The 45,541-nt window shown below is 57.4% G+C and carries 45 protein-coding genes and 1 pseudogene (1 of these 46 running past the window's edge); 14 read left to right on the top strand and 32 right to left on the bottom strand.

The genetic code is table 11. From position 1 onward, the window contains the following. Positions 1–960: 960 nt before the first annotated feature. From tssB (AC2FNR_RS04195) to tssA, 12 genes and pseudogenes are all read right to left on the bottom strand, one after another. A pseudogene (tssB, locus tag AC2FNR_RS04195) lies at positions 961–1,437 on the bottom strand (type VI secretion system contractile sheath small subunit); the annotation flags it as partial. Next, the gene (locus tag AC2FNR_RS04190) at positions 1,430–2,284 is read right to left on the bottom strand and encodes an ion transporter (protein WP_496848153.1); all 855 of its coding nucleotides are present in this window, start codon (positions 2,282–2,284) and stop codon (positions 1,430–1,432) included. The gene AC2FNR_RS04190 and the pseudogene tssB (AC2FNR_RS04195), both read right to left, overlap by 8 nt. Positions 2,285–2,351: 67 nt before the next feature. After that, a complete protein-coding gene (locus tag AC2FNR_RS04185; protein WP_170356380.1) occupies positions 2,352–3,587 on the bottom strand; it encodes a hypothetical protein in 1,236 nt (411 codons plus the stop codon). 61 nt (positions 3,588–3,648) lie between these two features. Then, on the bottom strand, positions 3,649–6,366 hold the full coding sequence (gene tssH, locus AC2FNR_RS04180; protein WP_496848170.1) for a type VI secretion system ATPase TssH: 2,718 nt from the start codon (positions 6,364–6,366) through the stop codon (positions 3,649–3,651). A gap of 5 nt (positions 6,367–6,371) precedes the next feature. Next, positions 6,372–7,439: a type VI secretion system baseplate subunit TssG gene (tssG, locus tag AC2FNR_RS04175; RefSeq protein ID WP_170356379.1), complete on the bottom strand. Its 1,068-nt coding sequence runs from the start codon at positions 7,437–7,439 to the stop codon at positions 6,372–6,374. Then, positions 7,403–9,280 (bottom strand): type VI secretion system baseplate subunit TssF, encoded by a 1,878-nt coding sequence (gene tssF / locus AC2FNR_RS04170; protein WP_496848152.1) that lies wholly within the window; start codon positions 9,278–9,280, stop codon positions 7,403–7,405. Before tssF ends, tssG begins: the two co-directional genes overlap by 37 nt. 4 nt (positions 9,281–9,284) lie before the next feature. After that, a complete protein-coding gene (gene tssE, locus AC2FNR_RS04165; RefSeq protein ID WP_170356377.1) occupies positions 9,285–9,779 on the bottom strand; it encodes a type VI secretion system baseplate subunit TssE in 495 nt (164 codons plus the stop codon). Continuing rightward, positions 9,772–10,593, bottom strand: a complete 822-nt coding sequence (locus AC2FNR_RS04160) for a type VI secretion system accessory protein TagJ (RefSeq protein ID WP_353391761.1) — start codon at positions 10,591–10,593, stop codon at positions 9,772–9,774. Before AC2FNR_RS04160 ends, tssE begins: the two co-directional genes overlap by 8 nt. Positions 10,594–10,672: 79 nt before the next feature. Continuing rightward, a complete protein-coding gene (locus AC2FNR_RS04155; RefSeq protein WP_170755842.1) occupies positions 10,673–11,167 on the bottom strand; it encodes an Hcp family type VI secretion system effector in 495 nt (164 codons plus the stop codon). A 96-nt stretch (positions 11,168–11,263) separates the two neighbouring features. Continuing rightward, positions 11,264–12,760, bottom strand: coding sequence for a type VI secretion system contractile sheath large subunit (tssC, locus tag AC2FNR_RS04150; RefSeq protein ID WP_170356374.1), 1,497 nt, complete (start codon positions 12,758–12,760; stop codon positions 11,264–11,266). 3 nt (positions 12,761–12,763) lie between these two features. After that, the gene (tssB, locus tag AC2FNR_RS04145; RefSeq protein WP_170356373.1) at positions 12,764–13,279 is read right to left on the bottom strand and encodes a type VI secretion system contractile sheath small subunit; all 516 of its coding nucleotides are present in this window, start codon (positions 13,277–13,279) and stop codon (positions 12,764–12,766) included. 67 nt (positions 13,280–13,346) lie between these two features. After that, positions 13,347–14,393, bottom strand: a complete 1,047-nt coding sequence (gene tssA / locus AC2FNR_RS04140) for a type VI secretion system protein TssA (protein ID WP_496848151.1) — start codon at positions 14,391–14,393, stop codon at positions 13,347–13,349. Positions 14,394–14,775: 382 nt separating this feature from the next. Between tssA and AC2FNR_RS04135 the strand changes: the two genes are divergently transcribed. Genes AC2FNR_RS04135 through AC2FNR_RS04115 form a run of 5 tightly spaced genes read left to right on the top strand, consistent with a single transcriptional unit; the run spans position 14,776 to position 18,035 of the window. Beyond that, the gene (locus tag AC2FNR_RS04135) at positions 14,776–15,192 is read left to right on the top strand and encodes a hypothetical protein (protein ID WP_170356421.1); all 417 of its coding nucleotides are present in this window, start codon (positions 14,776–14,778) and stop codon (positions 15,190–15,192) included. Between the two features lie 3 nt (positions 15,193–15,195). Continuing rightward, positions 15,196–15,816 (top strand): MotA/TolQ/ExbB proton channel family protein, encoded by a 621-nt coding sequence (locus AC2FNR_RS04130; RefSeq protein WP_496848149.1) that lies wholly within the window; start codon positions 15,196–15,198, stop codon positions 15,814–15,816. 10 nt (positions 15,817–15,826) lie between these two features. After that, the gene (locus AC2FNR_RS04125; protein ID WP_170356370.1) at positions 15,827–16,255 is read left to right on the top strand and encodes an ExbD/TolR family protein; all 429 of its coding nucleotides are present in this window, start codon (positions 15,827–15,829) and stop codon (positions 16,253–16,255) included. After that, positions 16,252–16,662 carry an ExbD/TolR family protein gene (locus AC2FNR_RS04120; protein WP_170755837.1) on the top strand — a complete coding sequence of 137 codons (411 nt, stop codon included), beginning with the start codon at positions 16,252–16,254 and terminating at the stop codon, positions 16,660–16,662. Before AC2FNR_RS04125 ends, AC2FNR_RS04120 begins: the two co-directional genes overlap by 4 nt. After that, positions 16,659–18,035 (top strand): DUF4384 domain-containing protein, encoded by a 1,377-nt coding sequence (locus AC2FNR_RS04115; RefSeq protein ID WP_496848147.1) that lies wholly within the window; start codon positions 16,659–16,661, stop codon positions 18,033–18,035. The genes AC2FNR_RS04120 and AC2FNR_RS04115 overlap by 4 nt, the downstream gene beginning before the upstream one ends. Positions 18,036–18,116: 81 nt before the next feature. Here the strand turns inward: AC2FNR_RS04115 and AC2FNR_RS04110 are convergent, their stop codons facing one another. The 9 genes from AC2FNR_RS04110 to AC2FNR_RS04070 form a co-directional block, all read right to left on the bottom strand. Continuing rightward, positions 18,117–18,485 carry a nitrile hydratase accessory protein gene (locus tag AC2FNR_RS04110; protein ID WP_496848168.1) on the bottom strand — a complete coding sequence of 123 codons (369 nt, stop codon included), beginning with the start codon at positions 18,483–18,485 and terminating at the stop codon, positions 18,117–18,119. Continuing rightward, positions 18,478–19,140: a nitrile hydratase subunit beta gene (gene nthB / locus AC2FNR_RS04105; RefSeq protein ID WP_496848145.1), complete on the bottom strand. Its 663-nt coding sequence runs from the start codon at positions 19,138–19,140 to the stop codon at positions 18,478–18,480. Before nthB ends, AC2FNR_RS04110 begins: the two co-directional genes overlap by 8 nt. A gap of 9 nt (positions 19,141–19,149) precedes the next feature. Continuing rightward, positions 19,150–19,737 carry a nitrile hydratase subunit alpha gene (gene nthA / locus AC2FNR_RS04100; RefSeq protein WP_496848144.1) on the bottom strand — a complete coding sequence of 196 codons (588 nt, stop codon included), beginning with the start codon at positions 19,735–19,737 and terminating at the stop codon, positions 19,150–19,152. Between the two features lie 7 nt (positions 19,738–19,744). Continuing rightward, positions 19,745–20,530 carry an ABC transporter permease gene (locus tag AC2FNR_RS04095; RefSeq protein WP_170755832.1) on the bottom strand — a complete coding sequence of 262 codons (786 nt, stop codon included), beginning with the start codon at positions 20,528–20,530 and terminating at the stop codon, positions 19,745–19,747. Beyond that, positions 20,527–21,366 (bottom strand): ABC transporter permease, encoded by an 840-nt coding sequence (locus AC2FNR_RS04090; RefSeq protein ID WP_496848143.1) that lies wholly within the window; start codon positions 21,364–21,366, stop codon positions 20,527–20,529. Before AC2FNR_RS04090 ends, AC2FNR_RS04095 begins: the two co-directional genes overlap by 4 nt. Positions 21,367–21,375: 9 nt before the next feature. Then, entirely contained in the window at positions 21,376–22,434 is a 1,059-nt protein-coding gene (locus AC2FNR_RS04085; protein WP_496848142.1) for an ABC transporter ATP-binding protein, read from the bottom strand. Positions 22,435–22,506: 72 nt separating this feature from the next. Then, on the bottom strand, positions 22,507–23,583 hold the full coding sequence (locus AC2FNR_RS04080; RefSeq protein ID WP_496848140.1) for an ABC transporter substrate-binding protein: 1,077 nt from the start codon (positions 23,581–23,583) through the stop codon (positions 22,507–22,509). A gap of 22 nt (positions 23,584–23,605) precedes the next feature. Next, a complete protein-coding gene (gene speB, locus AC2FNR_RS04075) occupies positions 23,606–24,568 on the bottom strand; it encodes an agmatinase (RefSeq protein ID WP_170356360.1) in 963 nt (320 codons plus the stop codon). A gap of 93 nt (positions 24,569–24,661) precedes the next feature. Next, the gene (locus AC2FNR_RS04070; protein ID WP_496848138.1) at positions 24,662–25,702 is read right to left on the bottom strand and encodes a LysR family transcriptional regulator; all 1,041 of its coding nucleotides are present in this window, start codon (positions 25,700–25,702) and stop codon (positions 24,662–24,664) included. Between AC2FNR_RS04070 and AC2FNR_RS04065 the strand changes: the two genes are divergently transcribed. Together AC2FNR_RS04065 and AC2FNR_RS04060 are read left to right on the top strand one after the other, a co-directional pair. Further along, on the top strand, positions 25,701–26,483 hold the full coding sequence (locus AC2FNR_RS04065; protein WP_496848136.1) for a carbon-nitrogen hydrolase family protein: 783 nt from the start codon (positions 25,701–25,703) through the stop codon (positions 26,481–26,483). The two genes, AC2FNR_RS04070 and AC2FNR_RS04065, sit on opposite strands and share 2 nt — an antisense overlap. Positions 26,484–26,498: 15 nt before the next feature. Then, the gene (locus AC2FNR_RS04060; RefSeq protein ID WP_496848135.1) at positions 26,499–28,157 is read left to right on the top strand and encodes an amidohydrolase; all 1,659 of its coding nucleotides are present in this window, start codon (positions 26,499–26,501) and stop codon (positions 28,155–28,157) included. Positions 28,158–28,162: 5 nt separating this feature from the next. Here AC2FNR_RS04060 and AC2FNR_RS04055 read toward each other — a convergent pair whose 3' ends face one another. Genes AC2FNR_RS04055 through AC2FNR_RS04035 form a run of 5 tightly spaced genes read right to left on the bottom strand, consistent with a single transcriptional unit; the run spans position 28,163 to position 32,616 of the window. After that, the gene (locus AC2FNR_RS04055; RefSeq protein WP_496848134.1) at positions 28,163–28,900 is read right to left on the bottom strand and encodes an MBL fold metallo-hydrolase; all 738 of its coding nucleotides are present in this window, start codon (positions 28,898–28,900) and stop codon (positions 28,163–28,165) included. Continuing rightward, positions 28,900–29,949, bottom strand: coding sequence for an ABC transporter ATP-binding protein (locus AC2FNR_RS04050; protein ID WP_496848133.1), 1,050 nt, complete (start codon positions 29,947–29,949; stop codon positions 28,900–28,902). The genes AC2FNR_RS04055 and AC2FNR_RS04050 overlap by 1 nt, the downstream gene beginning before the upstream one ends. Further along, complete coding sequence (locus AC2FNR_RS04045; RefSeq protein WP_496848132.1) at positions 29,946–30,719, bottom strand: ABC transporter permease; 774 nt, start codon at positions 30,717–30,719, stop codon at positions 29,946–29,948. Before AC2FNR_RS04045 ends, AC2FNR_RS04050 begins: the two co-directional genes overlap by 4 nt. After that, complete coding sequence (locus AC2FNR_RS04040) at positions 30,716–31,561, bottom strand: ABC transporter permease (protein WP_496848131.1); 846 nt, start codon at positions 31,559–31,561, stop codon at positions 30,716–30,718. Before AC2FNR_RS04040 ends, AC2FNR_RS04045 begins: the two co-directional genes overlap by 4 nt. Positions 31,562–31,563: 2 nt before the next feature. Beyond that, positions 31,564–32,616: an extracellular solute-binding protein gene (locus tag AC2FNR_RS04035; RefSeq protein ID WP_496848130.1), complete on the bottom strand. Its 1,053-nt coding sequence runs from the start codon at positions 32,614–32,616 to the stop codon at positions 31,564–31,566. 128 nt (positions 32,617–32,744) lie between these two features. On the opposite strand from AC2FNR_RS04035, the gene AC2FNR_RS04030 reads away from it, so the two are divergent. Beyond that, positions 32,745–33,368, top strand: coding sequence for a TetR/AcrR family transcriptional regulator (locus AC2FNR_RS04030; protein WP_170356351.1), 624 nt, complete (start codon positions 32,745–32,747; stop codon positions 33,366–33,368). 144 nt (positions 33,369–33,512) lie between these two features. After that, complete coding sequence (locus AC2FNR_RS04025) at positions 33,513–33,845, top strand: YegP family protein (protein WP_170356350.1); 333 nt, start codon at positions 33,513–33,515, stop codon at positions 33,843–33,845. Between the two features lie 161 nt (positions 33,846–34,006). On the opposite strand, the gene AC2FNR_RS04020 is transcribed toward AC2FNR_RS04025, so the two are convergent. Beyond that, positions 34,007–35,416 (bottom strand): RtcB family protein, encoded by a 1,410-nt coding sequence (locus AC2FNR_RS04020; RefSeq protein ID WP_496848127.1) that lies wholly within the window; start codon positions 35,414–35,416, stop codon positions 34,007–34,009. A gap of 479 nt (positions 35,417–35,895) precedes the next feature. After that, entirely contained in the window at positions 35,896–37,452 is a 1,557-nt protein-coding gene (locus tag AC2FNR_RS04015; RefSeq protein ID WP_496848126.1) for a vWA domain-containing protein, read from the bottom strand. Between the two features lie 173 nt (positions 37,453–37,625). Here AC2FNR_RS04015 and rtcR point away from each other — a divergent pair, with 173 nt between their 5' ends. Beyond that, positions 37,626–39,194, top strand: a complete 1,569-nt coding sequence (gene rtcR / locus AC2FNR_RS04010; RefSeq protein WP_496848124.1) for an RNA repair transcriptional activator RtcR — start codon at positions 37,626–37,628, stop codon at positions 39,192–39,194. 60 nt (positions 39,195–39,254) lie between these two features. Here rtcR and AC2FNR_RS04005 read toward each other — a convergent pair whose 3' ends face one another. The 3 genes from AC2FNR_RS04005 to AC2FNR_RS03995 are packed head-to-tail and all read right to left on the bottom strand — an operon-like array spanning position 39,255 to position 41,151. After that, a complete protein-coding gene (locus AC2FNR_RS04005) occupies positions 39,255–39,674 on the bottom strand; it encodes a GlcG/HbpS family heme-binding protein (RefSeq protein ID WP_496848122.1) in 420 nt (139 codons plus the stop codon). An 11-nt stretch (positions 39,675–39,685) separates the two neighbouring features. Continuing rightward, positions 39,686–40,138 (bottom strand): MaoC family dehydratase, encoded by a 453-nt coding sequence (locus AC2FNR_RS04000; RefSeq protein ID WP_496848121.1) that lies wholly within the window; start codon positions 40,136–40,138, stop codon positions 39,686–39,688. Further along, positions 40,135–41,151 (bottom strand): aldo/keto reductase, encoded by a 1,017-nt coding sequence (locus AC2FNR_RS03995; RefSeq protein ID WP_480482261.1) that lies wholly within the window; start codon positions 41,149–41,151, stop codon positions 40,135–40,137. The genes AC2FNR_RS04000 and AC2FNR_RS03995 overlap by 4 nt, the downstream gene beginning before the upstream one ends. Positions 41,152–41,309: 158 nt before the next feature. Between AC2FNR_RS03995 and AC2FNR_RS03990 the strand changes: the two genes are divergently transcribed. The 4 genes from AC2FNR_RS03990 to AC2FNR_RS03975 are packed head-to-tail and all read left to right on the top strand — an operon-like array spanning position 41,310 to position 45,246. Then, positions 41,310–42,455, top strand: a complete 1,146-nt coding sequence (locus AC2FNR_RS03990; RefSeq protein WP_496848120.1) for an acyl-CoA dehydrogenase family protein — start codon at positions 41,310–41,312, stop codon at positions 42,453–42,455. Next, complete coding sequence (locus AC2FNR_RS03985; protein ID WP_170356343.1) at positions 42,452–43,222, top strand: 3-ketoacyl-ACP reductase; 771 nt, start codon at positions 42,452–42,454, stop codon at positions 43,220–43,222. Before AC2FNR_RS03990 ends, AC2FNR_RS03985 begins: the two co-directional genes overlap by 4 nt. Before the next feature lie 9 nt (positions 43,223–43,231). Next, entirely contained in the window at positions 43,232–44,380 is a 1,149-nt protein-coding gene (locus AC2FNR_RS03980; RefSeq protein WP_496848118.1) for a dihydrodipicolinate synthase family protein, read from the top strand. Then, positions 44,308–45,246 carry a sugar phosphate isomerase/epimerase family protein gene (locus AC2FNR_RS03975; RefSeq protein ID WP_496848116.1) on the top strand — a complete coding sequence of 313 codons (939 nt, stop codon included), beginning with the start codon at positions 44,308–44,310 and terminating at the stop codon, positions 45,244–45,246. The genes AC2FNR_RS03980 and AC2FNR_RS03975 overlap by 73 nt, the downstream gene beginning before the upstream one ends. A 20-nt stretch (positions 45,247–45,266) precedes the next feature. Here AC2FNR_RS03975 and AC2FNR_RS03970 read toward each other — a convergent pair whose 3' ends face one another. Further along, on the bottom strand, positions 45,267–45,541 hold the 3' portion of the coding sequence (locus tag AC2FNR_RS03970) for a Dabb family protein (protein ID WP_209197651.1). It continues 37 nt past the right edge of the window; the window shows 275 of its 312 coding nt (coding positions 38–312); its start codon lies beyond the right edge, outside the window; the stop codon is at positions 45,267–45,269.

The raw sequence follows: 45,541 nt of genomic DNA, 5'->3' as shown, positions 1-45,541 counted from the left end.
AAGATCGCCCAGCAAGTCATCTAAACTGGTGTCTTCCGGATCGTCATCAGGAACTGCATCGGCCAAATCGGACAGAATATCGTCACTGTCATCGGAATCCTCGACTTCAGCCACATCGGGCAACGACGCCAAAGCCTCTGCCGCAGAGCTTTCGTCGGACGTGTCCTCATCAGGAGCCATGTCAGCAAGATCGCCCAGCAAGTCATCTAAACTGGTGTCTTCCGGATCGTCATCAGGAACTGCATCGGCCAAATCGGACAGAACATCGTCACTGTCATCGGCATCCGCGACATCCGCCACATCGGGCAATGACGCCAGAGCCTCTGCCGCAGAACTTTCGTCGGCTGTGTCCTCATCAGGAGCCATGTCGGCCAGATCGCCCAGCAAATCATCCAAACTGGTGTCCAACGCCTCATCCTCTGGCGCCGCATCGGCGAGGTTTGACAAGACATCCGAGTGATCGGCCGAACTTGTGTCTTCGACCTCAGGCAACGACGATAATGCGTCTTCGAGAGTATCATCCGCTGTAACTTCTTCCGGTGCGCGATCCGCCAGATCAGACAAAACACCCGTGGTATCATCCTCGACGTCTTCATGTGTCACCTCAGGAACCGAAGACAAGGCCTCTTCGACCGACCGATCCTGTTGTGCGTCGTCAGGAGCGGATTCCGCCAAATCTGAAAGCACATCCGCAAACTCATCCTGCGGAGTGTCAGTATCGACAGCTTCGGGCAAAGAAGCTAGGGCGTCATCCACAGACCTGTCTTCCGGTGCGTCTTGCGGGGCAGCAGCGGAAAGATTTGATAAGACATCTGACGTGTCATCTGTGGGCTCTTCAATTTCAGCGTCGGGCAGAGAGGCCAAAGCATCGGCGACCGAGCGATCATCAGGAGCTTCCTCTGGCGCCATTTCGCGCAGGTCATCGAGTGTTGTCTGTGTATCTTGCTGAACAACCTGACTGCTGGCCAACGTTGCCAACAACGCAGGATCAGCCAAGATCTTCTCGATCAGCGCCTCTGCACCTGCCTTGCCATCCATATACGCCATAAGAGTAGCCAACTGCGTTCGTGCATCCAGCAGCTTCTGCAATGGCTCGATCTTGGCGGCGATCTGGGCCGGGTTGAAATCGTCCATTTTCTCGAATGTCAGATCGACCGACAGGTTGCCCTCGCCGGTCAGCGTGTTCGGCACCGCGAATTCGACGCGCGGGGCCATCGCCTTCATGCGGTCATCGAAATTGTCGACGTCAATCTCAAGAAACTTGCGATCGGATACCGAGGGCGTCTCGGCGTTGGATTTGCCGGACAGGTCGCTGAGCACGCCCATCACAAACGGAAGTTGGACCTTTTTTTCGGCCCCGTACAATTCCACGTCATATTCGATCTGAACGCGCGGCGCCCGGTTACGCGCAATGAACTTTTGCGAGTTGTCAGCCATTGCCTTGTCCTTTCAATTCCGCGACCTCGCGGCGGAGGGCTTTAACCTCGACCATAAGCTCCATCACGTGTTCGTCCACGATATCCGTTTCACTGCGAACAAGGTCCCGAAGGTGCGAAAACTCTTCCACTGACTCGTCTTCAACCGCCGACTGCATCGTGTTGACCAGTAGGCCAATGAACAGGTTCAATACCGAAAAGGCAGTTATGACGATGAAGGGGACAAAGAATATCCAGGCCGTCGGATGCACGTCCATCACCGGACGTACGATGCCCATCGACCAGCTTTCCAGCGTCATGACCTGGAACAGCGTGTAAAGCGACCGGCCCAGCGTACCGAACCAATCGGGGAAATCTGGGCCGTACATCAGCGTGGCCATGACGGCAAAGACATAGAACACGATCGAGATCATGATGATCACCGCGCCCATCCCAGGTAGCGCGTCCAGCAGCGCCTGCACCACCGACCGCATCTGCGGAATGACTGACAGCAAGCGCATCGCGCGAATAACACGCAACCCCCGAAGCGCCGACAACCCATCACGGTTAGGCAGCAAGCCAAGCGTTACAACCACAAGATCGAAAATATTCCAGGCGTTATTAAAGAAGCTCAGACGGTAAGCGTAGAATTTGAGCAGCAATTCAGCCACAAAAATTCCCAGCACGACAGTATCGATAACCCGAAGGACATGGCCAATATTGGCCTGAACCGAAGGTGAGGTGGACAGTCCCAACGTGATTGCGTTGAAAATGATCACACCCAGAATTGTGTTGGTTACCGCCTTGCGTTCGACGAACGCGCGCACGGTTTCGCGGAGCGTTTCGCTCTTCTCGATACCGTCTTCCACCCTTGCCTCCTGTCGTCTTGCTGGTGCCGAGCGCTCGTGTGATGCGCCCGGCCTTTTTAGATGTCGATCATCCTACAGCATCACTGATATTGTCGATCATACCTTTCACGGTCTTGATGTTGGTGAACATGTTCTTGGCTTCTGTCGCGATCGTTTTCTTGTCCAGCGCCTTGATCTTGTCGATGATCGCTGTGTCATCCACCTTTAGTCCGTTACCTTCCATCAGAGTGTTCATTTCGGTCAGGAAATTTTCCCGATCTTCCAGCTTTTTCGACAACTCACTGGCCGAGCGTTTAACATTCATACACTCCGCGCCCAGTTTGATGCCTTCTTTCAGGGTTTTCGAACCTCGGGCAGCCTTCATAAGCTTGTCTGCAGATGCGCCCAGGTCATCAACTTTATGCCGCGTCTTCGTCGTGTGTTCGCGATATTTCTCTCTGGCTTTCTTGGCGTCATCCGCCTTGCCTTTGACTGCCTTGGCCGCAAAATCCAGCATGTTCTTTGCGATTGTCTTGGGGTCTTTGCCTTTGGTGACTTCCTCACCCATCGCCACCGCTTTGGCGGTGAACTTCTTAATCGCTTCCAGAGGCTTTTTCACAGAAATACCCGAAGTATCCGTAATGCCCTGACGCTCTGCCGCCTGCATGATGACGCTTTCGCGCAGCTTCATGTAGTTCTGGATAGCCTTGTACAGATCCTTACGCAGTTTTTCCTCGCCCTTCAGCTGTTGCTGAAGTTCTTTGCCCAGAGAATAGACCTGCTTGGCGATGGTCTTATACGCCATCGCATCCGCACCTGAAGTTGCGACCAAACGCGCGACGGCTCCGCTGATCTTGACCACACCCATGGTCACTTTGACCGTGGTTTTGACGCGCGCTTCTTTCAGCAGCTTGTCTTTGTTGGCCTCATCTTTCAGCTTTTTTTCGATCGCCACCTGGGCCGCGCTTTCGGCGGAAGCCATGGCATTCTTGATCGACTGGTTGACGCCTTGAATTAGCTTTTCAGCTTCAGCCTGGGACTTTTTCCCAGGCGTCTTCATCAATTCGCCGACCTTCTTGTCCAGCTTGATAGCTTCTTGAGTGATGGTCTTTTCGTAATCATCCAGCACTTGCCGGCCGGCGTCTTCCAAACGTTTCAACGCCGTCGAGGGCACCGGATCGGGTTTCTTGAGCTTGCCCGATTTCGTGATTTCAAACGCCACATCGACCCGGTATTTCGGGATTTCGATGTATTCCAGCTTGGGCTTCGATCGGATCAGATCAACGACGTAAAACTTATGTTTGGTGACTGTTGTCTTTGCCATCTAGGGGGTCCTCCACTGGCGAAATTCTATTGGTTTGTGATCCGTCAAAGCGCGGTCTCGCTCAGTCAAATCCATAAGTGAAGTCGCCGTCTGTGACATTGATCACGACTTTGCTAACTTCTTGGCCATCCATCATTCTTTTCAGGAATTCAGCCGAGATATCGGGCAGCATCGTGTTGGTCACAATCGCGTCGATCATACGCCCTCCGCTATCCAATTCCTGACAGCGGTTGACGATCTCTTCGACCACCGCATCCGTGTACTCGAACGGCACACCGTGCGCCTCTTGCACGCGTTTCTTAATGCGGCCCAGTTGCAGCTTGGTGATCTCGCCCAGCATATCGGGGCTGAGCGGATAATATGGGATCGTCACCAGACGTCCCAGCAGCGCAGGTGGGAACACTTTCAGCAGCGGGTCGCGCAGCGCCTTAGCCATGCCTTCGGGTTCCGGCATCAGGTCGGGATCGGCGCACATATCCATGATCATTTCGGTGCCGACATTCGAGGTCAGCAGGATCAGCGTGTTCTTGAAGTCGATCACGCGGCCTTCGCCATCCTCCATCACGCCCTTATCGAAGACCTGAAAGAAGATTTCGTGTACGTCGGGGTGGGCCTTTTCAACCTCATCCAACAGCACAACGGAATACGGCTTGCGCCGCACCGCCTCGGTCAATACGCCGCCCTCGCCATAGCCGACATAACCCGGAGGCGCGCCTTTCAGGCTGCTGACCGTATGGGCCTCCTGATATTCGGACATGTTGATGGTGATGACGTTCTGTTCACCACCGTAAAGCACCTCGGCCAGCGCCAACGCGGTTTCGGTTTTACCGACGCCCGAGGTACCTGCGAGCATAAAGACACCGATGGGCTTGTTGGGATTGTCGAGCCCCGCGCGGCTGGTCTGCACCCGCTTAGCGATCATCTTCATCGCGTGGTCCTGACCGATGACGCGTTGGGCCAGACGGGTTTCAAGGTTCAGGATCGTTTCAATCTCATCCTTGACCATTCGACCCACGGGGATGCCAGTCCAATCACCAACGACACTCGCCACCGCCTGATGATCAACGATGGGCAAGATCAGGGGGCTGTCGCCCTGCAGTTCTTCCAACTCGGTGTTCTTGGCTTTTAGCTCCGCCAGCAGCGCATCGCGGTCGATGGGTTGTGCATCCGGCGCTTCTTCGGTCGCGGCTTCGCCCTCTGCAGTGCCGGTGCCTTCGACCTCCTGCCCGCCTGCGCGCAGCTTGGCCCGCAGGTCGAGGATTTCCTCGACCACTTTCTTCTCAGCCTCCCAACGCCCGTTGAGTTCGGCCAAACGCGTCTCCTCCGCCTCTTTTGCGGCATTCACCGCCTCGCGACGGTCGGCCACGTCATATCCGGCGGTTTCATCCCGTTCGATGATCTCCAACTCGGTGGTCAGGGCCTCAATCCGGCGTTGGCTATCATCCACCTCGGCCGGCACCGCGTGCTGAGACACCGCGACACGCGCACAAGCCGTATCCAGCAGGCTGACCGATTTGTCCGGCAACTGCCGTGCGGGGATATAGCGGGCGGAAAGCGTAACGGCCGCTTCGATCCCCTCATCCAACACCTGCACGCGGTGGTGTTTTTCCAGCATCGAGGCAATTCCGCGCATCATCAGAACCGCCTTGGGGATATCGGGCTCTTCGACGTGTACAACTTGGAATCGCCGGGTCAGAGCCGGGTCTTTTTCGATGTATTTCTTGTATTCAGCCCATGTGGTCGCGCCAATGGTGCGCAGCGTACCGCGCGCCAGTGCCGGTTTCAGCAGGTTGGCCGCGTCGCCAGTTCCTGCGGCACCCCCTGCCCCGACTAAGGTGTGGGTTTCATCGACAAACATCACGATGGGCGTCGGGCTGGCCTGAACCTCGTCAATCACCTGACGCAGACGGTTTTCAAACTCGCCTTTCATGGAGGCACCGGCCTGTAATAGGCCCACATCCAGCACCAACAGGCGTACATCTTTCAACGCGGGCGGCACGTCGCCGCGCGCAATCCGCAGAGCGAACCCTTCGACCACGGCGGTCTTACCTACTCCAGCCTCACCCGTCAGGATCGGGTTGTTCTGACGGCGGCGCATCAGCACATCGACGATCTGTCGAATTTCTTCGTCACGACCCACGATCGGATCAATCTCACCGTTGCGAGCCTGTTCGGTTAGATCGGTGCAGAACTGCTCCAGCGCCTCACCCTTGCCCATGGCACCGGGGGCCATCGCGCCGCTGGCCTCGCCCGGCTCGGCCCCGCCACCGACGTTTGAACCATCCTGCGCGCCCAGCGTGTCCTCGGGCGAGCCATCGGTGGCTTCGGCAAACTTGTCGGCCAGATCATCGGCACCGATCTTGGCCAGTTCTGGCGACATGCTGGCCAGAATGTTGCGCAACGCAGGCGTCTTCAGCATACCAAGGATCAGATAGCCGGTGCGCACCTTGCTGTCGGAATACAGAAGCGAGCCCCAGACCCAGCCGCGCTCCATCGCGTCCATCAGATGATCGCTTAGGTCCGAGATCGAGGACGCCCCACGCGGCAACATATCCAGCGAACGGGTTAGTTCGGACGCGATCTTGCCGGGGTCCAAATCATAGTGCTGGATGATGCGGTGAATATCACTGTCCTGACCGTTCAGAATCTGGTGCAGCCAGTGCTGGATTTCGACATAAGGGTTGCCCCGCATCTTGCAGAACACGGTGGCCCCTTCGATCGCCTGATAGCCCAGCTTGTTCAGCTTGCCGAACAGCGACACGCGGCTGATTTCCGTCATCTTCATTACCTCTCGTTATGGACCGGTTCAGCGGCCTCAAATTCTTGGTTCATATATCCGGGGTAGAGGATCAGATCGTCGACATCCGGACGCATTTCATCCGGGTCGTCGCGGGTTCTGATCCAGCTTGTATGGCCCAGCTGCGTTGTACCGCCTAGCGAGGCGCGTGGGACTTCGTCACCGGCCAACACCAGATTGACCTCCCAATCCAGTGTATCTCCGACATACGTGCGAAGAATGGACTCGAGCCGTTTTTGCGATAAACCTCCGGGCAGAAGGCGTTTGTAATCCTCGAAAGAGACCGGCCCCAGTCGGATGCGAAACTTGGCAGAGCGCGACCAGACCCGGTTGCCAATACTTGTGGACTGCCCCAAACGCGCGGGTCCACCCAACTGCCATGTATCGTCGGGTTCAAGTTCAAGCCAGCTGCCGACGAATTGCTGCACATGAGCCTCGACGCCGAAATAATCAGACAGAATCGCGATAAGCCCTTCGACGGTCTTGGTTCCTGATCCCAGATGTCCGGCGAAAAACCGACGCAACATGTCAGGCATTTCGTCCCGGTCATCGAACCCGTCTCCCTTGAACCCGGCCAAAGCGGCAACGCGTTGTTCGAAGGGATCATCCCCACGGTCAAAACTGGGGGCTGGTTCAGCGGCCGACCATGCCCGGTAAAGCAAACTCATCATTCGATGCGTCAGCATGTCGGTAAAGGCGACAAAGGTCGGATCTCGGTGGTTACGCAACCGGTCTCGAGCGAATTCCGTCAGATGCAGCGGTAAAGGCCCTTGCGGGCCGAAATAGCCAAAAAACAAATTGCTCAGCTTACCGGGTGCGCCGTCCGTTGCCGGTTCGAACCGGGTCAGCGTGGTGGGCGGAAAGGCCAACGACACGTCCTGACCCAGTCGCACCTTGTCTTCGTGCGGACGGCGGGATTCACCCAGACGCGGCGCGTCGGCGTAATGCGCCTCGATCACGCGAAGCGCCTGAAAGACGTGATGCCTTTCAGGATGTGCCGCCAGAGCGGCAAGCAGGTTCAAATGACCCTGCCCAGGCCCGCCGCTGGTCGCCATCTGGCAATCTCTCCTCGTCTTTCGGTCTTAAGAACAGTTTCCGTAAAGCTGTTGATGGTTGTGTACTTTCGAAAAAACCGTTCCAGTACCGCACCCAGAACATAAACACTGGTGCCCTCATAAAAGCTTTCGTCAAAGCCCAATGTGATCTCGAGCCCGCGAACGGCGGTGCTGAGAACTTCGTCGCTCATGCGCCGTACAATCGGACGGCTGCTAACGGAAACAACACCTTCTAGTTGCTTTTCCGTCACGCGGTTGCCCAGAGGGGCGTAAATTCCCAACAATTCGCGCAGCGCCCCAGCGCCGCCTTCCTTGCCGTCGCCGGCGATGGACAAGTAGTTCAGGCTCAGATGGCTGATCAGTTTCCAGGCCGCATCGCCTTGTGCCAGCGTTGCATGAGGGCGTGTGGGCGTCACCGGAGTGCGCACGGATTTGACTGGGCCCCCTTCGGGCAAGTGGAAAACATCCGCGCCTCCTGCTGCCAGAAGCATGGGAAGATCGCGGTTCGAACACAAAGCCTCGACCGCCAACTGATCCAGCGTTCCCGGATAAGGTGCTTCGGCCCGGTCTACCAGAGACAGATACACCTCGGATCCAAGATACGAGGTGCGCACGCCGCGCAGACGTTCTTTTTCATTGCGCTGACGCATACGGCGTTTGATCGTGTAGTAGGCCGAATGATTATCGCCCGCAGCCGTCAGATCAGTTTCGCTGTAGAAGGCACGAAACGGGATGTCCCCTTCCTCGTCAGACTGAATTCCAGTTACCCGGTCTATCGCGAAAATCTCAAAGTCCAGCCCTGCTGTTCGGTTAGGAACGACGTGATGTTCGATATCCATTTGGGTAATGTGCACCCGGTCGCATCTGCGACGGAACAAGTTGACGGCAGGAACAGCATTCAACGCGAACGCTGCAGGTGCGACCGCCGGAGCAACATCACGCATCCCGTCGCGCAACAGAACGTAGATGTCGACATCGGTACCCGTTGATTGCCGCAACGCTGGCTGCAACTCTGTCAGCTCTACGAACAGAAACCGTTCAGGCATTGAAAAATATTCTTGAAGCAACCGGTAGCCATCAAAGGATTGGCGCGGCGTCGGCAATAGGGCCTCTTCCCGTTCAAACCCTTTGGGAACCGCATCCGCTCCAGTCAAGCGGACGGTCCAGTCAGCACGTCGATCCGTCGACCGTCCTGTCAAACCGACACATTGTGTCGCCAGAAGTTCGTGCAGCGCCCAAGCTTTGCCGCTTTGAGTGTCCAGATGCAGTACAAGCCTGTCCAAGGCCAGCTCTGACATGGGCTCGCCATCGGTCCGATTGAGACGAAGCCTTATACCAGCCCGTGCGTCAGTTTCTTTTGCGACCCCTGCTGCGACCAGTTCACCTCGACCGTCGATATACTCGGCCTCGGTAATCTCGATGGGCCACAGCGTCATATCGGCTGAGGTCGTGAACTCACAAGCTGTCTGTTCGCCTTCGGCCAAATGCGAACGCAGCGTCGTACCACGGGGAATTTCATAACCTTCTTTTAGCGCAGCGTTGCCAATGTCAGGCTCGAATTGGGCAATCATCATCGAGGGCGTAGGGGCCAGATAATGCGGATACACGATTTCGAGAAGGTTCGAGGTAAAGGCTGGAAACTGCATGTCCAGTTCCAACTGAACCCGGGCCGCCAGAAAGGCGCTGCCTTCCAGCAACCGTTCTACATAGGGGTCGACGACCTCAATCCCCTCCATGCCCAGACGCGACGCGATCTTGGGGTAGGCGGCCGCAAACTCGGCCCCCATTTCGCGTAGAAAGGCGAGTTCGGTTTCGTAGTGCTTAAGCAACCGGGTGTCCATTACGTCAACTCCGCTCGATTGCGACTTCGCCGGTCGTTATATCTACACGGCTGCGCAAATAGAGTTCCAAGGGCATCGGTTGCGCCCACATGACGGCACGGATGTCATATTCAACATGCATTTCACCCGAGCCCTTTTCAGAACGCAAATCCACTGCAACTGAACCCTTAACGATCCGTGGCTCAAAAACCTCGATGGAATCGGAAATCGAACGCTGAATACGTTGCGCTTGTCGCAATGTGGAAAAGGCGCCCGACGTTTCGCGAATGCCATAGTTGAGGACAGATTTCGCCGCGTGCGGGTAAACGTCTTCATCGATCAGATCGGACTGATCAGTGGTGTTCAGAAGCAAAGACAAATCGCGCTGGATGATTTCCCTAAGCCTTCCGACGTCGATCACACGTGCGTCGCGACCCTCTTTTTGCTGGTCCGGCGCATCGTCCGTCAGCCGATCAAGAAGCGAAGGCTGCAGGCGTTCGGCAAGGGTCTTCTCAGCCATCTCCTGCCGTTTCCCCGGCCTCGGTGGCCACGTTCAGTACCAGTTCGCGCACATCCAACAAGGCGACATCGGATTGATCCGTTGTCAGCAGACGCTGACCCACGCCCACAAATGTATCAGAGCCCGCATCCATCCAACTTGTCGCCCGCGCCAAACGTGCTGCATCATCACCCTGCTGGGTTGTACCGGGATACCGTGTCGGGATCAGCGCAGCGACTTCTCCGCCGCTGGCGACAGTCAATGTGCACGCCGTCCAGACGGCATCGCGCAGATCACTGGGGGCTTCGATCTCTAACCGGGCAACTTGAGAAAACGGGAGCCAGAAATAACGACCGTTTACAATAACTTCCAGAACCGGACCCAGACGCATATCTGCATCAGCGATCCATTCAAATGCCTCACCGTTGACAGTTCCCGAAGTTGCAGGGGCTGCATCAAAGGCTTTCGCCCGCATTTCGGCAGCTTGCTCGAAATTGCCTCCGGCCGTCAGTTTCTGCGCTTCGATCAGGTGGGCCAGCCACTCTTCGGGCTCGCCGAAAACCATGGGTGTCTTTTCGGCTGCAAAGACCTTTTCACGGTACACTTCGCAGATGATCGCCTCGCGGTAGGTCTTGGCCATCATCGTGGCCGCCTCATCCATTTCGGCGCTCAGTTTCAACTGCGTGATTGCGCGTTTCCAGTCGCCCATAACGCACAAAAGCTGAAACAGGAAAATCCGCAGTTTGGCATCTGCGGGATTGGCGCGGATTTTGTCTTGCAGCGCAGTAAGCGTGGCAGTCAGATCGCCTGTTCTTAGATGGTCTTCCGGCGTCATGCGGGCCTCGCGTCGTCAGGATAATAATTAAAGAGGGCTTGGGCGACATGCGCCGCCAAAGCCCGGATCGTGGTGAAAATCAGCTGACGTCGCCGGTTTCCAGGTTCCACTTGAACTCGTTGCAATCGCTGAGCTTGCCGGTTTTGAAATCGGCGATCTTGTACTTGATCGAGATACCGCGATAGGCGACGGTCCAGTTTTCCGACGGGATCGTTTCCTCACCACCTGTAACCGAGTAGCTGTCCACAATGGCGTCCCGCAGAGTGAAAATCAGATAAGGCTCCATGCCTTTCTTTTCGTCATCGCCCGAGCGGCACAGGTGAATGGTCATTTCACCATTGGCTTTGCCCGATGCAGCATAAGTCATCAACTTGGCAGACGCTTTGCTGAGTTCGGTTTGCAGAGAAACCTTGCCGAAGTTTGCATTCGCATAGCCGCGTTGGGTGGTGCCCATGTCGCCCATGTCCAATGTGCGCGAAACTTCCCAGCTGACCTCTTTACAAGCGATCCAGTCAGTGTGCTGTTTTTCGCGGGCTTCACCCGGGAAGTCCATTTTGATAAAGATGTTTTCCATTTTCGTTTCCTTTGGAGATTAGAGATAGCACTGAGATATTTGAGGTTTGGATCGGCGGCAGTGAAGCACTTCACTCGCCGCCGATCTTTCTCAATTTCAGCCAGCTTTTTCAGACGGTAGCTTGGATACCAGTCGAAGGGATACGGACAGACCTTCCAGCTGGTAATGGGGACGCAAGAAGAACTTGGACGTGTAATATCCGGGGTTTCCTTCGACGTCTTCGACCACAACCTCGGCCGAGGCCAGTGGCTTGCGCGCTTTTTCGGCTTCAGCGGAAATGTCGGCGTTGAAGTCAACATATTGGTTGATCCAGTCCTGCAACCAGCTTTCCATGTCCTGACGGCTTTTGAACGACCCGACTTTGTCGCGCACCATACATTTCAGGTAATGCGCAAAACGGCAGGTCGCGAACAGATACGGCAGGCGCGCGGCAAGGTTTGCATTGGCGCTTGCATCCGGATCATCGTATTCCGCAGGCTTGTGCAGCGATTGCGCGCCGATAAACGTCGCCGAGTCGCTGTTCTTACGGTGGATCAGGGGCATCATGCCGTTTTTGGCCAGTTCAGCCTCGCGCCGGTCCGAGATTGCAATCTCGGTCGGGCATTTCATGTCTACGCCGCCATCGTCGGTCGGGAAAGTATGCGCGGGTAGGCCTTCGACCGTACCGCCGCTTTCCACACCGCGAATCCGCGAGCACCAGCCATACTCCTTGAACGACCGGTTGATGTTGACCGCCATGCCATAGGCCGCGTTCACCCAGCTATAGCTGTCGCTGTTGGCACCGCTTGTGTCTTCCTCAAACGCAAATGCCTCGACCGGTTCGGTTTTGGAACCGTAAGGCAAACGCCCCAAGAAGCGCGGCATCGCCAGACCGACATATTTGGAATCCTCGCTTTCCCGCAGGGAGCGCCATGCGGCGTATTCCGGCGTCTGGAAGATCTTGGTCAGATCGCGCGGGTTGGCCAGTTCCGACCAGCTGTCCATCTGGAACAGGCTGGGCTTGGCCCCGGTGATCAAAGGCGCATGGGCTGCGGCAGCAATCTTCGACATCTCGCCCAGCAGCTCAATATCCTGTGGGCTGTGGTCGAAATGGTAATCCGCCACCAGCGAGCCATAGGGTTCGCCCCCGAACTGGCCGAATTCTTCTTCATAGAGTTTCTTGAAGATCGGCGACTGATCCCATGCGGTACCTTTGAACTTGCGCAGGGTCTTGTGCATGTCTTTCTTCGAGATGTTCATCACGCGGATTTTCAGCATCTCGTCGGTTTCGGTGTTGTTCACCAGATAATGCAGGCCGCGCCACGCGCTTTCCATCTGTTGGAATTCTTCGTGGTGCAAGATCAGGTTGACCTGTTCGGTCAGTTTCTTGTCGATCTCGGCAATGATACCTTCGATCGAGCGCAAAGCGTCATCCGAAATCAGGCCGGTATTGGCCAGCGCCTGCTCGGCCAGCGTCTTAACCGCGCTTTCCACAGCGGTTTTCGCCTGATCCGATTTCGGACGGAATTCCTTGGTCAGCAGCGCTTCGAATTCTGAGGATCCAAACGCTGTTGCGCCTTCGGCGGCTTCTACATTGGCTTCTTGATCGGCCATCTTTTATTCCTCCTCGGCAGCGTCGCCGCCCGGTTTGGGCTGGGCTGCAAGTGTTTTCAGCAGGCTGGGGTCCTGCATGATTTTCGAAATCAGATCCTCGGCCCCGGTTTTGCCATCCATGTACGTCATCAGGTTGGACAGCTGCGTCCGCGCATCCAGCAGCTCTTTCAGCGGAGCAACCTTGGCGGCGATAGCAGCGGGACTGAAATCGTCCATGCTTTCGAAAGTGATATCCACCGCCAAATTACCTTCACCGGTCAGCGTGTTCGGCACGGTAAACGCTGCACGCGGCGCCATCGACTTCATCCGGTCATCGAAATTGTCGACGTCGATCTCCAGGAATTTCCGGTCAGCGACGGCAGGCTGTTCCACCTCAGACTTACCGGCCAAATCGCTCATGACGCCCATAACGAAGGGCAGCTGCACCTTTTTCTCGGCTCCGTAAAGCTCCACATCATATTCGATCTGAACCCTCGGAGCCCTGTTCCGGGCTATGAATTTTTGTGAACTGTCAGCCATCTGTTGCTCCTCGATTCATCCGTCAGTTTTTTGTTTCGGTCCCCGCTCCGGCGATGCCGGGCGCGGATTAAAATCCATCGTCATCATCATCTTTCAGGCCACCAATCTGGCGTACTTCGTCCAGGCCTTCCTTGGCCATGTCTTCGATGATCGTAAGAAAGTCGGCATTGACCAAGCGCTTGGCCCGCTCCAGCAAAATGGGAAGCGGGCTGGATGGCTCGCACCGCGCATAGTAGTCCATAATGCGATCCAGCATCCGGGTCACATCGTCGGGCGAATTGATCGCACCACCGCCCGCAGATGCCGGCGCTGCCGCACCACCAGTCGGGGCCGCAGAAGGCGCTGAAACGTTTGCCTCTACCATGTCATCGGCAGAAACCTCACCAACATCGGCATATTGAGCCAGTGCTTGCTTGATGCTCTTGAGCGCCACAATCAAAGGATCCAGATCGGGGCCTTCGCCTGGCGTCTTGTCCGAGAACACAGCGTCAATCGCGCTGACATCCTCTAGCGCTGACGAAACCGCATCGGCATTTGCAGACAGCACCTCGTCATCGGTGTCTTTGAAGGCTGCAGCAACGCTGTTGGCGTCCGGGATGTCGTCCAGATCGGCGGGCATATTGATCCGACCATCCACAACGTCCAAGTGACGCAGAGTCATGCGCCCAAACATACGGCTGTCCGTCAGACCCGTGCGGCGCAGCGCTTTTACCATGCGATCCGACGAAGCCAGACCACGCACCGCGTTGATCCGCATAGTCGCATCGCCATCATCTTCGTCCAGCTCGGGGTGACATGTCTCCCAGAAATCTTCGAGCAGGGATTTGATATAATTCAGAGAGGTCGCAAATGCAGGCAGGCCCTTGGTGTGCAATACGGCCTCGGCCAGATAAACCGCGGCACGCAGGTCATGGCTTTGCTCCATGATCGCCAGCGCTTTGGACTCGACATCGCCCCAGTCCTGTTCTTCGGCAGCGACGACCTCGTCACCCATTTGCCGTTCTTCGCCTGGCTGCGCGGCTATTTCCAGATCGGTAAACGCCGGATCATATTCCAGGTTTTCGCCGCTCGGCTGGTCTTCGTTTCTGGGCTCCAGATAAGACGATAAATTCATACTCTCCCCAATAACGTGACGGTTGAGAACCGCTTTTTCGTTTGTTGGCACCGCTTAACGTGATGTTCCCGACTACCAATATGAACTATTTCACAGAGTGACAAAACTTGCACACATTTCACGTTTTAAGCCCAGTCATTGTGTTGAATCAGCCGCACACCCGGCACAAAGTCAAACCTTAAAAATACGTTTTTTTTACGACATTGCTTGGCCGCTACGGTGGGCAACAGCGATTTTTCTTTTGGCTGACGGATTTAGATGTAGTTGCAATGTATTTTTTTCTTCTTGCCTGCGGTTCAATGCTGCAATGATTGCTCAAAGTCGGACGAAGCGGTGTTTCGGAACCACGGCGCAAGCCCGCCAATCGGGAATGGGGAGAAGAATGAGAACAAGACTTATTGCAGCCATCGCGCTTTCATGTGCAGCTTTAATGGCCCAGGCGGACGAAAGCAGGCTTTCAATCGAGCTTAACAAATTCGAACCTGGCGAAGCAGGAGGCTGCCGCGCATTTTTCCTTTTTCGCAATCAGACAGACAACAGTTTCGAAGAATTTGAAATGTCGCTCGCGATCCTTGACAAAGATGGGGTGATCGACCGGCTTCTGTCGATTGACGCCGCCCCTCTGCCCGTTCAGCGGACCACTCTGAAACTGTTCGAAATCCCCGAAATTGAGTGCTCGGATATTTCTGAAATTCTGTTGCACGACCTGCCTGCATGCAAACCGCAGAATTCCGACCCTGTCGATTGCTTCCCGCTTCTGGCGCTGGACAGCAAGACCGCTGCCAATCTGGCGCAATAAGTCATGCCGGGCTTGGAAAACTTGGGCACCGGAGGCCCAATCATCGCCATTCTGGGGCTGCTATCCCTGCTGTCTCTGACCGTAATCGTCGTCAAAGTGATCAAACTGGCCCCTGTCAATTCGGGCGGACCAGTAAGGGACGCAGCTTTTGTACAATGGTCCAAGGGCGAACGGCAAGCAGCGCAGCAGGCTGTCGCCGCGGGCAAATCCCCAGCGGACCGGGTGTGTGCCTACGCGATGCAGGGGCTTATCGACGGCTTCAAAGGCCCCGCCTTAATGGCCGAGCTGACACGGCGCGGCAATTTGGAATTTGCCACAATGATCAGCTGGATTCGCGTGCTGGAATTAATTGCAATGATCTCACCCCTGCTGGGTTTGCTGGGTACAGTGACCGGCATGATCCAGTCTTTTCAAGAGCTCGAGCTGGCACAGGGCGCTGCAAATGCCTCGGTTCTGGCAGGTGGTATATGGCAAGCACTTTTGACGACTGCAGCAGGGTTGGTGGTCGCCATTCCAGCCGCGATTGGGGCTTCATTACTATCAGGTCGGGCCGAAGCCGGCGCACAATCCATCGAGAACGCAGTGGGCCAACTCATGGTATTGGAGGAGCGCGGCGCGCATTAGGAAGATGTCGATGGACAGCGATCTCAGCCTGAACAGACGCAAGCCAACCCGGCCATTGATCTCGCTGGTGCCGATGATCGACGTCATGTTGATCTTGCTGGTGTTCTTCATGGTTACGTCGACGTATTTGAACCTCGACATGATCCCGGCGCTGGCGCAGCGCGACAGCCCCGCACAAGGGACGACCGGAGAGGGCACAGCTGAAACGTTACTGATCCGCATAGGCACGGACGGAGCCCCGTTTCATCAGGGCCAAGCGGTATCTCATGATGATTTGTCCGACCTATTGACCCGACGCCTAAGCCGAGACCCCGGTCTTCAGGTCATCGTGCTGCCTACCGGAGGGGCCAGGCTACAATCTCTTGTATCGGTCATGGATACAGTCACCCAGGCCGGGACAGTGAACATGCGCGTGGTTCGACTGGAGGCTAGCCCGTGAAAATCACCCGCCCTGCCCCACGCCACCACCCCGAAACGATCATTGCCCTGATCGACGTTGTTTTCTTTTTGCTGGTCTTCTTCATGCTGATCGGACGTATGGATGCCACGGCACCCTTTGACGTGGCTCCGCCCGTCGCGGTGACCGGCGCGGACATGCCCGCAGGCGGCATCACAATCTCGGTGGCAGCAGATGGCATAATCGCATTGGACGGTGAGACCGTAGCGCCGGAAGACATCGAGCGTCGCGTTCAGTCGTTGCTGGTGGCTCAACCAGACATTCTGATCCGCATCAATGCGCATCGCGAAGCAACTTTACGATCAATCCTGCCCCGTATTGCTCAGTTTGAGGCTATGGGCGCTCGCGATGTGGTGTTGGTAGTAACCCCTCCGGGATCGCCGCAATGATCCGGGGGACCGTCTTATGGGGTATCGGGCTGGTCGTTTCACTCGCCCTGCATGTCGGAGGCGCCATTGCCCTTATCTGGAGCGTCGAGCCCGAACCGGTTGATGAACAGCCGGTTCCCGAAACACAAATGCAGCTGTCGGCCCACCGGGTAAAACAAAGCGAGGCCGTTGAATCTCAACCAGACTCAGAAACCGCTCAAACCGAGGACGCCTCGGGCGCGCAGCTGGGCCAAAGCACGATCCGACAGTCAACAGCGACTGCAGCTCAGCTTCCTCAGCAGCTGGTTGCAGTGACTATTCCGGACACCGATGCTTTGTCGGCGTCTGAGGCAAAGCTCGACCCCGCACAGTCCGTTTCCGCCACATCTCAGCCACTGCAAGCGACAGCATTACCCGCATCACAGTTGGTCTCTGCTTCGGTACAGGCCAATCCGGTCTCATTGAAGCAACCGCTGGCGCAAACCGTGCCCCCGGCGCTACCCACTACGGACGTCTCACAATCCGTGCAACTCCAACCCGTCGTCCTGACACAAACGGTTCCCGACATCCCGCAAACTGCAGCATCCGAGGTGTTTTCCACCTCTGGCGACGGACCGATAGACCCGGTCTCATTGGCCGCGATCCAGAGCTTTATGCAGCCGGAAGATGCCGGAAAATCGGCCGAGAACCTGCGCGACGGGATCGATGGACTTTTGGCGCAAGTCCCCTGCGCACGGCTGCAGGTTCAGTTTCAGCCAGACACAAACACTTTGCAGCTTATTGGACATATCCCCGAGGATGGATTGCGTAACCCGGTTCTGGCCGCTCTTCAGACGCAGATGGGTTCCAACATCCAGGTCGAGGACAAGTTGCGCATCCTGCCGCGCCCGCAATGCGGCGCACTCAGCGGAATAGCCGATATTGGCTTGCCACAATCAACGGACCAGATCACCAATCCACTATTGATTGGGGAAGACGTTCACGCGCGTGCGTTTCGCTATGTGAACGGTCAACAACTGGTTCTTGATTTGACCGGAGCAGACTACGACGCATACGTCTATGTCGACTACTTTGATGCCCAAGGGCAAGTCATCCATTTGCGACCGAATGCATCGACCCCGATGCAGCCGACACTCGCAAATTCCGCATTGCGCGTGGGCGCGGCCGCGCCGGGTGATTCCGGCCTTTTCATCACGATAGGTCCACCCTACGGACAGGAAATCGCCGTCGCCTTTGCTGCGTCAGATCCGCTATACCAAGAGGATCTCCCACTAATCGAACCGGCAGATGCTTACCTTAAGTTCCTCAAATCTCGCGTCGCCGAAGCTCGGGTCGTCAACCCTGACTTCAAAGGAGAGTGGGTCTATTTCTTTATCACCACAGCCGAGCGATAGAGACGCATCAAATCCGTGATCTAAGCAGAAGGACCTGCTCCCTTTACCCCGATGCTAATCCTGAACGCTGGAACTTTGGATCTACGCAGACTGTGCCGTTCTGATCTTGGCAACTGTTTGCTGAATATCCAAAATTTTGTTTTCCAATTCCGGGGCATTCAGAGAACCCTCACTGGTCAAGGTATCCTCTACAGCGCGCAGCCAGCAATCGAAGTAAGCCGTTTCCACGGCCCGTGCCGTACCTGCACTGTTGCGCCTTTCCATTTCAGTGATCAGGGCCGAAAGGCGGGATTGGAACGTCGTCCAAGGGAAATGCCCTTGTTGGACCATGGCCACGACAAGAGCAAATATCCGAGTCTGCCATGGAGCAAGGAACAAAGGGCCGTTTTCATCCAGCCCGGGGATCGAGCGGCGGACGTTTTGCAACGCCACGTCATGGGCGTCACACATCGTCAAGATAACTCTCCCAAAGATCAAGACAGACGCAACCATTGGCGTCTGCAGCACTGCCCCACAAATCCCTGGACGAAAATTCAACCGTATAGCAATGCTGAGGATCAGGGCCTTGCCCGCTTGCCATCGAGTCGGCGAACTGAAACACCCCCATATCGGCGATGACCTTCCCGACGTGGTTTCGCACATAACGAGGAACCCTCGTGTGACCAACGGGACTGTTGGCCAGAACGCGCACTGACTGACCGATGGCAAAGCGTGGCGTGGCGGTGGTTGGGGGGAATGTCATCTCGGCCCCTGCCTTGGTGGCAGCCAATATGTCAGCCAGACCGACCGCCGGATGATCACCCTGCGGGATGTCGAACCGTTTCAGACCCGACGCGACTTCCTGCGGGTCAACCAGACCCGCAGCTTGTACCAGCGCAGTCGCGGCCACGGTCCATTTTTCGAAGTAATCCAGCCGCAGGTAATCTGCGGGGGCAATCCGTTCGATTGCCGCGCGGTGTTCGTCGGCGCAGAAGGGCACGGACCAAGCCAAAGCCTCGGTCAGGGCAAAAGCGCGCTTTTGCCATTCGTGGTCAAAGGCTTGGTCCTGATCGCAGGGAACCGGTCCAAACCCATGCATCCCGCCCATATCATGAATGCCGTCCATCCCCTGCCCCTAAACCAAAGCCGTGCCGATCATGCCGTTGCGGGTGACACGATCAGCCAGTTCTGCCGTGGAAAGCCCCTCGGTCTCGTCGGGGCGGCATGGCAGAACCAGATAGCGGATCTCGGCCGTGCTGTCCCAAACCTTGATCTGCACCCCTTCGGGCAGGCTGACACCAAATTCCGCCAGAACCGCACGAGGTTCACGCACTACACGCGACCGGTAGGCGGGGCTTTTGTACCATGTGGGCGGCAGGCCCAAAACCGGCCATGGATAGCAGGAACACAAGGTGCAAACGATGACGTTGTGAACCGCGTCCGTGTTTTCGACCACCCGGATATGTTCGCCCTGGAACCCGCTGAACCCCATCGCATTGATCGCCGCGGACCCGTCGCGCAGTAGCCAGTCTTTGTATTCCGGATCCGTCCACGCACGCGCCACCACAGCCGCGCCGTTGCGCGGGCCGGTTTCGCGCTCATAATATTCAACGATACTGTCCAGCGTTTCGGGTTTGACCAACCCCTTGGCCACCATCAGCTCCTCCAGCGCGCGCACGCGCAGGGCGGGGCCTTCTTCCAGAGGATCGTGATCATGGGGCATGGCTCGGTTACTCCATCGCGCCGAGAATACGAGCGAGGTTCGAGAACCGCGCGATCAGGGCGAAAATCACGATATTTATCACCATGAAGATCACCGCAATCGACGCAATAACCGGCGTGTAGCCATAGCGCAGGGCGTTGAAAATCTTGATCGGCAGTGTCTCGACCGAGAAGCCCACGGTCATAAGCGCGATGATGTATTCATTCAAGCTGAGGACAAAGCAGAACGCAAACCCCGCAAAGGCAAAGGGGGCGGCAATCGGCAGGATCACCGTGCGGAAGACAACGGCGTTTGAGGCGCCCATGGTCTGGCTGGCCTCGATCAGCGCGTGATCGACGCTTTCCAACCCCAGAGAGATCGTCACCAAAGGCAGGGCCAGCAGGAAAACCGCATGGGCAATGATGACGTTGATCATCAGGCCGTTCAGCCCAATCCCGGTGAAGAACAACAGGAAGGCCAGCGCCATGATGACGGGCGGCAGGATAAACGGTGCCACCCCAAGCGCCAGCAGCGCCTTGGCATACCGCAGCCCATAGCGCCATGCGAAATAGGCCACCGGCATCGCGATCAGAACCGAGAGGCTGGCCGAGGCAAAGGCGATGAACAGCGAATTTTTCAGCGCCGTGAACCAGTCATTTGCCACGAAAACCTCGGCATACCAGCGGAAGGAAAAGCCGCGCGGCGGGAAGGCCAAGAACTTTTTGGCGTTGAACGAAACGGCCGCAATCACAAGGATCGGCCCGATCAGATACAGCGCGAATAGCGCCAGATAGATACTGCGCAGAGCCCTCATGTCTTTTTCCCCGAGAATTTCGTGACCAGCCAGATCACCGTCGCGCTGAGAACCAGCAACACCACTGCCAGCGCTGAGGCAAAGGGCATATTGAAATTGAATATCGCCTGATCCGTAATCAGCACTGACAGCGTCCAGTGTTCGGGCTTACCCAGAACCTGCGGCACAATGATGGCCCCTAGCGTCAGCACGAACACCGTCACCCCGCCCGAGATGATCGCAGGCCGCGTAACGGGAATGATCACCGTGAAAAACGTCCGCAAAGGCGAAGCCCCAAGCGTGCGCGATGCCTCGATCAAGTTTTTGTCCAACCGGCTGAGCGCGGGAAACAGCAGCAAGACCGAAAACGGCACGGTCAAATAGACCAGCGCGGCGACCACAGCGCCTGCCGAGGGGGTCATGGCAAAGCTTTTCTCAATCACCCCGATCCAGACAAGTATGTTGGCCACGCCTGCGGTGCGGGACAAAAGGATTTGCCAGCTGAAGGCGATCAGCACTTCGGACAGGGACAGCTGCGCCAGAATGTAGATCAACCAAAAGGTCTGCGAGCGCGGAGGGAAAGTGGTCAGGAAATAGGTGAAGGGATACGCGATCAGCAGGCTCAGCACTGCGATCAGCGCGCACAGACCTGCTGAGAACAACGCCCGTTCGATATAGAACCAGGTCAGAAATCGTTCAAAATGCTGGAGGTCAAAGCTGGTGGCATAACCTCCGTCATCGGTAGGCGTGGACACACTGGTCAGCAGGATCAGGACGAAGGGGATCACAAAAAACGCCCCGATCATCACCGAGGACGGGATCAGCCCGATATAGCGGGAAAGCGCGCTTGTCTGCATTTCGCCCTCCTATACCGCCAACACGCTGCAGGCCGTAGCAGGCATTTCAACATGGACCTGATCACCCACTTTCACATTGGGCCAGTCCTTTGGTGTCAGGACCGAGATCACCTCGTGCCCGGCGCAATCCACCAAAATCTCGATCGTGGCGCCGATATCGCGCACGAATGTCACCGTACCGGTGACTGAGTTGGCCACATCCACGTCCGAGGGATGATGCACGAACACCTCTTCGGGGCGGGTCATCAGCAGAACGTCATCGCCCTTGGTGAAGGTTCCAGTGTTGCCGTCCACCGTCAGATCAACCCCGTTCACATGTACACGGTCAGGCCCTGACATCTTGGCAGACAGCAGGTTGCTGGTGCCGATGAAACCGGCCACGAATTTGTCGACCGGGGTCTTGTAAATCTCCATCGGGGTGCCGGTCTGCAGCACCTGCGCCTTTCCCATGACCACGATCTGATCGGCCATCGTCATCGCTTCGGTCTGATCATGAGTGACGACGACAGTGGTGATCCCAAGCTCTTGTTGCAGCTTGCGCAGCTCGATCTGCATGACCTCGCGCAGATTGGCATCCAGCGCTGACATCGGCTCATCCAACAAAAACACATGTGGGTTCAGCGCAAGGGCCCGTGCGATGGCGACGCGCTGACGTTGACCGCCCGACAGCTGCGAGATTTTGCGGCCCTCAAGCCCCGGCAGGTGCACCATGTCCAGTAACTGCCGCGCGCGATCCTCGCATTCTGATCGGGAATGGCCCCGAATGCGCATCGCATAGCTGATGTTTTCGCCAACATTCAGATGCGGAAACAGCGCAAAGGACTGAAACACCATGCCGATATTACGCTGATGCACAGGCACGCCGGTCAGGTCCTGATCCTCGAAACGGATCGTGCCTTGCGTGGGTTCGTCCAGCCCGGCGATCATCCGCAGCAGAGTGGTCTTGCCACAGCCAGACGGACCCAGAAAACAGATCATCTCGCCGGTATTGAACTGAAGGTTCACATCTTTAACGGCCGTCACAGTGCCGAATTTCTTGGTGACGTTTTCGATGCTTAAACCTGGCATAAGGGTCTTTTCTTTCAACAAGGGAAGCGGCCCGCCCCACCTGCGCGGGACGGGCCAGTGTCGTGAGTGGTGTTAGCCCGCGATCATCTGGTTCCAGGTGTCGGAAATCCAGTTGGCATGCTCTTTGTAGACATCATACCGCGGAACGATTGGAGCCTCGGGGCTGCTCACCGCGGCGAGTTCTTCGGCGGTCAGATCGGTCAGGCTCGGGTCGATCACAGGAGCGGTGCCGACATTGCGCGACAACAACGCCTGCGTTTCGGGCGCAGCGATGAAGTCGATAAATGCGTGGATCTCATCCAACGGTTTGGCGTGTTCAGGCACGATCCAATAGCCCGAGTCCACGATCCCACCCTCTTTCGGGAAAGTCGAGACAACCGGGAAGCCTTCGGCAGCGGCCAGACCGGCCACGTCGTGATAGTACTGGCCCATCGGAATCTCACCGTCCTGCAGCGCTTGCTGGAACGCGCCTTCGTCCTTGTACCAAAGCCGCACATTGGGCACTACTTCGGACAGCTTGTCGAACACTTGTTGGATGCCATCTTTGGTATCAAGTATGTCCGTTCCACCAAAGAAAGTCGTCGCCGTTACCTCAAGCATGTACGAGTTCGAGGCCAGACCCAGAAGACCGATCTGATCTTTGTATGTCTCATCCCATAGCGCGGCCCAGCTGTCAGGAGCCTGCGGGATTTCGTCCGAATTGGTGCACAGCGTGATATACCAAGACACCGCGCCAACACCGAACAGGTTTCCGTCGTCATATCTGTCCTGGAACGTGTCGGTCATGTTGGCAAGGTTCGGGATTTTGGTGTCGTCCAGCGCCTTGAACACTTTCTGATCCGCCCCTTGACTGCGCGGAATACCCGCCATCAGCGACACATCTGCCGGGGCGGTTTTGGCGCGGGCAGCGTTCTTGATCTGAACCAGCCATGTCTCGCCGGTAGGAACGGCGACCGAGTTCACTTCGATCCCAGTGGCCTTGGTGAATTCGGGGAAGATGAACTGCTTGAAGCTGTCTTCAAAGAACCCACCATAAGTTCCAACCTTGAGCGGCTGCGCCGCCTGAACGATGGCTGGCGCGGCCAGTGTGGCAGCCCCAGTTGCGGCGGCGGTGCCTAGAAATCGGCGACGAGAAAAAGTGGTTGGCATTGTGATCTCCTGTTGGTTTTGTTCAGTTGGCCCGGTTTTTGGGCAGGACGCAAAGCATTTCATAGGCCAGATTGGCCCCGATCAGCGCGGTACAGCCGCTGACATCATATTGCGGCGAGACCTCGACCAAATCTGTGCCGACAAGGTTCAACCCTGCACACCCGCGCACGATTTCCAGCGCCTGAATATTGGTCAGCCCGCCCATTTCGACCGTCCCGGTTCCGGGCGCGTAGGCCGGGTCCAGACTGTCGATATCAAAGGTCAGGTAGGTCGGCACATCCCCGATCCGCGCGCGAATGTCCTGCATCAGGGGGGTCAGGGATTTGTGCCAGCACTCCTCGGCCTGAATGACAGTAAAGCCTTGATTGCGGCCCCAGTCAAAATCATCGGGCGCGTAACCCGTCCCCCGCAGGCCGATCTGGAACACCTTGTCATTCTGCAACAGCCCATCTTCGACCGCACGGCGGAACGGAGTGCCATGGGCGATCTTTTCGCCAAACATCTCGTCATTCGTGTCCGAATGCGCATCCACATGGATCAAGGCCACCGGACCGTGTTTGCGGGCGATCGCGCGCAGCACCGGATAGGTCAGCGTGTGATCTCCGCCCAGTGTGATCGGAACCACATCGTGGCTGAGTATCTCATCATAAGCCTCGGTGATGATGTCCATGGTTTTCTTAAGATCAAACGTGTTGATCGCCACATCGCCAATATCGGCCACCTGCATCTTGGCAAATGGTGCCGCGCCCGTGGCCATGTTGAAGGGCCGCAACATGCAGCTTTCGGCGCGGATCGCACGTGGCCCGTGACGCGTTCCCGTCCGGTTCGAGGTGCCGATATCCATCGGAATGCCCACGAAACAGGCGTCCAGTCCGGCGGCGGTTTCCTGCGCGGGCAGTCGCATCATTGTCGTGCCGCCTCCGAAACGGGGCATGTCATTGCCGCCCAGGGGTTGGTTGTAACGCGGCGCGGTCGTGTCTGGCATTATGGTTCCTGCAGCTGAGGTCATACGAAAGTCCTGCTGACCCTAATTGGCTCGGTTGGGCCAAAAAATAGCGATGCGCAAACCCTTACATTGTCATTTAGCAATGTATTCCCCCTCATACATTTGCTGAAGGGTCTGGATGAACAGTCCATTTACCTTAGGTACCGCTCCGGACCGTGTGACGATCTGCATAGGGCAAGAATAATCACGGCTGCTGTTGGGCAAGCGCCGCAACCGCCCCTGCTTTTCCCAACCCGAGGCCAGATGCAGCGGCAACAACCCGATATATGCCCCACTGAGGATCAGGATCAGCTGCGCTTCGATTTCTTGCGCAAAAAGGTCTCGGTCCGAGGAATGCTGGGTCTTTTGCCTTTGCTGGTTCCAATACCCGCGGTGGACCCAAGCCTGCTGGGCAATGGCATCATCACCAAGGGCGTGTTCCGGAACCCCAAACAACGGATGAGTGTCCGAACAATAGAGTGCGTGATGTTCGCGATACAGGTCGGTCAGGTTTAAGCCATTGCTTACATTGTCAAAACTACCAAATCCGATATGGTAGGTACCGTCCAGTACACCTTGCTGAATATCTTGCGGTTCGGAAATCACAAGGTCGATACGCACGGCCGGAGCAGCCTCGGTGAACTGTTTGATCGCCTGCGGCAGCTTGAATGCCTCATCGGTTGTGGTGGCGTCCACAACGGCCAGTTTTAGACGCCCAACCAGATTGCCCTTTAACTCGGCCAGATGGGTCGAATGCTGATCCAGCGAGTCCATCAGTGCCAGACCGATCTGATGCACCATCCGCCCTTTTTCAGTCAGCAGAAACCCGCGCCGCCCGCGCTGGCACAGACGCACGCCCAGACGTTCTTCAAGCGCGGTTATGTGGTTCGAGATCGTGGGCTGGCTGAGGCCCAGCTCGACCTGCGCTGCCGAGAAGCCCCGGTTCCGAACGACACTGTCGAAAACAGTCAAAAGATGGATATCTGAACCCGTGATTTTCATCCTTGCATTGAGCCCGAGAAATGTATCGTTTTGCAACGCACTATTTGCAAAATCGGGCGCGCTGAATACGGTCGCGACCGCGGGCGCTGAAATTTTGATCGAACTGCGCCGGAACATAGGGACGTGTGCCATGAAGATCGCCGCATTTCAGATGCAAGCTGGAGGCAGCACCGAGGATCGGTTAGCCCAAATCGAACAGGCCCTGCACGATTCGGATGCCGATCTGCTGGTTGCGCCCGAACTGGCCATCACCGGATACGGGCGAGGTGCAGTTCTGCGCGATCTGGCGCAACCGAAAGATGGGCCATGGGTTCAACAGTTGACGCAGGCGGTGCGTGACAGCGGCATCAGCCTTGTCGCGGGTTTCCCCGAGGCCGATGGCGACGCCCGCTATATCAGCGCCTTGATCATCAACCGTGATGACCCTGATAGTCCGCTGATCTATCGCAAGAACTGTCTGTATGGCCCCTATGAAAAAGGTATCTTCCAGACGCCCGAGCGGTCCTTGGTGATGACCACAATGGCCGGTCTGACCCTTGGTTTTCTGATCTGCTACGATATCGAATTTCCTGAAAACGTGCGTCGGTTGGCGCATGCCGGGGCGCAGGTGATCATTGTGCCAACAGCGATGGCCGAAGGCCCAGCCGGTGCGTTCATCACGCAACAGGTTGTGCCGGTGCGCGCCTTTGAAAATCAGGTCTTTGTCGTGTACGCCAACCACGCAGGCTCTGACGAAAGCTATGCCTATCAGGGTATGTCCTCGATCGTGGCCCCGGACGGTCAGCAGCTGGGTTTTGCGGGGGAAGGCGGACAGGTGATCTCGGCTTCGATTGATCCAGATGCCTATGCCCAATCGCGCGACGAGAACCCCTATTTGTCAGACACCGTGGCGCTGAACCTAGCCCACCCCTAGTTGAAAGCCGCGCGCATGACCTCTTCGCTTGCGATCGTGAATGCAGATCTGCGCACGATGGAGCCCGGTGGCCCTCGGCAGCAGGCGATATTCGTGTCGGGGGATCGGGTCGCAGCGGTTGGATCAACGGAAGAGATCAAGGCATTATGTACCGTCGACACCCGGGTCCTCGACGCCGAGGGCGCAACGGTTCTGCCGGGCTTTGTCGAAAGCCATATGCATCTGTTTTTCGGCGCCTATTCCCTGAAGGTATTGCGGCTTGAGGCGATCACGGGCACTGCAGCCCTGACCCGCGCCATTCGGAAGTTTGCCGCACAAAACCCAGATGACAGCCTGCTTGTGGCACAGGGTCTGGCCTACGCGAGTTTTGACGGTCGCCAAAATCCGGACCGGCATATTCTTGACGCGATATGCCTCGATCGCCCGCTGTTGCTGCAAAGCGCTGATTTTCACAACGGCTGGGCAAATACCGCGGCGCTACAAGCTGCAGATGTGTTGCGGGGGCGCGATCTGGGACCGGGTTCGCATATTGAATTGGACCCGGACGGGATCGCCACTGGCACGCTGATTGAGCCTCCGGCCGTTGCCACGATACAGGCGCTTGGCCGCCATGGTGGGCGCGAGGTTCTGGGGCTGGAGGGGATCGAACCGGCCCAAGAAGTGACGCAAGCTCAGCGCGAGGCCGACAAGGTATTGATGCGCGAAGGGCTGCAATACTGCGCCCAGCACGGTATCACGACAATCATCAATATGGACGGCAACCTGTACCAGGCCAGTCTTCTGCAAGAGATCGAAGCCGAAGGCGATCTGTGTTGCCGGCTTGAGCTACCCTATCACTTCACGCCCGGCGAACCCGTCGAAAACATCGAGATTGCCGAGCAGATGCGGCGTAAGCTGAACAGCCCGATGCTGTGGTGCAACCGGGTCAAATTTTTCATGGACGGCACACTGGATGCGCACACCGGATACCGGGTGCGGGATTACCCCGATACACCTGGCCACAAAAGCGCGCCGCTGCATGACCCGGCCCGATTTGCCGATCTGGCGGTGGCACTGGACAAGCGCGGGTTTCAGATCGCGGTTCATGCCATTGGGGATGGGGCCGTGCGCGTGGTGTTGGACGGTTATGAGGCCGCTCACTCTGCCAACGGCCCACAGGGTAATCGGCACCGGGTGGAACATATCGAATTGCTCGACCCTGCAGACCGGCACCGCTTTGCCGCGCTTGATGTGGTCGCCTCGTTCATGACGCCGCATCCGCCGGGATGCGGGGATTTCCCGCTAGAGCCTCTGGCCTCGATCATCGGCTGGGACCAATGGCCTGACGCCTATGTGTGGCGGACGCTCAAGGAGGCGGGTGCGCGTGTCTGTTTCTCAAGCGATTGGCCGATTGCCGCCCTGCCACCTCTGACCGGCATTGACATCGCCCTGACCCGGCAGGTCTGGGACGCCGATCAAAAGGACGAGCGACTGAGTTTTGAAGATACCCTAGCCGCCTATACCAGCGAAGGGGCCTATGCCTGCCGCCGCGATGATCAGTTCGGGCGTCTGGCCCCCGGCATGCTAGCTGATATCGTAGTTCTGGACCGGGTGTTGACGGATAGAAACGCAGGTGACACCGCCGTTGAGGCTACGATCTGCAACGGGGTCGTGACCTACATGGCGAAAAACTGAAAGCCTTACGCCGTTGACGCGTTCTTTCCATCCAACCACGCGCGAATGATTTCGCGGTGGCGGTCTCGACCATAGCTGGGGAAGTGACCCCCATGCACGGTTTCCACCGGCAAATCATACAAGCGCACCATCGAGCTGTAGTAGTCCTGGGCATTGCTGTGATAGGTGTCTTCGATCAACTCGCCATCATAGACAATATCGCCCGAGAACAGGATGCCTGTCGCGGCCTCCCACAAAGCAATTCCGCCCGGCGAATGACCCGGCGTGTGGATCACCTCGAAATGCCTGTCCCCAAGATCGACGATATCGCCATCGTCCAACAGTCGCGTCGCCTGCGCACCGCTGACCGCATATGTGTCGGATCGGTAGGGCAATGGCGGCAGGCAGTCGAAAATCTCGTCCGTCACGTAGGGGTCGGCCAGCGTCGCCACGCGCGTCGGGTTGGCCAGAATATCGGCCTCGGCCCTGTGGACCGCGCGGTCCTCGAACTCATGATGACAGCCGATATGGTCGAAATGGGTGTGGCTTGCGACCGCCGTCAACGCACGTTCGGTCACCAGAGGCACCCATGTCCGCAGCGACACAACGCCCATGCCGCTGTCGACCAGCATATCGCGGTCGCGTCCACGTACATGCCACATGTTGCAGCGATAGAAAGGCGTGATGAAAGGCTCATCGATCAGGGTAATGTCTTCACCTTTGCGGGTGGTGCGGTACCAATCCTGCGGTTGCGCGCGCTGCATCAGGGGGTCTCCGGTTCGAACAGGCGAAAATTCTCGACATCTGCGGACAACGATACCACATCGCCCTGCGCCCAAGGGCGGTCAGGGGCCAGATAGGCCGTCAGGCTCAGGTCCGGGGCACAGGCCGGTGAAAGATGCGCCCGGCAATAGGTTCCGAAAAACGCCGCCGCAGTCACCGTGGCCATCCCCATCGGGAATGATCCTTGATCGTCGGCGCGGATATCCTCGGGGCGCAGGCAGATTGCGGCTTTGGTCGAGGCCGGGGCGTTCAGGGTTGGCAAAAGTCCAAACGGTGTTTCTAAACCCGCCCCGGATTTCACACCTGAAATGTGGTTATTTTCGCCCATGAAATCCGCCGTGAACAGGGTTGCCGGATAGCGGTAGACCCGGTCCGGGGTACCGTGATCTTCGATCCGGCCACGGCTCATGACCACGATCTGGTCGGCAATCGCCATGGCTTCCTCCTGATCATGAGTGACGTGGACAAAGGTTGTACCGATCTGTTGCTGAATGCTTTTCAACTCGTCCTGCATGGATCGCCGCAGCTTGAGGTCCAGCGCGCCCAACGGTTCGTCAAGCAGCAGAACGTCCGGGTTGACGGCCAGCGCCCGCGCTAGGGCGACGCGCTGTCGCTGCCCACCGGACAGGGCATGAGGACGTTTGAGCGCTGCATCCTTCAGGCCGACCAGATCCAACATCTGTTCGGCGCGTGCGTGGCGGTCTTTCCGACCCATACCGCTCATACGCAGGCCAAAGCCAACATTGTCGCGCAAGGACATGTGCGGAAACAGGGCATAATCCTGAAACACCGTGGTCGTGGGACGTTTGACCGGCGCTACACGGGTCATGTCCTGACCGCCGATCAGCACGCGGCCCTGGGTAGGCTCAAGAAACCCCCCTAGGATCGACAAAAGAGTGGTCTTGCCGCAGCCGGACGGGCCCAGCAGAGTCACGTATTCACCGGCCTCGATCTGCAGGTCGATCCCGGACAGCGCCTGAAACTGACCAAACCAGTGATTGAGACCCGAAAACGTGACAGACGCGGTCATTGGCGGCCTTTCCGAAAGATGGTGAGTTCCAGCAGCAGCACAACCGCAACTGAAATCAAGAAGACAAAGCTGCCGATTGCGTTCAGTTGCGGCGACAGGCCCGACCTGAGCAGCGACCAGATTTCAACCGGCAAGGTGACGTCAAAGCGGGTCAGCAGGAAGGAGATAATAAACTCATCCCAGCTGAGCGTGACCGACAAGAAAAAGGCCGCCGCAATCGAGGGCAGCAACATCGGTACTGTCACCAACGCGATCAGCTTGGGCTCGGACGCGCCCAGATCACGGGCGGCGCGTTCGGCGTTTTGCTGTTGTGCTCCCATCGAGGCATAGATGATGGCAAAGGCCAGCGGCAAGTTGATGACCACATGCCCGATGGCTGCGGTCCAAAGCGAAACGCCAAAGCCCGAGCGCGTAAGAACGATCAGCAGGCCCAGCCCAACGATCAGGTAGCTGACCGTCAGGGGGGCGATCAGCAGTCCTCGGATCAGGGCCGATCCTGGCAGAACGTGCCGTGCAAGCCCGTATGCCGCCAGAAATCCCAGCGCCACGGCAACCGCAGACGACCCGAACGCGACAAGGATCGAATTGCGCAGCGCTGCCATCAAATCCTCGTCCCCAAGAATGGTCTGATACCATTGCAGGGACGGCCCGTTGAACGGTGGCACAGGCAGCGATCCTTCCTGAAACGAGAACAGGACCAGCACGCCCACCGGAAGGTAGATAAATACAAACGCAGCGATCAGGTAGGCCCAGGGCAGAAAGCGCATCATAACCGGTCAAGCCTTAACCAGCGGGCAGACAGCAGATAGGCCAGCGCAACGATGCTCATCAAGACGATGGCCAGCGCCGAGGCCAACGGAAAATCCGCGCGCCGTCCCAGTTGCACCATGATAACCTGCGGCACGGTCAATTCGGTATTGCCGCCCAGAATCTGCGGCGTGACGTAGTCGCCGATACATAGGACAAACGTTAGGAATGCTCCGGTGACGATACCGGGCAGAGTCAACGGCAAGATCACGTGTCGGAAGGTTTGAAACGCGTTAGCGCCTAGGTCCATTGCCGCCCGGCGATAGTTCGGGGACAGCTGGATCAGGTTGGCATAGATCGTCAGAGTCAGAAGCATCACAAAGAAATGCACAAAGCCAGCCACCGTAGCAAAGCGCGTATTGGCCAGCGTGATCGGCTCGGCGATGGCTCCGATCCACATCAGGGTCTCGTTCACCACGCCCTCACGCGCCAGAACCAGCAACCATGCATAGGAGCGCACCACATAGGAGGTCCAGAACGGCAGGATTGCCAGCAGCAGGGCAAGACGCTGCCAGCGCGGTGACACACGAAAGGCAATGATCCAGGCCAGCGGATATGCCAGCACGACCGAGATCACCGTCACCGTCAGTGTGATTTCCAGCGAAACCAGGATCGCCCGCCATAGATATTTCTTTTCAAGCAGCTTGGCGTAGTTGGCCAGTGACAGATCCCAAACAAGCGTTCGCCCTTCAAGCGAAGCAAGGCTCATCGCGCCCATCACAACGAAAGGCACGATGAAAAAGGCGATGGTCCACAGCAGGGCCGGGGTTACAAAGCCCCAGCCGCGGACCTGGTCCTTGGACATGTTCACTGCTGCAGAGTTTCCAGCCACAGATCCTGCATTTCGATGTCCAGATCTGCATCCGGTGCAGGGTAAAGCTGTGTCAACGCCAGATAGTCAGGCTGTTGATCCCAGCGCAGGATGTCTTTTTGTGCGTCGGTCAGAACGTCTCCGGCCTTGGCATTTGCGGGCATTCCCCAAAAGCACGAAGACGTCGCCAGACGGGCCTGCCCTTCGGGGCTGGTGATGTACTTGATGAACTCAACCGCCAGATCGGGGTTACTGGCCCCCTCGACCACGCCGATGGATTGCGCCCAGCGAACCGCGCCCTCCTTGGGGATGGTCCATGTCAGTTCCGGCTGTTCCGAGGCGAGCACGGCCGTCAGCCACTCACCCCCACCCACAACGATATCTACTTCGCCTGTCGCCAGTGCCGTTTGCGCCGCAACCACCCCCGCGACCGAGGCAGCTCGGCTTCGCATGGTTGAAAGGACACCATCGATCTTTGCCAAATCTCCCGCGCCAATTGCGTCCGTTGCAATGCCTTCGGCAATGGCGGCCAGCCCCATCACGGGCAGGTAGTAGTCATAGATCGAAATCCGCCCGTCATATTTCTCGGACCAGACAGTGCTCAGGCTTTCCATATCTGCGGGATCGACCTTGGCCGAGTTGTACGAGATCGTGTTGTAGCCAAATTTCTCGGTCACGGCATAGGTCACGCCGTCAACTGTGTTGTTTTCGGCCATGACAACTTCGGGGAAGTAATCCGCAGTCGAGACCGCGCCCTCGGGCAGCGGGGCCAGAACACCGGCCTCGACTGCGCGGAACACATCGATCCCGTCGACCACAAGCACGTCCCAGTCGCCGGGCCTGGATTGCTCCAGCAGCGCAAGTGCCGCGCCCGTTCCCTCGTATTCCCGCAGATTGACCTTGACGTTGTGCTTCGCCTCAAACGGAGCGATCAGTTCGGGATCGGTATGGTCGCACCACACCAGAGCATTCAGTTCGCCTTCGGCCCAGGCCGTACCAGCCATCAGGGCCAGCGCCGACGCACCAAGGATTTTACGTCCAATTTGCATTCGTTTCATCTCCTGTTGATTTCGGTTTGCCCTGTTTTTTTCCGGGTCTGTCACAAAAAACTTGAACAGCCTCACCTTTGTAGTCAACTCTAAACTTAGATTTATGCCAAACGAGGTCGTTTTTCCAAATGGCAGGATTAAGAGAGCGGCAAAAGGCGGCGCGCGAGCGGCGCATCCTGGAAGCTGCGTCTGCGAAATTCCGGTCACACGGGTATCGGTCCGTGAAAATCGAAGATCTGGCTGAGATGGCCGAGGTCTCGGTCGGCACTGTTTACAACTACTATGAAACCAAAGGGGACATCCTGATCGCCACGGTCGCCATGGAGGTCGAAGAGGTCATCACAGCGGGCGCGCCGATCCTGGCGAATCCACCTTTACGCGTCGAGGACGCGATCCTAGGTCTGATTTACCAGTATTACGACCACTCCCTCGAATATCTCTCGAAAGAGATGTGGCGTACGGCGATCGCGCACTCAATCGAGCACCCCAATACGCCAAGCGGTCGGCGCTACGCCGAGCAGGATCGCCGCCTCGCGGCACAAGTGACCGAGTTGATCGCCGCCCTGCAAGACCGGGGCCAAGTGCGCCAAAGCCTTGTTGCGTCGGACTTGGGTGCGCTGATCTTCAATGCCCTGAATCAGGCTTTCGTCGAGTTCGTCAAGAATGACGATATGACACTCGCGCAACTCAGAGATCAGATCGCGGCGCAAATCCTACCAATCGCTCATTTGATTGCGGTAAATTCAGATTAGACGGGCAATGCAATCCTGGCTCGTCTTTGATAAATCTCGGCTCTAGTCACGTGCACACCCTGAATATCCTGAAAACTCTTGTTGCCGCGTTGCAAACGTAGCAACATCGCAAGCAAGGATTGCAATAGAATTGAGGGACATCACATGGCTGGCAAATTTGAGATTTACAAAGACAAGGCTGGAGAGTTCAGGTTTCGGCTGAAAGCCGGAAACGGTGAGATCATTCTGGCCAGCGAAGGCTATGTCCAGAAAGCAAGCGCTGAGAACGGTATTTCATCCGTCAAGACAAACGCACCAAGCGACGAAAGATTCGAACGCAAGGAAACCAAATCCGGTGGCCATATGTTCAATCTGAAAGCCAGCAATGGTCAGGTAATCGGTACAAGCGAAAGCTACACAACCACCTCTGCACGCGACAACGGGATCGAGTCCGTTAAACGAAATGCACCTGACGCACGGGTTGAGGATTTAACCTAAATCAACTGCGACCCGCAGACGTCGCCCGGGCTGGTTATTACCCCAACCAGCTGGCGAATTCTGTGCATAGCTGACTAGAGCTTTCGGGAACGCCCGAGCTGGATACAAATGAGGGCTTCATCAAAATCCCGACCAACTCGTACAAATGACGAAGGCCACAGCTACCTGCGGCCTTTCTTCTTGTTTTTCCAGAACGGCCGCACATCACCGGCCATGATGCAGCCGTAGGGGTCGATATAATCCTCGATCTCGGCCAGATCATAGGATTTGATCTGGGCCACAACGCTGTCCGCGCTTTTATAGCTGGACGGCAATTCCGAGGCATCCACACCGCCGGCGTGGAAGCGAATATCCAGACCTTCGGTTTCCGCCTTCAACATCTCATCCGGCGTGACGGACCCCATCCGGCGCTTATGTTCGGAACGCGAGAAATTCCGACCCGCCCCATGTGGGCTGAAACCCAGACCGTGACCCGCGTCCTTGCCGCGCACGACCAGCACCGGCTCGGACATGTTCAGCGGGATCAGGGTCAGCCCGGTCGCGTCCGCGGCATAGTCACCCCACGCCGGGGTTGCGCCCTTGCCGTGATAGAACAGATCGCCCCGTTTGAAGACGAAGTTATGTTCGTTCCAGTACCGGTCCCCGACATCGCCCACTCGCGCGGCCTCAACCGTTGCCTGATGGATCGCGTTGTGGTTGGCCTTGGTCCATTTGCGGATCAGTTGCAGGGCATCCCAATAGTCGCGCCCCTCCTGCGTGTCAGCCGGAATCCAGGCGTTTTGCTTCGGCGTACCCGGCGACAGCTCCTTGCGGAAGCGATGCGCGACGGCCATGCCGTTCTTATAAAGAACTGCCCCCGGCCCGCGCGAGCCGTGATGGGTCACAATCACCGTCCGCCCGGTTTTGCGCGACCGGCCGACAAACAGGAAATGGTTCCCGTCGCCTTGCGTCCCCATATGCTCCTGCGCCATGCGCAGCGATTTCGGGTTGTCCAGAAACGGATTTTCACGGAACGCATCCAGCAATTTCAGCGAGGTTGTGAAGCGCTTGCCCTGCGGCCGACCGCCCGGTCCGAAATGGGTCACTGACTGCGCCGCATCCAGCACGGCCTTTGGGTCGGCATTCCCCAGATCGGTGATCATGACCGAGCAGCAAATGTCGGCCGAATGCATCCCCGGATGGATCGCATTGCGCGACGCCGCGACGCCGCCAACCGGGATCGTGCCGATCGGACCGGCCGGACAGGCATCGGGCATAATCGCCCCGGCCTCAATCGTCGGGGTCCGCATCAGCGCGGTCATCGTTTCGCGGACTTTGTCGACATTGTCTTCCTCATCCGGGTCACTGGCGTCGATATTCTCGTGAAACTGCACCTCACCGGGCGCGCGCAGATCCATTGTTGGCGGGGTCGGAGGGATCTCGCCCTCCAGCTCCTGCCGGATGCGCACCAGACCGAAGCCTTCGGCCCGCATCTCATTCGCGCGCGCCAGCAGGGCGGGGAATTGCTTGCCCGGGCGATGTCCCCAGTCTTTCAGGTGTTCGCCCGTTACGGGATCAAATGTGTTTTCCATCATCATATTCACTCAAATTCAGGCCCCGGCGACAAGTGGGGAAGAAACAGTTCGGGAGGCCCGCCCCGCATCTGAATGGGCAGATGCGTTTGCCGTCTGGGCGCCGGCACGGAGGGGAGTTGAACCCGCTCGACCTGTCCCTGTTGAGCCATGTAGTTCCTTCGGCATTCGCCGGGGGTGACCTTTCGTTTTGGGTCTCGGCGACAAGAGTGTGGTGAAACGCCCTGCTCTACCCGACTGAGCTACCGTCCGTCCCCGTGGGGCTCGGACGAGCGGGATTCGAACCCGCGACCTGGAGAGTCGAAATCTGTAGTTCCACCGGCATTCGCCGAGACATGTCCTTTCGTTCGGGTCAGGCAGACAAGGGGTGGTGAGACAGCGCCCGCAACGGGCGCGGATCGTTAACAGCGATGTAGTCCCACCGGCATTCTGCCTGATGTTGTTCTGATGGCCGGGGCAGTGCACTGCCCAGGCCTTGTTTATACGTCGATCTTTTCGATCTCAGCGACCCAATGATCCGGGCCGGTTTGACCGCTGGCAAAAGCCGCGATCTGGTCAAAGACCGCATCCGAGAACCCGCCGACATTCAACACATCGGCACGCGTCTGCGCCTGCGTGGTCCCGTATGGGGCGATGTCGATGCAGACCAGCTTGGCCTTCGGGTTACGACGCTTGATCACCTCCCATTCCTTCAACATCGCTGTGCCTTGCCCACCGTTCCGGGCATCCACCCAGGACTGGTTATCGGACACGAACACCAACAGATCCGGTGCGCGACCGTGCTTGTTCAGCCAGGCCAGCGGCGCGGAACAGTTCGTCCCACCTCCGGCCAGTGCGGTCAGACGCTCGGCATTGGTCAGGATCGTGTCGCGCGGCTCCAGACGCACATCACGCACGTCGAAATCGAACGGCAACACCTGACACCCGCGGTTCATCCGTTGGAAGGACGCCGCCACAAGCGCCGCCACATCCACATGCCGCACGGCCGAGGTCGCCCCCGGACGATACCCGGTCACGGACCACGTCATCGAGCCCGACACGTCCGGGCACACAACCACCTGCCCCGCAACCTGCGGCACGTTCTGCACGGCGATCTCCATCGCGTCGTGCAGCGCGTCCACGATCAGGCGCGGCATTTCCGGCACCACGTTTTGCGCGGCCACCATCAACTGGTACGGAAAGGCCCGTGCCTTGGCGATGGCTTTTGGGTCGCGCAACAAAGCAGCCACGTGATCCACGTTGCGGGCCACGTCGAAAACGCCGTGACGCTGGAACGTGTTCAGGTTCTGCCGCACCATCTGCCACGAGCCCTTGCGCGCAATCCGCGCCCATTGGGCCTGCGTCAGCTCCAGTTGCGTCAACATCTGAAACGGCACATCCGGCAACGGACCCTTCCCGGTTTCCCGAAACGCGATCCAATCCCTCAGGGCTTGCGGCAGCCGTGCCAGATTGCACGGCCGCCCGACGATCCAGGCAAACAGCGCCTCCCGCTCGGCCGAGGCCGGTTTCGGGTGCACCATCTTGATCACGTCCGCCAAAGACGGGTCATTCCCGATATTGGCATTCAGCAGCGCACGGTCAGACGCTGTGTTCAACCAGGTCTGCACCATCGCTTTCGGTGCCGACCCCAGCGATTTACGCCCCGTTTGACCCGACCGGATAACTTGCACGAACGTGCGCAGCATCTTGCCGTTATCGACCACGCGAGCGAAAGCTGCCCGAAACATAACCGGATCACGCCGGGCCAGAACAGCCAGCAAGACAGCGGGCATGTCCTTCATATATCCCGACTGACGGGCATAGATCGCAGCCTGCGCCAGGTACTTTGGCTCAACGGTTTCAGCCACATCCAGAACGTATTCCAGTTCTTCTTGCGGCGACTGATAAAACATGCCCCCGAAGGTCCCGGTCACGGCGACCTGTGCCAGAGCATGGGCATCGGAATACGCATAAGCCGGAGCGCCATGAGCGTTCACTGCAGTTGCCTTTGGCAGCAACCGGCCCTTCAACGATGCAAACACGGATTTGTTCGCCATTTCCTTATCCTCATTGGTTTGTGAGGATGTTTTGGCACGGAACGGCTCACGATAAGAAAAGAAAAGAAAAACGTCGTATCTTATTGTTTTTAATTAATATTTCTGACTATTGATGAAAATGATAACCAGCGTTACGATACAACGAGATCGTAAGATATAAATTTAGATAGACTATGAAAAACGTTGTAATTGGATTCCTAGGAACGCAGCTGGACATGGGCAAGAAGCGGCGCTGGAAACCGACGCCCAGCTTGACCATCCATGACCACTTCAACGTCGATCGGCTTGAGTTGCTGCACGACCACAAGTTCAATCGCCTCGCCCATCAGGTAAAACGCGAGATCGAAGAGCTGTCACCCCAAACCGAAGTTCTGTTGCATCGTATGGACCTAGCCGATCCTTGGGATTTTCAGGAGGTCTACGGCAAGCTTTTCGACTTTGCCCGCGCCTATGGGTTCGACGAAGATCGCGAGCAGTATCACGTCCATCTGACCACCGGCACCCACGTGGCACAAATCTGTTGGTTTTTGCTTACTGAAAGTCGCCACATCCCCGCGCGACTGATCCAGACCGGGCCACCCGGACCGGATGACGCCATCCCTAAGTTCGACATTATTGACCTTGACCTCAGCAGGTACAACGCCCTGCAGCAGCGCTTCGACCAATTGTCCCGCGAGTACAGCGACCAATTGAAGGGCGGAATTGAAACGCGCAATCCGCGATATAACGCACTGATTGACCGGATAGAGCTGATCGCCAGCAACTCGAACGAACCCATCCTGTTGCTAGGAGAAACAGGTACTGGAAAGACAGAATTGGCCCAGCGAATTTACAACCTCAAATTGGATCGGCGGCGGGTCAAGGGCCGGATGGTTCACGTCAATTGCGCCACATTGAATGGCCCCGATGCCATGGCAACACTGTTTGGGCAGCGGCGCAGTTTTACGGGTCAGGCAGGCACAGAACGAAGCGGGCTATTGCGTGAAGCGGATGGGGGTGTTCTGTTTCTGGATGAGATTGACGAACTCGGATGGAACGAACAATCAATCCTGTTGCATGCAATTGAAACGGGGCGGTTCTATCCCTTGGGCTCGGACCACGAGGTGTCCACCCGGTTCCAGGTCATAGCAGGTGCAAGTCGAGATCTGCGAGTTTTATCCGCCGAAGGCGCTTTTCGCTCTGACCTGCTCGCCCGTCTGAATATGTGGAGCTTCACGTTGCCTGCGTTGCGCGACCGCCGCGAAGATGTCGAGGCCAATCTTGCTTTCGAACTGGGGCGGGCTGAACGGTCAATGGGTACTCAGGTCGGCTTCAATGTCGACGCACGCGACGCTTTCGTCCGGTTCGCCACCAACCCCGCAACTCCGTGGCCGGGAAACTTCCGCGATTTTAGCAGTTCAGTGAAACGGTTGTGCACCCTAGCGCCCAGAGGGCGCATAACGCGTTCCATGGTGACCGAGGAAATCCGGACCCTGCAATCTGACTGGCGGGCCTCGGCGCAGGATGCCGAGTTTGCATTGGTCAGAGATCTTCTGGGGCCGGCGGTCGACGATATCGATCCGTTCGATCTGGCCCAACTGGCCAAGGTAATTCAAACATGCCGCAATTCGCCTAGCCTCAGCGCGGCAGGTCGCACACTATTTGCCGTATCCCGTCAAAAGAGGACAACCCAAAACGACGCAGATCGTTTACGCAAATACCTTCAAAAGTTCGGTTTGGAATGGGACGCATTATCGGCGTGAAAGACAGACGTGCCCGTGACTCTTTTGTTCGTGAATGTCCTGCCTGCAAACACTGCCGAATTATAGCCCAATAGACGCCAAGCCTGCCGTGGCGCATTTAACATCGTCAGGTCCGGCCGCCCCCGACACACCGATTGCACCTATCAACTCGCCATCTTCGCGGATCGGCAAGCCACCGTCCCAAGCACATAGACCCGGACGGTTGACCATGCCAAGGTTCAATTCGGCGCTGGACAGCATCCGCTTGGCGAATTCGGTTGTGGGTTTCCCCAACACAGCTGTTCGGGCCTTATCCATTGCGAAAGCCATAACGGCTGCGGGGGTTTTGTCCATGCGGCCCGCCGCGATCATATCCCCGTTCAGGTCGACCACGATCGCAGCGACATTCCACCCATTATCATCAGCAAACGCCAAGGCCGTTTGGACAGCCTTATTTGCCGCCATCTGAGAAATTACGTGCCTAGGGATCGAAACAACCATAACGCCTCCACCTACAGGTCAAAAATCAGATCATTGGTGCCCGATTGCACTATTTGATCGTGTTGATTGAACACATTGAACTGAAACGTGACGATGCCACGGCTTTGCGATGACGTCAGGCGTTTCGCGGTTACAGTCAACTCGGCTCTGATCTCATCTCCGGCAAAGACAGGCTGTTCAAAACGCCAGTTCCACCCAAGCGACGCCAGACCTGCCGGCTTCGCGTCCGATTGAAACTTGAGCCCATCGACAACCGATAGCACCAACAGCCCATGAGCAACGCGGGCCTTATACCCAAGCCCGCGCGCCACGTCGTCGTCGATGTGCAAGGCGTATCTGTCTCCGGTCAGGTCAGCAAAAGACGATATCAAGTCCGTCGTGATCATCGCAGAACCGGTTTTCATCACGTCTCCGACCTTTAGGTCGTTATACCCGTATTGCCCCGCTGAAAGCCCCTTGGTCATTGCGGAACGGGCGCGTCCTCGCGCAACAACCCTTTGGCTTTCAGATCCGCCCAGAAGGCAGCCGGAATGTCGTGGCTGAACCAGTTGAGGTTCTGGTCCAGTTGTTCGACCGTGCGGGTGCCTGCCATAAAGGTGGGAACTGCCGGGTGCGCTACAACAAATTGCAATGCAGCGGCGGGCAATGGCACGTCGTAGTCTGCACAGACCGCCTCGATCTTACGAACTTTTTCCATAATCTCGGCCGGGGCTGGAGCGTAGTTATATTTGGCCCCGTCTTTGGCGCCCGTTGCCAGAATGCCCGAGTTGAAACCACCGCCAACAACCACGGCCGCACCCCGTTCTTCACACAAAGGCAAGAACTTATCCAATGCATCCTGTTCTAGCAGCGTGTAGCGCCCGGCCAACAGAAAACAGTCAAAGTCTCGCTGCTCGAGTGCGGCGTGGCAGACCTCCCATTCATTCACCCCAACGCCAATGGCTTTGACGACACCCTGATCACGCAAAGATTCCAGTGCTTTCCAAGCCCCATCCATCGCCTGTCTGAACACTTCAGGCTGTTCGTCGCCGCGGGTAAAAACGTCGATATCGTGGATGAAGCAAATATCCATCCGCTCCAGCGCCATGCGCTGCAGGCTGTCCTCGAAGGATCGCATAACACCGTCATAAGTATAATCGAAATGCATCGTGAATGGGGCCGCATTGGTCCACGGTTCAAAATTGATATCACTGCGTTTGGCCGGTTTCAGTACGCGGCCAACTTTAGATGACAACACATAATCGTCCCGGTTCTTCCAGCGCAGGCTTTGGCCTGTTCGCAATTCCGAAAGCCCGTGGCCATACATCGGCGCGGTGTCGAAATACCGAACGCCTTTGTCCCACGAATGCTGGATCATCGCATCCGAAGTCTCTTCGTCGATCTCACGAAAAATGTTCCCGATGGGCGCGGTACCAAAGCCAAATGCGGTAACCTCCAGATCGACGCGGCCAAATTTGTTTTTTGTGTTCGGATTCATGCAAGCCTCCCTAAAGCAAGCCTACGCCCGCCCAACTGCACTTCAAATAAGTAACTGTTTGGTTATTTATCGCAATCGACTGACGCGATCAACCCACTTGACGCAGCAAGGATGCAACGCATATTAGTAACTGATTAGTTACATTATGGGGCGCAACTATGTTTCTCACGGAAACCCACATTCAGGTCCGGGACATGACCCGCCAGTTTGCCGACAATGTGATCCGACCACTGGCCGAAGAGCTGGATCGGGATTCCCGCTTTCCAGCCGAAATCTACGACCAAATGGCCGAACTGGGTCTGTTTGGAATCTGCGTTCCAGAAGAAATGGGCGGACCCGGCTTTGACACGATCACCTACGCGCTGGTGATGGAAGAGCTTTCGCGCGGCTATGCGTCCATTGCGGATCAGTGTGGATTGCTGGAGCTGGTCACCACCTTGCTGGTGCGCCACGGCACCGCGGACCAACAAGGTAAGTGGTTGGCTGACCTGCTGGCTGCCAAATTGCGCCCCGCTTACTGTATCACGGAACCCGAGGCTGGCACGGATGTGTCCGGCATCCGAACAACCGCCGTGCGCGATGGGGACAGCTGGGTTCTGAACGGCGGTAAAATCTGGATTCACAACGCGCCCGTGGCTGATATGGGCTTTGTCCTTGCGAGAACGGATCCCGAAGCCGGTCATCGCGGCATGTCGATCTTTGTCGTCGACCTTCACGCAGCAGGTGTGACGCGCGGACCGAAAGAGATCAAGATGGGCCAGCGCGCCAGTCAGGTTGGCCCCCTGTCCTTTGACGATGTCCGACTACCCGCCGACGCATTGCTGGGCACTGAGGGGCGCGGGTTCCACATGATGATGAGCGTGTTGGACAAGGGTCGCGTCGGCATAGCTGCGTTGGCCGTTGGGATTGGTCAGGCCGGCTTGGAGGCCGCCACTGATTATGCCCAACAACGCAAGCAATTCGGCAAACAAATTGCGGATTTTCAGGGCGTACAATGGCTGTTGGCCGATATTGCCAAAGATGTCGAAGCGGCCCGGCTGCTGGTACATTCAGCTGCTTACAAGATCGACGCTGGGCTGGATGCGACCAAGGCGTGCTCGATGGCCAAGTGTTTTGCTGGGGATATGGCCGTGCAGCGATCCTCGGACGCGGTGCAGGTGTTTGGCGGATCAGGTTATATCCGGGGGTTCGAAGTCGAGCGCCTTTACCGGGACGCCAAGATCACGCAGATTTACGAAGGCACAAATCAAATTCAGCGTATGATCATCGCACGAGAGCTATTGGCGAAAGGGGCCGCAGCATGACACCTCAGGCCGCACTTGTGACCGGGTCGTCCCGTGGGATCGGTTTGGCAGCTGCGGTTGCACTGGCGCAAGAGGGGTTCTCGATCGCCCTGAACGGCCCCGTTGCGGATGACGAACTTGCAGCTGCCGCAGAAACCATTCGCGCCATGGGCGTACCGGTCGTCACGGCACCTTTCGACGTGTCCGATATCGCCGTACACGATAGCAAGCTGGCGGAAATCGAGGCAGAAATCGGCCCGCTTACGACCTTGGTGAACAATGCAGGCGTTGGCGTTATGCAACGCGGTGATCTTCTTGAAGTGACCGAAGAAAGCTATGATCGCTGCATGGCTGTGAATACCAAAGCGATGTTCTTTCTGTCGCAAGCCTTCACCAAGCGGCTGCTAAGCCGCACGCGCGACGCCAACGCGTTCCACAGCATCGTTAATGTCACCTCATCCAACGCCGTGGCGGTGGCGGCGCCGCGTGCGGAATACTGCGCCTCGAAAGCAGCCGCTGCGATGATCTCAAAAACCTTTGCAGTGCGGTTGGGCCAAGAGAATATCGCCGTCTATGACGTGCAGCCCGGACTGATCTCGACCGACATGACCGCACCGGTGATCGAGATGTATGATCAGCGCGCCAAAGATGGCCTGACCCTGTTTCCCCGCGTCGGCCAGCCCGAAGATATGGGGCGCATCATAGCCTCGTTGGCCAGCGGCAAGCTTCCCTACACAACCGGACAGGCGATCTCGGCGGATGCCGGTATGCTGGTCCCTCGGTTCTAAGGTGTTTCGATGAAAATTCAGCTTCCCGATACAACCGGCGCTTTGCAGGACTATCACCTGACAGGCACACCGGTTGCGCCCTCGAAACTGACGCCGAATTCCGCACGGGTGCTGTATTCTGCGGCGCATGTGGTCGCAGACCCGTTCGGCGACCACGACCCCACGGGTCCAGCCCATGTGGACTGGGAAAAGACGTTGGAGTTCAGACGCTACCTTGCAGATATGGGGATGGGCATTGCCGAAGCGATGGATACCGCCCAACGCGGCATGGGTCTGGACTGGACAGGCGCATTGGAACTGATCCGGCGCACCAAAGAGGAACTGCCGGATGCCCTGGTCGGGAATGGGTGTGGCACCGACCACCTTGATCCTGCAGATGCCAAGACGTTGGACGACGTGCGCCGCGCCTACCTGCAGCAGGTCGAAGCCATCCAAAAGATCGGCGGTCGCATTATCCTGATGGCCTCGCGTGCGCTGGCCAGGGTTGCTAGGGGTCCAGAGGACTATATCTCGGTCTACAGCGATGTTCTGGCCGCCTGTGACCAACCGGTCATCCTGCACTGGTTGGGAGAGATGTTTGATCCACAACTGACCGGGTACTGGGGTTCCGACGCGTTTGAAGATGCGATGAACACTGCTTTGACCGTTATCAGCGCAAATGCAGACAAGGTGGACGGGATCAAAATCTCGCTGCTAGACGCTGAAAAAGAGGTCATCATGCGTCGCCGCCTTCCCGCTGGCGTTCGAATGTATACCGGCGACGATTTCAATTACCCCGAACTGATCGAAGGTGATGATCAAGGGTATTCTCATGCTTTGCTTGGAATCTTCGATCCACTTGCCCCAGCGGCCGCCTATGCGGTCAGCAAACTGAGCGAAGGTGACGCGTCAACCTTTCGCGCCACGCTGGACCCCACTGTGCCGCTCGCGCGCCATATCTTTCGGGCACCCACACAATATTATAAAACGGGCGTAGTATTCCTGGCCTGGCTGAACGGGTTTCAGGATCACTTCATCATGCTGAATGGGGCGCAGGCAACGCGGTCTCTGCCCTATTTTACTGACTGCTTTAGAATGGCTGACGAATGCGGTTTGCTGCGCGATCCCGATCTGGCGGTCGAACGGATGCGCCACATGCTGAAACTCTACGGGGTCTGATCCAGATGCGCGATTTCTCGCAGGATCATTCTGCACTCGCGCTGAATACCGCGACGCTGGGCCATAATCTGGACGGGTTTGGTGCGGGATGGTCACCCGAGCAGATCATCGACGCCTGTGCCGCGCGTGGGTATGGAGGGATCACCTTCTGGCGGCGAGAACTGGACGGACGCGAGGCCGAGATCGGCGACAAGGTCCGCGCTGCCAGGCTGCAAGTGGTTGGCCTATGCCGAACGCCGTTCCTGACCGGACCACTGGCGCTGCCCTCGGACCAGCAGATCATGGATGACTTTTACCTCTCTATCGACCAAGCAGCAGGGCTTGGCACGGATGTCCTGACCATTGTCACCGGCGGACCAGAGCCTGGCACCAAGGGCGTTCTGGACAGCCAGAAAATCCTGGCGGACCGCGTCGCACGGGCCGCAGCTTATGCGGCCGACCGCGGCGTAAACCTGGCGCTCGAGCCGCTGAACCCCGCCACCGCGGGCAACCGCACTTGCCTGATGACAGCAGCCGATGCTTTGAATGTCTGCGATACGATAGGCGCGCCGAATGTGGGCATTGCCGTCGACGTTTATCATGTCTGGTGGGACACCACGCTGGCCGATACATTGGCGCGACGCGCGAACGGGCGCATTCTGGGCTATCACCTGTGTGACTGGCTGGCCGATACCACGGATATCCTGCTGGATCGCGGCATGATGGGCGACGGTGTCGCGGATCTTCGGGCCCTACGCTCCGCTGTAGAACAAGCAGGCTACAAAGGGCTGTGCGAAGTCGAGATCTTCTCGGCCGGCAACTGGTGGAAACGCGACCCAAACGAGGTATTGGACGTGATCGTGGACCGGTACCGCACCTGTTGCTGACCTTGGTTTAGCCGCGTCTTCTACACCTCGATATCACACACGAATACACCGTCCGGGCCATTGACCGTTTTGGCCACGATCCGGCCTCCGACCTCCTGATGCGCAGGGTCGACCAAATAAACATCGCGCACGGACTCATCGCGGAAGTCAAACCAGAACATGTCATTGAAGCCCCGCACCAGATCGGTCTCGACCGACACATTGCTTCGGCTTTGGAAATCCAGAATGCCCTCGATATGACCCGACAGGCCGGCCAGATCCCGATAGAGCGTGGCCTTTTCTTCGTCGGACACGT

The organism is Ruegeria sp. SATB045 (assembly GCF_059613525.1).
This window is presented reverse-complemented; position numbering and strand designations above follow the sequence as displayed.

What these genes read in the sequence shown, in the direction of transcription:
- AC2FNR_RS04185 (WP_170356380.1), bottom strand. Translation starts at nt 3,587, where the DNA reads ATGGCAAAGACAACAGTCACCAAACATAAGTTTTACGTCGTTGATCTG.
- tssH (WP_496848170.1), bottom strand. Translation starts at nt 6,366, where the DNA reads ATGACGGAAATCAGCCGCGTGTCGCTGTTCGGCAAGCTGAACAAGCTG.
- tssG (WP_170356379.1), bottom strand. Translation starts at nt 7,439, where the DNA reads ATGGCGACCAGCGGCGGGCCTGGGCAGGGTCATTTGAACCTGCTTGCC.
- tssF (WP_496848152.1), bottom strand. Translation starts at nt 9,280, where the DNA reads ATGGACACCCGGTTGCTTAAGCACTACGAAACCGAACTCGCCTTTCTA.
- tssE (WP_170356377.1), bottom strand. Translation starts at nt 9,779, where the DNA reads ATGGCTGAGAAGACCCTTGCCGAACGCCTGCAGCCTTCGCTTCTTGAT.
- AC2FNR_RS04160 (WP_353391761.1), bottom strand. Translation starts at nt 10,593, where the DNA reads ATGACGCCGGAAGACCATCTAAGAACAGGCGATCTGACTGCCACGCTT.
- AC2FNR_RS04155 (WP_170755842.1), bottom strand. Translation starts at nt 11,167, where the DNA reads ATGGAAAACATCTTTATCAAAATGGACTTCCCGGGTGAAGCCCGCGAA.
- tssC (WP_170356374.1), bottom strand. Translation starts at nt 12,760, where the DNA reads ATGGCCGATCAAGAAGCCAATGTAGAAGCCGCCGAAGGCGCAACAGCG.
- tssB (WP_170356373.1), bottom strand. Translation starts at nt 13,279, where the DNA reads ATGGCTGACAGTTCACAAAAATTCATAGCCCGGAACAGGGCTCCGAGG.
- tssA (WP_496848151.1), bottom strand. Translation starts at nt 14,393, where the DNA reads ATGAATTTATCGTCTTATCTGGAGCCCAGAAACGAAGACCAGCCGAGC.
- AC2FNR_RS04135 (WP_170356421.1), top strand. Translation starts at nt 14,776, where the DNA reads ATGAGAACAAGACTTATTGCAGCCATCGCGCTTTCATGTGCAGCTTTA.
- AC2FNR_RS04130 (WP_496848149.1), top strand. Translation starts at nt 15,196, where the DNA reads ATGCCGGGCTTGGAAAACTTGGGCACCGGAGGCCCAATCATCGCCATT.
- AC2FNR_RS04125 (WP_170356370.1), top strand. Translation starts at nt 15,827, where the DNA reads ATGGACAGCGATCTCAGCCTGAACAGACGCAAGCCAACCCGGCCATTG.
- AC2FNR_RS04115 (WP_496848147.1), top strand. Translation starts at nt 16,659, where the DNA reads ATGATCCGGGGGACCGTCTTATGGGGTATCGGGCTGGTCGTTTCACTC.
- AC2FNR_RS04110 (WP_496848168.1), bottom strand. Translation starts at nt 18,485, where the DNA reads ATGTGTGACGCCCATGACGTGGCGTTGCAAAACGTCCGCCGCTCGATC.
- nthB (WP_496848145.1), bottom strand. Translation starts at nt 19,140, where the DNA reads ATGGACGGCATTCATGATATGGGCGGGATGCATGGGTTTGGACCGGTT.
- nthA (WP_496848144.1), bottom strand. Translation starts at nt 19,737, where the DNA reads ATGCCCCATGATCACGATCCTCTGGAAGAAGGCCCCGCCCTGCGCGTG.
- AC2FNR_RS04095 (WP_170755832.1), bottom strand. Translation starts at nt 20,530, where the DNA reads ATGAGGGCTCTGCGCAGTATCTATCTGGCGCTATTCGCGCTGTATCTG.
- AC2FNR_RS04090 (WP_496848143.1), bottom strand. Translation starts at nt 21,366, where the DNA reads ATGCAGACAAGCGCGCTTTCCCGCTATATCGGGCTGATCCCGTCCTCG.
- AC2FNR_RS04085 (WP_496848142.1), bottom strand. Translation starts at nt 22,434, where the DNA reads ATGCCAGGTTTAAGCATCGAAAACGTCACCAAGAAATTCGGCACTGTG.
- AC2FNR_RS04080 (WP_496848140.1), bottom strand. Translation starts at nt 23,583, where the DNA reads ATGCCAACCACTTTTTCTCGTCGCCGATTTCTAGGCACCGCCGCCGCA.
- speB (WP_170356360.1), bottom strand. Translation starts at nt 24,568, where the DNA reads ATGCCAGACACGACCGCGCCGCGTTACAACCAACCCCTGGGCGGCAAT.
- AC2FNR_RS04065 (WP_496848136.1), top strand. Translation starts at nt 25,701, where the DNA reads ATGAAGATCGCCGCATTTCAGATGCAAGCTGGAGGCAGCACCGAGGAT.
- AC2FNR_RS04070 (WP_496848138.1), bottom strand. Translation starts at nt 25,702, where the DNA reads ATGGCACACGTCCCTATGTTCCGGCGCAGTTCGATCAAAATTTCAGCG.
- AC2FNR_RS04060 (WP_496848135.1), top strand. Translation starts at nt 26,499, where the DNA reads ATGACCTCTTCGCTTGCGATCGTGAATGCAGATCTGCGCACGATGGAG.
- AC2FNR_RS04055 (WP_496848134.1), bottom strand. Translation starts at nt 28,900, where the DNA reads ATGCAGCGCGCGCAACCGCAGGATTGGTACCGCACCACCCGCAAAGGT.
- AC2FNR_RS04050 (WP_496848133.1), bottom strand. Translation starts at nt 29,949, where the DNA reads ATGACCGCGTCTGTCACGTTTTCGGGTCTCAATCACTGGTTTGGTCAG.
- AC2FNR_RS04045 (WP_496848132.1), bottom strand. Translation starts at nt 30,719, where the DNA reads ATGATGCGCTTTCTGCCCTGGGCCTACCTGATCGCTGCGTTTGTATTT.
- AC2FNR_RS04040 (WP_496848131.1), bottom strand. Translation starts at nt 31,561, where the DNA reads ATGTCCAAGGACCAGGTCCGCGGCTGGGGCTTTGTAACCCCGGCCCTG.
- AC2FNR_RS04035 (WP_496848130.1), bottom strand. Translation starts at nt 32,616, where the DNA reads ATGCAAATTGGACGTAAAATCCTTGGTGCGTCGGCGCTGGCCCTGATG.
- AC2FNR_RS04030 (WP_170356351.1), top strand. Translation starts at nt 32,745, where the DNA reads ATGGCAGGATTAAGAGAGCGGCAAAAGGCGGCGCGCGAGCGGCGCATC.
- AC2FNR_RS04025 (WP_170356350.1), top strand. Translation starts at nt 33,513, where the DNA reads ATGGCTGGCAAATTTGAGATTTACAAAGACAAGGCTGGAGAGTTCAGG.
- AC2FNR_RS04020 (WP_496848127.1), bottom strand. Translation starts at nt 35,416, where the DNA reads ATGGAAAACACATTTGATCCCGTAACGGGCGAACACCTGAAAGACTGG.
- AC2FNR_RS04015 (WP_496848126.1), bottom strand. Translation starts at nt 37,452, where the DNA reads ATGGCGAACAAATCCGTGTTTGCATCGTTGAAGGGCCGGTTGCTGCCA.
- rtcR (WP_496848124.1), top strand. Translation starts at nt 37,626, where the DNA reads ATGAAAAACGTTGTAATTGGATTCCTAGGAACGCAGCTGGACATGGGC.
- AC2FNR_RS04005 (WP_496848122.1), bottom strand. Translation starts at nt 39,674, where the DNA reads ATGGTTGTTTCGATCCCTAGGCACGTAATTTCTCAGATGGCGGCAAAT.
- AC2FNR_RS04000 (WP_496848121.1), bottom strand. Translation starts at nt 40,138, where the DNA reads ATGACCAAGGGGCTTTCAGCGGGGCAATACGGGTATAACGACCTAAAG.
- AC2FNR_RS03995 (WP_480482261.1), bottom strand. Translation starts at nt 41,151, where the DNA reads ATGAATCCGAACACAAAAAACAAATTTGGCCGCGTCGATCTGGAGGTT.
- AC2FNR_RS03990 (WP_496848120.1), top strand. Translation starts at nt 41,310, where the DNA reads ATGTTTCTCACGGAAACCCACATTCAGGTCCGGGACATGACCCGCCAG.
- AC2FNR_RS03985 (WP_170356343.1), top strand. Translation starts at nt 42,452, where the DNA reads ATGACACCTCAGGCCGCACTTGTGACCGGGTCGTCCCGTGGGATCGGT.
- AC2FNR_RS03980 (WP_496848118.1), top strand. Translation starts at nt 43,232, where the DNA reads ATGAAAATTCAGCTTCCCGATACAACCGGCGCTTTGCAGGACTATCAC.
- AC2FNR_RS03975 (WP_496848116.1), top strand. Translation starts at nt 44,308, where the DNA reads ATGCGGTTTGCTGCGCGATCCCGATCTGGCGGTCGAACGGATGCGCCA.